Source organism: Mangrovicoccus ximenensis (assembly GCF_003056725.1).
Taxonomy (GTDB): domain Bacteria; phylum Pseudomonadota; class Alphaproteobacteria; order Rhodobacterales; family Rhodobacteraceae; genus Mangrovicoccus; species Mangrovicoccus ximenensis.
In genome coordinates this window covers 338,367-393,141 of sequence record NZ_QBKZ01000015.1, presented here as the reverse complement: position 1 = coordinate 393,141, position 54,775 = coordinate 338,367, and the positions used below count along the sequence as shown (strand labels likewise).

General features: G+C 68.1%; 50 protein-coding genes and 15 pseudogenes (2 of these 65 only partly in view). 37 read left to right on the top strand and 28 right to left on the bottom strand.

Annotated features, from left to right (window positions below; genetic code table 11):
* The 9 genes and pseudogenes from C7T91_RS36100 to C7T91_RS36090 form a co-directional block, all read left to right on the top strand.
* Nucleotides 1-620: pseudogene (locus tag C7T91_RS36100) on the top strand (ATP-binding cassette domain-containing protein) (its annotated part extends 43 nt beyond the left edge of the window); the annotation flags it as partial.
* Nucleotides 621-890: 270 nt separating this feature from the next.
* Nucleotides 891-1,649 (top strand): annotated as a pseudogene (queA, locus tag C7T91_RS36095) (tRNA preQ1(34) S-adenosylmethionine ribosyltransferase-isomerase QueA); the annotation flags it as partial.
* A gap of 127 nt (nt 1,650-1,776) precedes the next feature.
* Entirely contained in the window at nt 1,777-3,045 is a 1,269-nt protein-coding gene (locus C7T91_RS17855) for an MFS transporter (protein WP_108260421.1), read from the top strand.
* A 106-nt stretch (nt 3,046-3,151) separates the two neighbouring features.
* Nucleotides 3,152-3,730: a DUF924 family protein gene (locus tag C7T91_RS17850; RefSeq protein WP_108260420.1), complete on the top strand. Its 579-nt coding sequence runs from the start codon at nt 3,152-3,154 to the stop codon at nt 3,728-3,730.
* A gap of 110 nt (nt 3,731-3,840) precedes the next feature.
* On the top strand, nt 3,841-5,232 hold the full coding sequence (cysS, locus tag C7T91_RS17845; RefSeq protein WP_108260419.1) for a cysteine--tRNA ligase: 1,392 nt from the start codon (nt 3,841-3,843) through the stop codon (nt 5,230-5,232).
* Complete coding sequence (gene cimA, locus C7T91_RS17840) at nt 5,229-6,884, top strand: citramalate synthase (protein ID WP_108260418.1); 1,656 nt, start codon at nt 5,229-5,231, stop codon at nt 6,882-6,884. The genes cysS and cimA overlap by 4 nt, the downstream gene beginning before the upstream one ends.
* A complete protein-coding gene (locus tag C7T91_RS17835) occupies nt 6,881-7,450 on the top strand; it encodes an alpha/beta hydrolase family protein (protein ID WP_236638312.1) in 570 nt (189 codons plus the stop codon). The genes cimA and C7T91_RS17835 overlap by 4 nt, the downstream gene beginning before the upstream one ends.
* A gap of 87 nt (nt 7,451-7,537) precedes the next feature.
* Complete coding sequence (locus C7T91_RS17830; RefSeq protein WP_108260417.1) at nt 7,538-7,933, top strand: hypothetical protein; 396 nt, start codon at nt 7,538-7,540, stop codon at nt 7,931-7,933.
* A 306-nt stretch (nt 7,934-8,239) separates the two neighbouring features.
* A complete protein-coding gene (locus C7T91_RS36090) occupies nt 8,240-8,836 on the top strand; it encodes a response regulator transcription factor (RefSeq protein ID WP_236638311.1) in 597 nt (198 codons plus the stop codon).
* A 178-nt stretch (nt 8,837-9,014) separates the two neighbouring features.
* Here the strand turns inward: C7T91_RS36090 and C7T91_RS17820 are convergent, their stop codons facing one another.
* The gene (locus C7T91_RS17820; protein ID WP_108260416.1) at nt 9,015-10,181 is read right to left on the bottom strand and encodes a terminase large subunit domain-containing protein; all 1,167 of its coding nucleotides are present in this window, start codon (nt 10,179-10,181) and stop codon (nt 9,015-9,017) included.
* Between the two features lie 274 nt (nt 10,182-10,455).
* Nucleotides 10,456-10,803 (bottom strand): hypothetical protein, encoded by a 348-nt coding sequence (locus tag C7T91_RS31700; protein ID WP_145962928.1) that lies wholly within the window; start codon nt 10,801-10,803, stop codon nt 10,456-10,458.
* Nucleotides 10,804-11,092: 289 nt separating this feature from the next.
* Here C7T91_RS31700 and C7T91_RS17815 point away from each other — a divergent pair, with 289 nt between their 5' ends.
* Nucleotides 11,093-11,986 (top strand): Rossmann-fold NAD(P)-binding domain-containing protein, encoded by an 894-nt coding sequence (locus C7T91_RS17815; RefSeq protein ID WP_108260415.1) that lies wholly within the window; start codon nt 11,093-11,095, stop codon nt 11,984-11,986.
* Between the two features lie 88 nt (nt 11,987-12,074).
* On the opposite strand, the gene grxB is transcribed toward C7T91_RS17815, so the two are convergent.
* Nucleotides 12,075-12,719, bottom strand: a complete 645-nt coding sequence (gene grxB / locus C7T91_RS17810) for a glutaredoxin 2 (protein ID WP_108260414.1) — start codon at nt 12,717-12,719, stop codon at nt 12,075-12,077.
* A gap of 227 nt (nt 12,720-12,946) precedes the next feature.
* Here grxB and C7T91_RS17805 point away from each other — a divergent pair, with 227 nt between their 5' ends.
* Complete coding sequence (locus C7T91_RS17805) at nt 12,947-13,174, top strand: hypothetical protein (protein WP_108260413.1); 228 nt, start codon at nt 12,947-12,949, stop codon at nt 13,172-13,174.
* 215 nt (nt 13,175-13,389) lie between these two features.
* Here C7T91_RS17805 and C7T91_RS17800 read toward each other — a convergent pair.
* From C7T91_RS17800 to C7T91_RS36085, 3 genes and pseudogenes are all read right to left on the bottom strand, one after another.
* A pseudogene (locus C7T91_RS17800) lies at nt 13,390-13,836 on the bottom strand (4Fe-4S dicluster domain-containing protein); the annotation flags it as partial.
* A 114-nt stretch (nt 13,837-13,950) separates the two neighbouring features.
* On the bottom strand, nt 13,951-14,589 hold the full coding sequence (locus C7T91_RS17795) for a lipocalin family protein (RefSeq protein ID WP_236638309.1): 639 nt from the start codon (nt 14,587-14,589) through the stop codon (nt 13,951-13,953).
* Nucleotides 14,544-15,530, bottom strand: coding sequence for a hypothetical protein (locus C7T91_RS36085; RefSeq protein WP_236638308.1), 987 nt, complete (start codon nt 15,528-15,530; stop codon nt 14,544-14,546). Before C7T91_RS36085 ends, C7T91_RS17795 begins: the two co-directional genes overlap by 46 nt.
* Nucleotides 15,531-15,863: 333 nt before the next feature.
* On the opposite strand from C7T91_RS36085, the gene C7T91_RS17790 reads away from it, so the two are divergent.
* From C7T91_RS17790 to C7T91_RS36075, 6 genes and pseudogenes are all read left to right on the top strand, one after another.
* On the top strand, nt 15,864-16,823 hold the full coding sequence (locus tag C7T91_RS17790; protein WP_108260412.1) for a metal ABC transporter solute-binding protein, Zn/Mn family: 960 nt from the start codon (nt 15,864-15,866) through the stop codon (nt 16,821-16,823).
* The gene (locus C7T91_RS17785; RefSeq protein WP_108260411.1) at nt 16,823-17,629 is read left to right on the top strand and encodes a metal ABC transporter ATP-binding protein; all 807 of its coding nucleotides are present in this window, start codon (nt 16,823-16,825) and stop codon (nt 17,627-17,629) included. The genes C7T91_RS17790 and C7T91_RS17785 overlap by 1 nt, the downstream gene beginning before the upstream one ends.
* Before the next feature lies 1 nt (nt 17,630).
* Nucleotides 17,631-18,397, top strand: a pseudogene (locus tag C7T91_RS17780) (metal ABC transporter permease); the annotation flags it as partial.
* Nucleotides 18,398-18,433: 36 nt separating this feature from the next.
* Nucleotides 18,434-19,825 (top strand): annotated as a pseudogene (locus C7T91_RS39645) (helix-turn-helix domain-containing protein); the annotation flags it as partial.
* A 185-nt stretch (nt 19,826-20,010) separates the two neighbouring features.
* The gene (locus C7T91_RS36080; protein WP_236638307.1) at nt 20,011-20,598 is read left to right on the top strand and encodes a heme oxygenase-like domain-containing protein; all 588 of its coding nucleotides are present in this window, start codon (nt 20,011-20,013) and stop codon (nt 20,596-20,598) included.
* Nucleotides 20,595-20,909 (top strand): annotated as a pseudogene (locus C7T91_RS36075) (HWE histidine kinase domain-containing protein); the annotation flags it as partial. The gene C7T91_RS36080 and the pseudogene C7T91_RS36075, both read left to right, overlap by 4 nt.
* A gap of 111 nt (nt 20,910-21,020) precedes the next feature.
* Here the strand turns inward: C7T91_RS36075 and C7T91_RS17760 are convergent.
* Nucleotides 21,021-21,788 carry an NAD kinase gene (locus tag C7T91_RS17760; RefSeq protein ID WP_108260410.1) on the bottom strand — a complete coding sequence of 256 codons (768 nt, stop codon included), beginning with the start codon at nt 21,786-21,788 and terminating at the stop codon, nt 21,021-21,023.
* A gap of 181 nt (nt 21,789-21,969) precedes the next feature.
* Between C7T91_RS17760 and glyA the strand changes: the two genes are divergently transcribed.
* From glyA to C7T91_RS17740, 5 genes and pseudogenes are all read left to right on the top strand, one after another.
* Entirely contained in the window at nt 21,970-23,265 is a 1,296-nt protein-coding gene (gene glyA / locus C7T91_RS17755; RefSeq protein WP_108260409.1) for a serine hydroxymethyltransferase, read from the top strand.
* A gap of 268 nt (nt 23,266-23,533) precedes the next feature.
* Entirely contained in the window at nt 23,534-24,406 is an 873-nt protein-coding gene (locus C7T91_RS17750; RefSeq protein ID WP_108260408.1) for a calcium-binding protein, read from the top strand.
* A gap of 36 nt (nt 24,407-24,442) precedes the next feature.
* A pseudogene (locus tag C7T91_RS37955) lies at nt 24,443-24,679 on the top strand (universal stress protein); the annotation flags it as partial.
* Entirely contained in the window at nt 24,659-25,234 is a 576-nt protein-coding gene (locus tag C7T91_RS38550) for a universal stress protein (protein WP_407943315.1), read from the top strand. The pseudogene C7T91_RS37955 and the gene C7T91_RS38550, both read left to right, overlap by 21 nt.
* On the top strand, nt 25,234-26,442 hold the full coding sequence (locus tag C7T91_RS17740; RefSeq protein WP_108260799.1) for a proton-conducting transporter transmembrane domain-containing protein: 1,209 nt from the start codon (nt 25,234-25,236) through the stop codon (nt 26,440-26,442). Before C7T91_RS38550 ends, C7T91_RS17740 begins: the two co-directional genes overlap by 1 nt.
* Before the next feature lie 660 nt (nt 26,443-27,102).
* Here the strand turns inward: C7T91_RS17740 and C7T91_RS17735 are convergent.
* From C7T91_RS17735 to C7T91_RS17725, 3 genes are all read right to left on the bottom strand, one after another.
* On the bottom strand, nt 27,103-28,155 hold the full coding sequence (locus C7T91_RS17735) for a PIN domain-containing protein (protein ID WP_161555974.1): 1,053 nt from the start codon (nt 28,153-28,155) through the stop codon (nt 27,103-27,105).
* A 355-nt stretch (nt 28,156-28,510) separates the two neighbouring features.
* A complete protein-coding gene (locus C7T91_RS17730) occupies nt 28,511-29,092 on the bottom strand; it encodes a recombinase family protein (protein ID WP_108260405.1) in 582 nt (193 codons plus the stop codon).
* A gap of 372 nt (nt 29,093-29,464) precedes the next feature.
* Nucleotides 29,465-30,178, bottom strand: coding sequence for a winged helix-turn-helix transcriptional regulator (locus C7T91_RS17725; protein ID WP_108260404.1), 714 nt, complete (start codon nt 30,176-30,178; stop codon nt 29,465-29,467).
* A gap of 76 nt (nt 30,179-30,254) precedes the next feature.
* Between C7T91_RS17725 and C7T91_RS17720 the strand changes: the two genes are divergently transcribed.
* The 8 genes and pseudogenes from C7T91_RS17720 (at nt 30,255) to C7T91_RS17685 (ending at nt 35,326) form a co-directional block, all read left to right on the top strand.
* On the top strand, nt 30,255-30,680 hold the full coding sequence (locus C7T91_RS17720; protein ID WP_236638306.1) for a VOC family protein: 426 nt from the start codon (nt 30,255-30,257) through the stop codon (nt 30,678-30,680).
* Nucleotides 30,670-31,374 carry a glutathione S-transferase family protein gene (locus C7T91_RS17715; protein ID WP_108260402.1) on the top strand — a complete coding sequence of 235 codons (705 nt, stop codon included), beginning with the start codon at nt 30,670-30,672 and terminating at the stop codon, nt 31,372-31,374. Before C7T91_RS17720 ends, C7T91_RS17715 begins: the two co-directional genes overlap by 11 nt.
* Before the next feature lie 11 nt (nt 31,375-31,385).
* Nucleotides 31,386-31,739 carry a DUF1428 domain-containing protein gene (locus C7T91_RS17710; RefSeq protein WP_095881172.1) on the top strand — a complete coding sequence of 118 codons (354 nt, stop codon included), beginning with the start codon at nt 31,386-31,388 and terminating at the stop codon, nt 31,737-31,739.
* A 4-nt stretch (nt 31,740-31,743) separates the two neighbouring features.
* Entirely contained in the window at nt 31,744-32,397 is a 654-nt protein-coding gene (locus C7T91_RS17705; RefSeq protein ID WP_108260401.1) for a glutathione S-transferase family protein, read from the top strand.
* A gap of 53 nt (nt 32,398-32,450) precedes the next feature.
* On the top strand, nt 32,451-33,371 hold the full coding sequence (locus C7T91_RS17700; RefSeq protein ID WP_161555973.1) for an alpha/beta fold hydrolase: 921 nt from the start codon (nt 32,451-32,453) through the stop codon (nt 33,369-33,371).
* Nucleotides 33,368-33,640 (top strand): VOC family protein, encoded by a 273-nt coding sequence (locus C7T91_RS17695; RefSeq protein ID WP_236638305.1) that lies wholly within the window; start codon nt 33,368-33,370, stop codon nt 33,638-33,640. Before C7T91_RS17700 ends, C7T91_RS17695 begins: the two co-directional genes overlap by 4 nt.
* A 13-nt stretch (nt 33,641-33,653) precedes the next feature.
* Nucleotides 33,654-34,835, top strand: a complete 1,182-nt coding sequence (locus tag C7T91_RS17690) for a tetratricopeptide repeat protein (RefSeq protein ID WP_161555971.1) — start codon at nt 33,654-33,656, stop codon at nt 34,833-34,835.
* A pseudogene (locus C7T91_RS17685) lies at nt 34,810-35,326 on the top strand (GHMP family kinase ATP-binding protein). Before C7T91_RS17690 ends, C7T91_RS17685 begins: the two are co-directional and overlap by 26 nt.
* Before the next feature lie 75 nt (nt 35,327-35,401).
* Here C7T91_RS17685 and C7T91_RS17680 read toward each other — a convergent pair.
* Entirely contained in the window at nt 35,402-36,403 is a 1,002-nt protein-coding gene (locus C7T91_RS17680) for a polyprenyl synthetase family protein (protein ID WP_108260398.1), read from the bottom strand.
* A 55-nt stretch (nt 36,404-36,458) separates the two neighbouring features.
* On the opposite strand from C7T91_RS17680, the gene C7T91_RS17675 reads away from it, so the two are divergent.
* From C7T91_RS17675 to C7T91_RS17665, 3 genes are all read left to right on the top strand, one after another.
* Nucleotides 36,459-36,674, top strand: coding sequence for a putative signal transducing protein (locus tag C7T91_RS17675; protein WP_108260397.1), 216 nt, complete (start codon nt 36,459-36,461; stop codon nt 36,672-36,674).
* Between the two features lie 5 nt (nt 36,675-36,679).
* Complete coding sequence (locus tag C7T91_RS17670) at nt 36,680-37,441, top strand: tRNA1(Val) (adenine(37)-N6)-methyltransferase (RefSeq protein ID WP_108260396.1); 762 nt, start codon at nt 36,680-36,682, stop codon at nt 37,439-37,441.
* Between the two features lie 118 nt (nt 37,442-37,559).
* Nucleotides 37,560-37,727 carry a YdcH family protein gene (locus tag C7T91_RS17665; RefSeq protein WP_108260395.1) on the top strand — a complete coding sequence of 56 codons (168 nt, stop codon included), beginning with the start codon at nt 37,560-37,562 and terminating at the stop codon, nt 37,725-37,727.
* Between the two features lie 418 nt (nt 37,728-38,145).
* Here C7T91_RS17665 and moaB read toward each other — a convergent pair whose 3' ends face one another.
* The 8 genes and pseudogenes from moaB to C7T91_RS17630 all read right to left on the bottom strand — a co-directional run bounded on the left by moaB (nt 38,146) and on the right by C7T91_RS17630 (nt 44,059).
* Nucleotides 38,146-38,676 (bottom strand): molybdenum cofactor biosynthesis protein B, encoded by a 531-nt coding sequence (gene moaB, locus C7T91_RS17660; RefSeq protein WP_108260394.1) that lies wholly within the window; start codon nt 38,674-38,676, stop codon nt 38,146-38,148.
* A gap of 1 nt (nt 38,677) precedes the next feature.
* Nucleotides 38,678-39,268, bottom strand: a complete 591-nt coding sequence (locus tag C7T91_RS17655) for a metallophosphoesterase family protein (RefSeq protein ID WP_108260393.1) — start codon at nt 39,266-39,268, stop codon at nt 38,678-38,680.
* A pseudogene (locus tag C7T91_RS17650) lies at nt 39,265-39,714 on the bottom strand (uracil-DNA glycosylase); the annotation flags it as partial. The pseudogene C7T91_RS17650 and the gene C7T91_RS17655, both read right to left, overlap by 4 nt.
* A 971-nt stretch (nt 39,715-40,685) precedes the next feature.
* Nucleotides 40,686-41,420 (bottom strand): annotated as a pseudogene (locus C7T91_RS17645) (ferritin-like domain-containing protein); the annotation flags it as partial.
* A 77-nt stretch (nt 41,421-41,497) separates the two neighbouring features.
* Nucleotides 41,498-41,998 (bottom strand): annotated as a pseudogene (locus tag C7T91_RS36070) (SLC13 family permease); the annotation flags it as partial.
* A 142-nt stretch (nt 41,999-42,140) separates the two neighbouring features.
* A complete protein-coding gene (locus C7T91_RS32700; protein WP_161555969.1) occupies nt 42,141-42,290 on the bottom strand; it encodes a hypothetical protein in 150 nt (49 codons plus the stop codon).
* Nucleotides 42,290-42,415, bottom strand: a complete 126-nt coding sequence (locus tag C7T91_RS17635; RefSeq protein ID WP_330848868.1) for a hypothetical protein — start codon at nt 42,413-42,415, stop codon at nt 42,290-42,292. The genes C7T91_RS32700 and C7T91_RS17635 overlap by 1 nt, the downstream gene beginning before the upstream one ends.
* Nucleotides 42,416-42,583: 168 nt before the next feature.
* Nucleotides 42,584-44,059, bottom strand: coding sequence for an aldehyde dehydrogenase (locus C7T91_RS17630; protein ID WP_108260390.1), 1,476 nt, complete (start codon nt 44,057-44,059; stop codon nt 42,584-42,586).
* A gap of 195 nt (nt 44,060-44,254) precedes the next feature.
* Here C7T91_RS17630 and C7T91_RS17625 point away from each other — a divergent pair.
* Nucleotides 44,255-45,910 (top strand): annotated as a pseudogene (locus C7T91_RS17625) (ATP-dependent metallopeptidase FtsH/Yme1/Tma family protein); the annotation flags it as partial.
* A gap of 201 nt (nt 45,911-46,111) precedes the next feature.
* Here C7T91_RS17625 and C7T91_RS17620 read toward each other — a convergent pair.
* The 5 genes from C7T91_RS17620 to C7T91_RS17600 all read right to left on the bottom strand — a co-directional run bounded on the left by C7T91_RS17620 (nt 46,112) and on the right by C7T91_RS17600 (nt 49,536).
* Complete coding sequence (locus C7T91_RS17620; protein WP_108260389.1) at nt 46,112-46,312, bottom strand: hypothetical protein; 201 nt, start codon at nt 46,310-46,312, stop codon at nt 46,112-46,114.
* A gap of 99 nt (nt 46,313-46,411) precedes the next feature.
* Nucleotides 46,412-47,692, bottom strand: coding sequence for a TRAP transporter large permease (locus C7T91_RS17615; protein ID WP_108260388.1), 1,281 nt, complete (start codon nt 47,690-47,692; stop codon nt 46,412-46,414).
* Complete coding sequence (locus tag C7T91_RS17610; protein WP_108260387.1) at nt 47,689-48,168, bottom strand: TRAP transporter small permease; 480 nt, start codon at nt 48,166-48,168, stop codon at nt 47,689-47,691. The genes C7T91_RS17615 and C7T91_RS17610 overlap by 4 nt, the downstream gene beginning before the upstream one ends.
* A 4-nt stretch (nt 48,169-48,172) precedes the next feature.
* Complete coding sequence (locus tag C7T91_RS17605) at nt 48,173-49,165, bottom strand: TRAP transporter substrate-binding protein (RefSeq protein ID WP_108260386.1); 993 nt, start codon at nt 49,163-49,165, stop codon at nt 48,173-48,175.
* Nucleotides 49,162-49,536, bottom strand: coding sequence for a 2-oxo-4-hydroxy-4-carboxy-5-ureidoimidazoline decarboxylase (locus C7T91_RS17600; RefSeq protein WP_108260385.1), 375 nt, complete (start codon nt 49,534-49,536; stop codon nt 49,162-49,164). Before C7T91_RS17600 ends, C7T91_RS17605 begins: the two co-directional genes overlap by 4 nt.
* Nucleotides 49,537-49,556: 20 nt before the next feature.
* On the opposite strand from C7T91_RS17600, the pseudogene C7T91_RS17595 reads away from it, so the two are divergent.
* Nucleotides 49,557-50,492, top strand: a pseudogene (locus C7T91_RS17595) (inorganic phosphate transporter); the annotation flags it as partial.
* A 4-nt stretch (nt 50,493-50,496) separates the two neighbouring features.
* On the opposite strand, the pseudogene C7T91_RS39640 reads toward C7T91_RS17595, so the two are convergent.
* The 3 genes and pseudogenes from C7T91_RS39640 to C7T91_RS17580 form a co-directional block, all read right to left on the bottom strand.
* Nucleotides 50,497-50,940 (bottom strand): annotated as a pseudogene (locus C7T91_RS39640) (TOBE domain-containing protein); the annotation flags it as partial.
* Nucleotides 50,916-51,176 (bottom strand): annotated as a pseudogene (locus tag C7T91_RS39635) (ACP S-malonyltransferase); the annotation flags it as partial. The pseudogenes C7T91_RS39640 and C7T91_RS39635, both read right to left, overlap by 25 nt.
* 53 nt (nt 51,177-51,229) lie before the next feature.
* Nucleotides 51,230-51,511, bottom strand: coding sequence for a GntR family transcriptional regulator (locus tag C7T91_RS17580; RefSeq protein ID WP_108260383.1), 282 nt, complete (start codon nt 51,509-51,511; stop codon nt 51,230-51,232).
* Nucleotides 51,512-52,897: 1,386 nt separating this feature from the next.
* Here C7T91_RS17580 and C7T91_RS36060 point away from each other — a divergent pair.
* Nucleotides 52,898-53,098, top strand: coding sequence for a hypothetical protein (locus tag C7T91_RS36060; RefSeq protein ID WP_236638372.1), 201 nt, complete (start codon nt 52,898-52,900; stop codon nt 53,096-53,098).
* A 530-nt stretch (nt 53,099-53,628) separates the two neighbouring features.
* Entirely contained in the window at nt 53,629-54,525 is an 897-nt protein-coding gene (locus C7T91_RS36055) for a YceI family protein (RefSeq protein WP_236638362.1), read from the top strand.
* Between the two features lie 45 nt (nt 54,526-54,570).
* Here the strand turns inward: C7T91_RS36055 and C7T91_RS17565 are convergent, their stop codons facing one another.
* Nucleotides 54,571-54,775: the 3' portion of a MarR family transcriptional regulator gene (locus C7T91_RS17565; protein ID WP_108260380.1), read on the bottom strand. The gene runs 233 nt beyond the window's last position; 205 of the gene's 438 nt are visible here — the last part of the coding sequence; its start codon lies off the right edge, out of view; it ends in the stop codon at nt 54,571-54,573.

The following is a 54,775-nucleotide window of genomic DNA, read 5'->3' as shown; positions in this document are numbered from 1 at the left end:
TATTGCGTCGGCAGCCGGTTGGCCACCCGCTTGGGGGATGCAGGACCATGTCCGGCATAGCCCCCCGCGACATCCTGAGGGTCGAGGACCTCCGCATCGCCTTCCCGCTGATCGGCGGAACGTTCAACGCGGTGGACGGGGCGAGCCTGCGGGTGCAGCCCGGCAAAATCACGGCGCTGGTCGGGGAGTCGGGATCGGGCAAGACGGTCACCAGCCAGGCGGTGCTGGGGCTGCAGCCCGCCATCGCCCGGGTCTCGGGACGCATCCTGTTCAGCGGCACCGACGGCGCGGCGCCGGTCGACCTGCTCCGCCTGCCCAAGGACGGGCGCGCGATCCGCGAGATCCGCGGCGGCCAGATCGGCACGATCTTCCAGGAGCCGATGACCTCCTTTTCGCCGCTGCACACGATCGGCAACCAGATCTCCGAGGCGCTGCGCATCCACCGGCTGCTGCCGCCGAAGCAGGTGCGCGACGACTGCATCGAGATGCTGGGACGCGTCGGCTTCGCCGACCCCGCCAAGGTCTACGGCATGTACCCGTTCGAGCTGTCCGGCGGAATGCGCCAGCGGGCGATGATCGCGATGGCGCTGATCTGCCGGCCGGCGCTGCTGATCGCGGACGAGCCGACCACCGCGCTCGACGTCACGATCCAGGCGCAAATCCTCGCGCTGCTGAAGGAACTGCAGGAGGATCTCGGCATGGCGATCCTGCTGATCACCCACGACTTGGGGATCGTGGCCGGGATCGCCGATGAAGTCTACGTGATGTACCGTGGCGAGATCGTCGAGGCAGGCTCGGTCGGCACGCTCTTCCACGAGCCGCGCCATCCCTACATGAAGGGGCTGCTCGGTGCGGTCCCGAGTTTCGAGCTGCCGCCGGGCGAGCGCCTGCGGCCCTTGCGCGAGATCCCGGTCGGCAATGCCGATGGCCTGCGCAGCCTGATCGCGGGCGGCCGCCCCGCCGCCGCGCCGCTGGCACGGGTGCGGCTCGCGCATTCGGCCGCGACCGTCGAAGAGGCGCTGGCCGCGGTCGGCGCCATGCCGCTGCCGCCCTATATCGCCGCCAAGCGTCCGGCGGACGAGCAGGACCGGACCGACTACCAGACCGTCTTCGCCCGCCATTCCGGCGCCGTCGCCGCGCCGACCGCGTCGCTGCATTTCGACGAGGCGCTGCTGGAAACCATCCGCGCGAAGGGCGTGGAGTTCACCGAGGTGACGCTGCATGTGGGGGCGGGGACGTTCCTGCCGGTGAAGGTCGACGACCCGACCCAGCACCGGATGCATGCCGAATGGGGCGAGGTCAGCGAAACGGCCGCCGCCGAGATCCGTGCGACCAAGGCGGCCGGCGGGCGGGTGATCGCCGTCGGCACCACCGCCCTGAGGCTGATCGAAAGCGCCGCGCGGCAGACCGGCGAGGTGCAGGCCTTCGCCGAGAAGACCGACATCTTCATCTATCCGGGCTTCGAGTTCCGCGCCGCCGACGGGCTGATGACCAATTTCCACCTGCCGAAATCGACGCTGATGATGCTGGTCTCGGCGCTGATGGGGCGCGGGCGGATGATGTCCGCCTATGCGCATGCGGTGGCGGCCGGCTACCGCTTCTTCAGCTATGGCGATGCCTCGCTGCTGCTGCCGTCAACCGGGAAGTAACCATGGCAGGGTAGGCGGGGAGCCGCCGCCCTGCAAAAAATGCGTTGGCCCTGTCGATTTGGCATGGCCTACCGTCACGCCGCACCGGTAGGCCTGTGGCGTGACCCAAACCGGAGAGAGTCGTTCCATGTCCCGCGCCTTCCTTATGTCCTGGCCGCTCTTTCTCGGCATCTTCCTGCTGATGGTCGGCAACGGCTCGCAAGGCACGCTGCTGGGCATCCGCGGCAACCTCGAAGGCTTTTCGACCTTCCACCTGTCGCTGGTCATGTCGGCCTATTTCGCGGGCTTCCTCGGCGGCTCGCAGCTGGCGCCCGAGATGATCCGCCGGGTCGGGCATATCCGGGTCTTCGCGGCGCTGGCCTCCTTCATCTCGGCGATCCTGATCCTCTATCCGACGGTCACCGATCCCTGGGTCTGGATCGCGCTGCGCGTCGCTTTCGGCTTCTGCATGTGCGGCGTCTACGTGACGGCCGAAAGCTGGCTGAATTCCTCCGCGCCGAACAACCTGCGCGGCCAGACCCTCTCGCTCTACATGATCGTGCAGACCTCGGGCGTGGTCGCGGCGCAGGCGCTGCCGATGCTGGGCGATCCGTCGCAATACGTGCTCTTCGTCGTGGTCTCGGTGCTGGTTTCGGTCAGCTTCGCGCCGATCCTGCTGTCGGTGACGCCGACGCCGACCTTCGCCTCGACCAAGCGGATGGGCATCGCCCAGCTCTTCAAGGTCTCGCCGCTCGGCTGCGTCGGCATCATGCTGATGGGCGGGGTCTATTCCTCGACCTTCGGCATGGCCTCGGTCTTCGGCGCGCGGGCCGGGCTGAGCGTGTCGGAGATCTCGCTCTTCATCGCGGCGATCTATGTCGGCGGCCTGGTCTGCCAGTTCCCGATCGGCTGGCTTTCGGACCGGACCGACCGGCGCCTGCTGATCCTTGCCACCGCCGCCGTGGGCGCGGTCGGCGCGGTGGTGCCGTTCTTCTCGCTGAGCTTCCCGGTCCTGCTGGTGGTCGGCGCGGTGATCGGCGGCGTGGCCAATCCGCTCTATGGCCTGCTCGTCGCGCACACGGCCGATTTCCTCGAGGCGGATGACATGGCCTCGGCCTCGGGACAGCTTCTGTTTCTGAATGGTTTCGCCGCCGTGATCGGTCCGGTGATCACCGGCTTTGCCATGGGCTCGATCGGGCCGAACGGATTTTTCCTTTTCCTTCTGGGGCTTTTCGCGGTGCTCGCGCTTTATACCGGCTATCGGATGACCCGCCGTCCGGCGGCCAGCGAAGGCGAGACGGGCGAATATGCGCCGATCCTGCCGACTGCGTCGATGGTCACGATGGAGGCCGTCACCGAGTCCTATATTGACTCGGAAGAAGAGCAGGAGCCCGAAGACGAGGAGCACGCGGCATGACCGCCCGGGATTAACCACCCGCCCCATCGTTGCTTCGGTTTTTCGCTCAATTGACACACACTTTGTAAAGGTGTTGAGGGAACGCCGTCGCAGCGGGGAGAGACACATGACGGGTTACGAGGACGTGCTGGAGTTCTGGATCGGCGAGGTCGGTCCGAAGGGATGGTACATGGGCGGCGCCGAGCTGGACGCGGAGATCCGCGCGCGCTTCGGCGCCACCTGGGAGGCGGCGCAGGCCGAGGGGCATCTGGGCTGGTGCGCCACGCCGCGCGGCATGCTGGCGCTGCTGATCCTGCTCGACCAGTTCCCGCGCAACATGTTCCGCGGCGATGGCCGCGCCTTCGCCACCGACACGCTGGCGCGCAGCCTTGCCAAGAAGGCGATCGAGGCGGGCTGGGACATGCGCCTCCCCGAGCCCGAGCGGCAGTTCTTCTACCTGCCGCTGATGCATTCGGAATGCCTGATGGACCAGGAGCGCTGCATCCGCCTGATGAAGGAGCGGATGCCGGAAAGCGGCGCCGACAACCTGCTGCATGCCCGCGCGCATCGCGAGGTGATCCGCCGCTTCGGCCGCTTCCCCTACCGCAATGACGATCTCGGCCGCCCGACCACCGGCGAGGAGGCGCGCTTCCTCGAGGAGGGCGGCTACCGCAGCGTCGTGCAGGGCATGCGCATCGCCGCCTGAGCCGCGCCGCATGGCGGTTCCGGGGCCGCCATCGGCGGCCCTTTCGCTTTTCATCGCGGCTGATCCGGTATAGGGGAGCGGACCCACGCCAGATCGCAACGGAGGCCGCGATGGCAGAGATCCGCCTGACCAACACCCGCACCCGCAAGCTCGAGATTTTCGAGCCGATCGACCCGTCGAACGTGCGCCTCTATCTCTGTGGCCCGACCGTCTATGACCGCGCCCATCTGGGCAATGCGCGCCCCGTCGTGGTCTTCGACGTGCTGGTGCGCCTGCTGCGCCATGTGTACGGGCCCGGCCATGTCACCTATGTCCGGAACTTCACCGACGTCGACGACAAGATCAACGCCACCGCGCTTCAGCGCAAGGAAGCCGGTGCGCCTGGGACGCTCGAGGACCTGATCCGCGAGCGCACCGAGGAAACCATCGGCTGGTACCATGCCGACATGGACGCGCTCGGCGCCGCCCGCCCGGATCACGAGCCGCGCGCGACCCAGTACATCGCCCAGATGATCGCCATGTGCGAGGACCTGATCGCCCGCGGCCATGCCTATGCCGCCGAGGGGCATGTGCTTTTCGCGGTTGAAAGCTACCAGGAGTACGGCCAGCTCTCGGGCCGCTCGGTCGAGGACATGATCGCCGGCGCCCGCGTCGAGGTCGCGCCCTACAAGCGCAACCCGATGGATTTCGTGCTGTGGAAGCCCTCGACCGACGACCTGCCGGGCTGGGACAGCCCCTGGGGCCGCGGCCGTCCGGGCTGGCATATCGAATGCTCGGCCATGTCGCACGACCTGCTGGGCCCGAGCTTCGACATCCATGGCGGCGGCAACGACCTGATGTTCCCGCATCACGAGAACGAGATCGCCCAGAGCTGCTGCGCGCATCCCGGCTCCGGCTTCGCCAAGGTCTGGCTGCATAACGAGATGCTGCAGGTCGAGGGCAAGAAGATGTCCAAATCCCTGGGCAACTTCTTCACCGTGCGCGATCTTCTCGACCAGGGCATCCCGGGCGAGGTGATCCGCATGGTCTTCCTCGGCACGCATTACCGCAAGCCGATGGACTGGACCGAAGCCAAGCGCGAGGAGGCCGAGAAGACGCTGCGCAAATGGCGCGCGCTGACCGATGGCGTCGCGCCCGGCGAGGCGTCGCCTGCGGTGATCGCGGCGCTTTCGGACGACATCAACACCGCCGGGGCGATTGCCGAATTGCACAAGCTGGCGGCCGCCGGAGATGCCGCAACGCTCAAGGCTTCCGCGGCGATGCTGGGGCTCCTGACCGCGGAACTCGGCGACTGGGCGAAGGCCGCCGATATCGACCTGAGCAGCTATGCCGATGCGCTGGCGACTGCACGGGCGCAGGCGATGGAGACCAAGGATTTCGGCAAGGTCGATGCGCTGAAATCCATGCTGCTGGCGGCGGGCGTCGAGGTCCGCATGTCCAAGGCCGGGGTGGAACTTGCCCCGAAACCCGAATTCGACGCGGCGAAGCTGGAGGCGCTGTGATGAAGGAACGTCTGTATCTCTTCGACACCACGCTGCGCGACGGGCAGCAGACCCATGGCGTGCAGTTTTCCACCGAGGAAAAGATCCGCATCGCCGAAACGCTGGATTCCCTCGGGATCGACTATATCGAGGGCGGCTGGCCGGGCGCCAACCCGACAGACAGCGCGTTCTTCGAGGCGCGCCCCGAGACGCGGGCGACCTTCACCGCCTTCGGCATGACCAAGCGGGCGGGCCGTTCGGCCGAGAATGACGACGTGCTGGCCGCCGTGCTGAATGCGCGCACCCCTGCCGTCTGCCTCGTCGGCAAGAGCCACGATTTCCACGTCACCGAGGCGCTCGGCATCACGCTCGAGGAGAACCTCGAGAACATCGGTGCCTCCTTTGCCCATATCGTGGCGCAGGGGCGCGAGGCGCTTTACGACGCCGAGCATTTCTTCGACGGCTACAAGGCCAATCCGGGCTATGCGCTGGCCTGCCTGCGCGCCGCCTGCGAGGCGGGCGCGCGCTGGATCGTGCTCTGCGACACCAATGGCGGCACGCTCCCGGACGAGATCGGCCGGATCGTGCGCGAGGTGATCGCCGACGGCATCCCGGGCGACCGGCTGGGCATCCATTGCCATGACGACACCGGCAATGCGGTGGCGGGCTCGCTGGCGGCGATCGATGCCGGCGTCCGGCAGGTGCAGGGCACGCTGAACGGGCTGGGCGAACGCTGCGGCAACGCCAACCTCACCACGCTGATCCCGACGCTGGCGCTGAAGGAACCCTATGCCAGCCGTTTCGAGACCGGCGTGACGGCCGAGGCGGTGGCCGGGCTGACCCGCGCCTCGCGGATGCTCGACGACATCCTCAACCGGGTGCCGCTGCGCTCGGCGCCTTACGTCGGCGCCTCGGCCTTCACCCACAAGGCCGGGCTGCATGCCAGCGCGATCCTGAAGAACCCCTCGACCTACGAACACATCCGCCCCTCGCAGGTCGGCAATTCCCGCCTGATCCCGATGTCGAACCAGGCCGGCCAGTCGAACCTGCGCCGCCGCCTGAGCGAGGCCGGGATCGAGGTCGCGCCGGGCGATCCGGCGCTCGGCCGCATCCTCGACCGGGTCAAGGAGAACGAGGCGCAGGGCTATACCTATGACGCCGCGCAGGCGAGCTTCGAGCTGGTCGCCCGCAAGGAGCTTGGCAGCCTCCCCGAATTCTTCGAGGTCAAGCGCTACCGCGTCACGGTCGAGCGCCGCAAGAACAAGCGCGACCGCATGGTCAGCCTGTCCGAGGCCGTCGTCGTGGTGAAGATCGGCGACGAGAAGCACCTGTCGGTCTCGGAAAGCATCGACGCGCAAGGCAGCGACCGCGGCCCGGTCAACGCGCTGTCGAAGGCGCTGATGAAGGATCTGGGCGCCTACCAGCAATATATCGAGGACATGAAGCTCGTCGATTTCAAGGTGCGCATCACCAATGGCGGCACCGAGGCGGTCACGCGCGTCATCATCGACACCGAGGACTCGGCGGGCAACCGCTGGTCGACGGTCGGCGTTTCGCCGAACATCGTCGATGCCTCCTTCGAGGCGCTTCTCGATGCGATCACCTGGAAGCTGATCCGCGACGGAGCCCCCGGCATGGGCACCGTCAGGCGGCCGGTGGCCGATCTGGCATGAGCCTCGACGCCTGCGCCGACCTCGTGCGGCGGGGCGATCCCGACCGCTGGCTGTCGCTCAAGGGCCAGCCCGCCGCCGTGCGGGCACGGCTCATGCCGGTCTATGCGGCGAATATCGAGATCGCGCGCGCGCCCTGGGTCAGCAGCGAGCCCGCCATCGGCCACTTGGCGGCGCCAGGCCCGCTGGTCATCGGCGGCAAGTCGATGGGCGGGCGGGTGGCCAGCCTCGTGGCGGAGGAGTTCTGCCGCGCCGGGCGCGCGGCGGGGCTGCTGTGCCTCGGCTATCCGTTCCATCCGTCCGGCAAGCCCGAACGGCTGCGCACCGCGCATCTCGCGGCGCTCTCTGTTCCGGCGTTGATCTGCCAGGGCACGCGCGACCCGTTCGGCACCCGGGAGGAGGTCGCAGGCTATGCGCTGTCGCCGCAGGTTTCGCTGCACTGGCTCGAGGACGGCGATCACGACCTGAAGCCGCGCAAGCGGATCACCGGCAGGAGCCAGGCGGACCACCTGCAGGATGCTGCGGCGGCGGTGGCCGCCTGGGCGGCAAAGACCGTGCCCGGGGGCTGAGCGGGGAAGACCGCGGCGCCCGGAGCCTGCTATAGCTCTGGAAAGGGCCGCGATTCCCCAGGCAGGCGGCCCGGAGGAGGACCCGGGATGATGCTGCGCCGACTGATTTCCTCGCCGTTGCTGCATTTCTTCGCGATCGGCGGGCTCGTCTTCGCGCTCCATTCCGCGCTGAACCCTGCTGCGGACGGGGCGCAGCGCGCCGATGCAATCACGCTGTCGCCGGAGGCGGCCGGGCAGCTTGCCGCGCAGTTCGCCTCGGTCTGGGGCCGCCCGCCGGATGCGGCGGAGCTGGACGGGCTGATGCGGGACTGGGCCGAGGAGGAGGCGTTGGTGCGCGAGGCCAGCCGCCCGGCCGCCATGCCGGTCCATCCGGCATCCTCCGGCGGCGCGGCAGGCCATCCGGCAATCGCCTCCGGGCAGGCCGCTCCCCGGGCAGACGCCATGCAAGCTGCGCTGCCATCCGCCAGGCAGGCAGCCGTCTGATCCCGCGGGATGTCGGGCGCTGCAAGCATGCCCGTCCGGCCGCCTTGCGGGATGCCCGGCGAAATCCCGGACGAAGGCGCATCCCGCACCACGGCATGTGACCGCCGGGACCGGACGGTCACTCCGGGCACGGCATCTCCCGGTCCGGTTTTCGCAGGGCAAGCCCGCTCCTGCGATGGCGCAGCCGCCGGAGCCCCTCTCCCAGCCCCTCCGCCGGCAGGCGGCGGCCGGGCTTCCATGACGGCAAGCGCCCGCGCCGCCACGGATATCCTTGCCGTTTCCCCGCGGCTGCGGCAAGGACGCCGCATGCGCATCCTGCTTGTCGAAGACCACGCGGAGCTGGCCGCCACCATCACGCAACGCCTGCGCGCCGAAGGTCACGCCGTGGATCTCGAGGCCGACGGCGCGGCGGCCGAGCGGCTGCTGCGGCATTCGCAGTTCGACCTCGTGATCCTGGACGTCAACCTTCCCGGCCGCAGCGGCTTCGACGTGCTCTCCGAGCTGCGCCTGCGCGGCGACGAGACCCCGGTGCTGATCCTGACCGCGCGCAGCCGGATCGAGGACCGCGTGACCGGGCTCGATGCCGGGGCGGACGACTTCATGGTCAAGCCGTTCGACCTGCGCGAGCTGGCGGCGCGCTGCCGGATGCTCGGGCGGAGAGAGAGCGGACGGGGGCACGGCAACGATGCCATAATGGCCGGGGCCGGTCCGTTTCCGGTGCAGGCCATCGCCGCGGTGACCCGCTCGATGGCAGGACCGCAGACACCTGCCGCCGCCGCCCGGTTTCCCGGCCAGCTTGCGGACATGGTCGGGCCGGTGCGGGATCGCATCCCGGCGGCGGGCTCCACCGCCCCGCTGCAGCGGCCACGCAGATCGCCGCCTTGCGGTCATCCAGCCCGATGAAGATGCCATGCTGCATCCGGTCTCTCCCCCATTCCCGAAGCTCGGCACGGGACCACGCGGCGCAACCTTCGAACCGAGAATGCCGCGGCAGAGACGCCGACCCAGTCGCTTGCTCTGCGATCATGGCGGCCAAGCTCGAAACCGGACCACCCGATCGGGGCAGGCCGCTCTGGCTTCGTCATGCAAGGCCATCGATCCGAGCGACCCACGCCGTGAATCCCGGCAGCTGGCGAGTTTTGAAACAATGCTCCTCGGCCACTGCTTCCGCCACCGCAGAGGGGCCGATCCCCGCGCCGGGGATCAGCGTCAGGACGCCCTGCCGCGCCCAGAGGCCGTAGGGCACCCGGTCGGCCTCGGCCTTCTCGGCGATGCCCTGCTCGGGCAGGAAGAAGCGTGGCAGCACGTCGAGCCGCCCGTCCTCGCGCGGGAAGACCAACACGAAGGCGGTCAGGTCGCGCGACTGCGACAGGTCGAGCCCGCCCCAGGCCTTGCGCCCGGCGAGGGCGGCGAAGTCCACCGGCGCCGCGTTGCGGTCCCATTCGGCCTTGGCGAGGAAGCGCACATGCGCATCCACCCGCTGGTTCAGGATCAGGTTGCGGAAGCCCTGCTCGGCCGCGGGCATCCGCTGCGCCTGGGCCGCCTGCCGCGCCACGTCCTCCAGGCTGCGGAAGTCGCCGAGCGCCGGGTTCGCCTTGCGCCAGGTTTCCTCCGCCCAGGGGTCGTCATCCGCCCCGGCGCCGCAGAAGGTCAGGTGGAAGCTCGGACCCGAAACCTCGCCCGCGGCCACCTTCTGGCCGCAGTCGATCAGCTCGGACATGTCCGCGTGATCGCTGGCCGCCTGGGTCGAGATCACGACCAGCAGCGGGTTGTCCCGCGCGCCCATGGCCGTGTCCAGCGCCTCGCAGAGATCGCGCTTGGGCGCCGTCCCCAGCTCGTAATAGACGGTGAAGGACGGCGAGAGCCCCTGCTTGGTCCAGGCATCCGCCGAGAGCGCCGCGAAGACAGAGCCGCGGCCCTGGCCGCTCATCACCTCGATCCGCTTGGAGAAGCGCACCACGTTCGCACGCGCCTCCAGCTCCGGATGCTCTTCCAGGATCGCCACCATCTCGGCGAAGGTCTTGCCCGACTGTGCCTTGTCGTTGGCCGCGGCATGGACCTCGCCGCGCGGCTCGGCCTCCGGCCCCATCAGGTGGCAGAGGGCGAGACCGGCGACGAGCTGCGTCTTGCCGTTCTTCCGCGCCATCGAGAGCACCGCCGTGCGCACCGGACGGCGGCCGTCGGCATTCCCGGCATGGACCGCCTCCAGGACGTCCCGCTGCCAGCGAGCCCTGGGTGATCGGCAGATCCTCCGGGAAGGCGATCACCCGCTCGACCCGAGACAGGCCCGGCGCCTCCCAGGGCAGAGAGGCGCAGCGGCGGACGATCATCCCGCGGATTGCGGCGCAGTTGCTGGGCGGCAACGTCCAGGGCATGTCCCAAGCTTCGGCATCGCCGCTGCCATGGATCGGCGCGAAGGCATGGACAGGCTGCAGGCCGCGCTTTTCGGTCTTGGTACTGTACGGGAAGGGCCGGGTTCGACATCTTTTTCGATCAGTGCCGGACCCTTTTCGGCCTATGCCTCAGGGGACGAAAGTTCGGTCGCGGACCCTTTTCCGTCCGCCTGCCTGCGGGCGGATTGGGAGTTGCGGGACGGCACGACCTTGCCCGGCACGCGCAACGTGCAGCGGGTCAGGTTGCCCCGCCTGCGTTCCGCGGAGCGCCCCGGCCAGTTGCTGTCCGCCAGCGCCTCGAGCGCGTTTCACGGCCGAGAGCGGCGCGCCGGCGAACTCGGCAATGATGCTGACAGCCGGGCAGAGCTTGCCGGTCTTGGTGTCGGCAAACTGCATGACCAGCGCCGTGGCGACGACCTTGGAGAGCGTCGGCAGTTCGGAGCATGTCGCTCGCCTTGAGCAGTCGAACCGGGTCACGGAAGCCGCTTTCATCGCGCGCCCCTGCCGCCGCTGGCACCGAAAGGCAGCAATGCCAAGCTGTCTGCCCCGGCCGCGCCCGCCAGCGCGCCGGGGGGGCTGTCTTGCTGTCGCCGTCTCCTGGCCTTTGGCCGCGTTTCCAACATCGCGGCGAACCAAGTCATTCAAGCTAATGCTTTGTTTCAGGGTTTCCTTGCGCAGTCCTCCGCGCTTGGCGGGAAAGGCCGGTTCTGCCCGGAGGGGGAAGCTGATAGACCTGCCGGGGATCTGTGCAGCCAGGAGGGCGGGGATGAAGATCGCGGTACTGGACGATTACGCGGGCGTGGCCGGGGGCATGGCCGATTGGGCACAGCTCGGTGCGGAGGTGACCTTCTTCCGCGAACCGCTTGCCGATCCGGCAGATGCGCTGCGCCGGTTCGAGGTGGTCTGCCTGATGCGCGAACGCACGCCCTTTCCCGCCGCGCTGATCGACGCGCTGCCGGAGCTGCGGCTGATCGTGACCACCGGGCCGCGCAACCTGTCGATCGACGTCGCCGCCGCGCGGGCCCGCGGCATCGAGGTCTGCGGCACGCGCTCGCGCAAGACCACCACCTCGGAGCTGATCGCTCTCGCCCGAGAGCAGCGCCTCGGCGCCGGCGTAATCGCCCGACACCGCCAGCGCCAGCGCCTTGTGATAGAGCACGACGCCGCGCAGCATCGGCGCCTGGGCGGCGGCGTCGAACACCGCCATCGACGCCTCGGCATCGCCCGCGCCCAGCTCGGCCCAGCCCAGGACCAGCTGGTCGAGGAAGCCGTCGAGCAGATCGCCCAGCGTGAAATCGGCCTTCAGCGCATCGCGCAGCGCCGCGTAGTCGCCTTCCTCCATCCAGTCGGTCAACTGGACGATGTCCATCAGGCTGGCCTGGAGGCCGGCGCCCTGCATCCGGCGCATGATCGAGGTGGCGCTGTCGAAATTGCCCAGGTTGACCTGCGCGGTCAGCGCCAGCTCCATCAGCGCCGGATTCTGCGCGTCCAGCGCCAGCGCGCGGGTGAAGTATTCGGCCGCGCGGGCATGGTCGGCTTCCATGCCGGCCACCCGCCCCGCCAGATAGGTTCCGGCATTTCCGCCCATCGAGGCGGCAGGCGCCAGCCCGAGACAGAGGGCGGCGGCGAGGAGGCGGGATTTGTTTCGGAACACCAGTGAATGTCTCCGTCTGGACGTGTTGGTCCGACCCTAGAGCCCGCCGCCCCGCGTGTCCATCCGCGCAGCCGGGCCCCGGGCCGGAGCAGGATCAGATCGCGCGATCGTCATAGGAATGGGTGCCGCAAAGCGCCGTCACATGGTCGACATAGCTCCGCACCCAGTCCGGAAATGCCAGATCCTTGACCATGGTGAGATTGCGCAGCACCGGGTAGACCAGCACGTCGCCCATGCGCAGCCGGTCGCCGGGAAGCCCCATCTCGGGCATCGCCGCCAGCGCGGCCTCGACCTCGGCCTTGTGCGCCGCGGTTTCCTCCAGCGCTTCGCCGAAGCTGATGCCGATCGCGCCGGACTTGCGTTCGGTATAGTAGTCGACCGCCGATGGCGTGGCGAATTCGGGCAGGCCGATCTTCACGCTGCGCGGGAACAGCAGGCAGTTCATCGCGCGGTTCACCGAAGACAGCGCCTCGACCTGCGGCGCCACCTCGTCCCAAGGATCGAGCTGCGGCGCACCGGTGTCGACGCCATCGAGTTCCGCCACGATATCAAGGCTTTCGCCCATCGCCTTGCCATCTTCGAATTGCAGGATCGGGACCATCTTGGCGCCGATCAAGTCGTAATGCGCCCGCTCGTCGTCATTGAGCAGATAGACCTTTTCATGCGGCACGTTGCGCCAGCTCGCCACCATGTCGGCGCGGACGCAGAACGGGCAATGGTCATATTGGTAGAGTTTCATCGTTACGCTCCCCGGCTTGCGCCGGCTGTTACCGGATTCCGGCCGCGAAGCTGGCCTGTCCAGCGCCAGAACGCAACCCGCCCCGTCGCGGTTCCGCAAGCCGCGACCGTGCCGGGCGCAAGTACTGACAAGTTGCCTAAAATTATCAGCAACTTGGCGACACGACGATTTAAATTTGCGCTACTTTGCCGGCGAGGCGCGACTCGGGCAACGGGGGAGACAGACCGGTGAAAATCAATTCCGACACCAGTTCCTTCGCCCTTGCGAAGGCCTTGATGACGGCACAGCAGTTCCGCGCCGAGAAGGCGGCGAACAACGAGGCGGCGACGCAGATGCGGCGCGAATCGGAGCGCGTGGCCATCCTGTCGATCCAGCGCGCCTCGGCCGAGGAATTCTTCCTCAAGACGCAGGCCTACATGAAGGCCGCCAAGGCCGCGGCCGAATTCGGCAAGTGATCCGGGCGCCCGCCGCGCCTTGGGACGCCGGGGCCCGCTCCGCCGGGATCGCCGGGCATCCCGCCTTCCGGCGGCGACCGGTCCCATGCAGCGCCCCGCGCCCGCTCCGCCCCCGGAGGCAAGGGCTTCCCAGCCTCCCGGAAACGGAAAAGGTGCCTCCCGGCCGGGAGGCACCTTCGAAACTCCGCCAAGGGCCGCGCAAAGGCGGCCGCCGGTCACATGTTCGGGTAGTTCGGGCCGTCGCCGCCCTGGGGCGTGGTCCAGGTGATGTTCTGGCTCGGGTCCTTGATGTCGCAGGTCTTGCAGTGGACGCAGTTCTGGAAGTTCACCTGGAACTTCGTCTCCGCGCCCTCGCCGACGAATTCGTAGACCCCGGCCGGGCAGTAGCGTGCCGACGGGCCGGCATATTGCGGCAGGTTCACACGCACCGGCAGGTCCGGATCGGCCAGGCGCAGATGCGCGGGCTGGCTTTCCTCGTGGTTGGTGAAGGAGAAGGCCACGTTGGTCAGCCGGTCGAAGCTCAGCACGCCGTCGGGCTTCGGATAGTCGATCGGCTTGTGGTCCGCCGCCTTGCCGGTCGCCGCCGCGTCGGTCTTGCCGTGGCGCAGCGTGCCGAGGAGCGAGAAGCCCCAGGTGTTGGTCCACATGTCCATGCCGCCCAGTCCGCCCCGCCCCCGAGCCCGGCGGTCGCCAGGACCGGCAGCCGCGCGGGAGCATCGCGGTCGCGCAGCCCCGCCTCCAGCAGGTCCCAGGCCTGAGCGCAGAGACCGGAAAGCTCAGTCATAGCCGGTCATCTCCAGGTATCCGATGCCGCTGCGGCTGCCCGAGACCCGCACCGGGCCTTCCCAATAGGCGATGCCGGTGCCCATCCAGGCCTGCGGATTGACCGGCTCGGTGACGATCTCCAGCCCGCGCGACGGGATGCGGATCCGCCAGGACGTCGGCAGGCGCCGCGCGCCGATCCGGGTCCAGCCGAGCGGCTCCAGCGCAATCCGGCCGTCGGGGATGCTCTCGCTGCGCCCGTCCGCGCCGATCCAGGTGCCGGGCACATAGCCCGAGCCGCTGTCGCGCAGCCGGTAGACCATCAGCTTGTCGCCGCCGTCGAGATGCAGCGAAAACCAGTCCCAGCCGGTCTGGTCTTCATCGAGCGGCTGCGACGACCATTCGCGGTCGAGCCAGGCCTGCCCCGTCACCTCTTCGGCGCCCTCCGGCCAGCCGAGCCGCCCGGCGACGCGGTAGCCGGGCTGCGAGTAGTAGTAGCTCGCCTGCCCGCGCTCGTGCTTGACCGAATAGCCGCCATCGCCATGGAAGACGAGCGGGCCGTCCGCGGCAAGCTCCAGATCGTAGGACCAGCCCTCGCCCGCCGCCGTCAGGCCCAGCCGACCGAGCGCATCGGCACCGGGACGGCCGGCCATCTGCCAGTCGTCGATCCAGGCCTCGAAGGGCTCCGCCGTCGCGCCCGCCTCCCGCCCGCCAGCGTCGCCCCGAGCCCCGAAGCCGCCCGCGCATCGCCGTGGTTCAGCACCACGAAGACCTGCGCCACGAGGTTCTGCGCGCGGCTGAGGCCCGCGAGCAGGAAGAAGGTCGAGCAGGCCGGAAAGATCAGCGCATCGGCGGCCTTGAGATAGCCGAAAGCGGCCAGCACCGGCGCCGCAAGCGACACCAGCCGCGCCAGCCCCGCCAGAAGCGCGATCACCCGGCGGCCGTAATGGCTTTCCTCAGGGGCCGCCTCGTCCTCGGCCGGTGCCGGGGGCAGGATGTTGCGCCCGCGGTAGAACCCGGCGATCCGGTGCAGCGCGGCGGAGGCCAGGACGATGAAGATGAAGCCCAGATAGGCTTGCGACGTCTCGGAATAGCCGAGATCTTCGGTGGCCTGGCTCATCCCGGCAAAGAGCGACATCACCAGCACCAGGCCGGTCGAGGTCCGCCGCGCCGGGCCGGTGAGCCGCTCGGGGAGAATGCCGCCGGCAGCGGCCTGCTCCGAGCGCGCGCGCGGATAGATGCGCAGCACCAGCCAGGTGCCGAGGATCAGCGTCATCGCGAAGGTCGAGATGCCCGAGAGCAGCGACGAGCCGGTGGTGCCGAGGATCCCCGACATGCCGATGCCGGTCAGCGCCGCCACCAGGCCCAGCACCGGCAGCAGGAGCTGCAGCGCGACCCCCGCGGTCTCGGCCGCCAGCTTGGCCAGGCGGTTGCCGAGGAACTGGCTGAATTCCAGCAGCGCCTCGGTCCAGCGGCCCGACCGCCAGAGCAGCAGGAAGCCCGCCGCCGCGATCACGAGGCCAGAGGGCAGCGAGGACAGCCGGGCACCGCGGATTTCGGCGGAGCTGTAGAGTTCGGCGATCTCCTGGGGCACCGCGGCCGCCGTCCCGGCCCGCTGGTGGCGCAACGGGCAGGAGCGGGCGCCGCAGCCGCATTGGCTGGACACGCTGGCCGATCCGCCCCGCGGCGGTCCGGTCCGCGCCGAGATCCGCGCCATGGCGACGATGCTCTGGCAGGACCGCGCGCGCCTGCGCGCCTGAATTTTCCGGCGCCGGATCCGCCGGATTTCGCCAAAACCGCACAAATTGAAGGCATCCGTGGCGCGTTCGGATCTTTAATTGAGAATAAGTCGCAATTGCGTTGACGGAATTGAGAACCGTTCTCATATTCCCGATGCAACCCGAATACGCTCTGGGAGGAGCACCGCATGTCCCTGTCCCGTCGGCGCCTGCTAGCCGGAACCGCCGCCTTCGCCGCCTGTGCCGGACCGCTGCGCGCGGCCGCGCCGCTCCAGGCCGTGGCAAGCACCGGCATGATTGCAGATATCGCGCAGCGCCTCGGCGGCGGCACGATGGAGGTCCGGGCGCTGATGGGGGCGGGGGTCGATCCGCACAGCTACCGCCAGACCCGCAGCGACATCGTCGCCATGACCCGTGCCGGCATTGTCCTGGCCAACGGTCTCTACCTCGAGGCCCAGATGGAGGAATTCCTCGACGACCTGTCGCGCCGCGTGCCGGTGGCGCGGGTCGCCGAAGTGCTGCCGCGCGACCTTCTGATGCCCTATGGCGACCATGCCGACCGGTTCGATCCGCATGTCTGGATGGATCCGGAGCTCTGGGCAATGGTGGCCGAGGGCATGGCGGCAACCTTGGCCGCGGCACATCCGGACGCCGCCGAGGCGATCGGCGCCAATGCGGGCGCGGTGGCCGGGGACCTCGCGCGGCTGTCGGACTATGCCGCGGGCGTGCTGGGCTCGGTCCCCGGAGAATCGCGGGTGCTGGTCACCGCCCATGACGCCTTCGGCTATCTCGGCCGCGCCTTCGGCATGGAGGTCGTCGGCATCCAGGGGATCTCCACCGAGTCCGAGGCCGGGCTGAACCGCATCTCCGAACTGGTGGACCTGCTGGCCGAGCGCCGCATCCGCGCGGTCTTCGTCGAATCCTCGGTCTCCGACCGCAACATCCGCGCCCTGGTCGAGGGCGCCGCCGCGCGCGGCCACGAGGTCGCGGTGGGCGGCGAGCTGTTCTCCGACGCGATGGGGACGCCCGGCAGCTACGAGGGCACCTATCTGGGCATGATCGACCACAATGTCACCACCATCGCCCGCGCGCTCGGCGGCACCGCGCCGGAACGCGGCATGGACGGCAGGCTCGGGGGAGCAAGCTGATGATCGCCAAGCTCCGCCTCGCCGCCCGCAAGGGGCTGCGCACAGGTCCGGCACCGGTGACCGATTTTCCGATGGCCGTGCGCGGCCTGACCGTCAGCTATGGCGGCAAGCCGGCCGTCTTCTCGGTCGATGCGGCCTTCCATGCCGGGTCGATGACCGCGATCATCGGACCGAACGGGGCGGGCAAGTCGACCTTCCTCAAGGCCGCGCTCGGCATCGTGCCCGCGGTCTCGGGCAGCGTCACCGCCTATGGCCGCCCGCTGGCCGCGGCCCGCGCCCGCATTGCCTATGTGCCGCAGCGGGCCTCGGTCGACTGGGACTTCCCGGCGCGGGTACTCGACGTGGTGTTGATGGGGCTCTACCGCAAGCTGGGCCTGCTGCGCCCGGTGAGCCGCGCCGACCGCGCCTTCGCGATGGACTGCCTCGCCCGCGTCGGCATGGAGGGCTTCGCGGACCGCCAGATCGGCCAGCTCTCGGGCGGCCAGCAGCAGCGGGTCTTCCTCGCCCGGGCGCTGGCGCAGAAAGCCGATCTCTACCTGCTCGACGAACCCTTCGCGGGCGTCGATGCCGCGACCGAGCGGGCGATCATCGAGGTGCTGAAAGGGCTGAAGGCCGAGGGCCGCACCGTCGTCGCCGTGCATCACGACCTGGCCACGGTGGCGGATTACTTCGACCGGGTGCTTCTCTTGAATGTGCGCCGCATCGCCGAGGGCACGCTGGACGAGGCCTTCACCGCCGAGACGCTGCAGGCGGCCTATGGCGGGCGGCTGGCCATGGCGCATCTCGACCGGCTTGCCGCGGTCTGAAATGCTTGGGCTCGGCTACAACACCGCCCTGGTCACCTCCGGCGCGACGCTCCTGGGCATTTCCGCCGGCGTCACCGGCACGTTCCTCTACCTGCGCAAGCGCGCACTCGTGTCCGACGCGATCAGCCATGCGACCCTGCCGGGGATCGGGGTGGCCTTCATCGCAATGGTCTGGCTCGGCGGCGACGGCCGGAACCTGGCCGGCCTGCTGGCGGGATCTGCCGTCTCGGCCTGGATCGGGCTGCTTGCCGTGCAGTGGCTGACCCGGCGCACGCGGCTGGCCGAGGATGCCGCGATCGGCGCTGTGCTGTCGGTGTTCTTCGGCTTCGGCGTGGTGCTCCTGACCGTGATCCAGACGATGGAAGCCGGGCGGCAGGCCGGGCTCGACAGCCTCCTGCTCGGCTCCACCGCGGGGATGCTCAGGGGCGACGCGCTGCTGATCGCGGCAGGAGGCGCGCTGACCTTGGCGCTGGTCGCGGTGCTGCGCCGTCCGATGGAAATGGTCGCCTTCGACGAGGGCCATGCCGCGGCGATGGGGCTGAATGTCGGCCGGTCGATCTGGCGACCATGGCGCTGGTTCTGGCGGTAACCGTCGTCGGGCTGAAGATCGTCGGGCTGATCCTGATCGTGGCACTGCTGATCATCCCGCCGGTCGCGGCGCGGTTCTGGTCGGACCGCACCGGCCATGTGGCGCTGATCGCCGGGGCGTTCGGCGGGCTCGCGGGGCTTTCGGGCGCGCTGGTCTCGGCCTCGCCGGAAAGATCGCCGCCGATCTCCGCACCGGAGAGCGGTCCCGGCACCGCCATGATCCGCGCGTCGCCGCCGCGGAACCATCCGGCCCGGGCGGCGAGCTGCACCCAGGCCGGTGAGGTGGTAAAGCACGGCAGCCAAGCCGTGACTGGCTGCCCCGGATGGCCAGGGCCGAATTCCGCGGTGGCCGAGCGCAGGCAGAAGGCCGAGCGCGACGCCGAAGGCGAGCCCGGTCAGGAGCCCCGGCAGGGCCGCGGCGCGGCTGTCGCCGATCAGGTCAAGGAGACCCGATCTGTCCATTGCCTCGCTTGCCCCGAGCCACGACATTCACATGGGCGCATGCCAAGCCGCCGCCATCGGCGCACCGCGCGGGACTGTCTTCAGGCGGGGGTGGCAGGGCAAGGCTTGCTGCGGGATGTGCGCCTGTCCCGGGGCTCTGCCGGACACTGGGGCGGCGAGGGGAGTTGGCAGGATGTTACAGGACTTCGGCTGTCCTCCGGGCGCTGCGAGGCAGGGTGCCTCTGGGATGCCGTGGACAAGGGCCATGCCGGATCGCGGCGGCGTCCCGGGTCCGGTGCCGGTCCAGCCTGTCGCCGGCGAATGAGGGGCACAGGCTGTGTCTCACTAAATGGACAGATGATTCACCATTTGACACGGAGGCATTGCGTCGGCATGGTCCGGCCAAAGGGAGGCCGCATGGAACCGGAGCTGGGCGAAAAGACGGGCGCGGGCGCCGCCAAGGGAACGCAGACGCTGCTGCGCGGGCTCGAGATCCTGCGGCTGGTCTCCGAAGGCACCTGCGATGCCGGGGGCATCGGCCGGGCGCTCGGCGTGCCGCGCAGCACGGCGCACCGGCTGCTGGCCGGGCTGGTCTCCGCAGGCTATCTGCACCACCTGCCGAGCGTCCGGCCCAAGGAGGACGGCAGGCCGCCGGCGGACGTCGATCCCGGCGATCCCGTCGATCCCGTCGATCCTCCGGCACAGGATGCCGCCCCGCAAGACCCGTCCCCGCAGCCCGATCCGGAACCCCGGCCGATGTCCCGCGCCGCCAGCCGCAGCCGAAATGCCGAAGTGAACTTCAAGGGCGAGAAGCGCTCGAACGCGACGCATGCCTCGACCACCGACCCGGACGCGCGGCTCTACCGGAAATCGCCCGGCACCGGCGCGATGCTGTGCTTCATCGGCCATGCCGTCATGGAGAACCGCAGCGGGCTCGCAGTTCAGGGCGACCTGACCCGGGCCTGTGGCCGTGCCGAACGCCGGACGGCGCTTGACATGATGCATCGCCATTCGCCGGGATCGACCAGACGGCTGACACTAGGGGCCGACAAGGCCTATGACGCTGCCGGGTTCGTGGCTGATTGCAGGCAGGCCTGCATCACCCCGCATGTCGCGCAGAAAGCGCGGGTCTCGGCCATCGACGGACGCACCACGCGCGCGGCCGGGCCCGATCCCTGGGCCGCCGAGATCGACGCCGCGCCGCCCCCGGCCTGCCCCGATCCGGTGGGCGCGCAGAGAAACCGGCAGTAACACCGGAAAAACTTTCCGCCGGGCGGGAACTTTTTCCGCCCTCCGGCATTTTCGGCCTGATAACCTGAGAGAAGACCCTTGCGCAGGGACCTGGAAAGACAGTGACACAGCACGCAGCACCGATCGATGCCGCGGCAGACCCGGCCCAGGGTTTCCGCCACCAGCTGAGGGTCTCGACGCAGGTCCAGCACCAGCGCACCGAAACCGCCTTTGCCGCCTTCACCGAGGCGATGCCGGGCCGCCTGACCTGGTTCCTTGCCGCGCAGCGCGCCGGCTTGGCCGCGCTGCTTGAAAGCTGCGACGCGCCGGATCTGGCCAGCCGCCACATGATCGCCGATCTTCTGCGGCGGCTCGATGCCGATCTGGCCGGGCGCGGCGCACGGCACGAGGGCGTCGCCCCGGCCGGTCCGCTCGATCCGCTGGCGGTCGACTACATCGTGCTCGGCTCGCGGCTCGGCACCGAGGTGATGCGCCGCGCGCTGGCGCAGCGCCTCTCCCCGCAGGAGATGCCGACCTATTTCGCCGCGCCCGATGCCCGCCCGCTATGGAAGGCGCATTGCGCCGAGCTGGAGGAAATCTGGCCCGACAGCGACCGCGCGGGCCAGATCATCGCCGATGCGGAGCTCGGATTCGAGCTGTTCCAGCTGGCCGCCGGGGTCCAGGACACGGTGGCGGAGCGCGCGGCGTGAGCGGGGAACGGGGGGAGTTTCCGGACAGCCAGGCGGTGGACCTGACCAATTGCGACCGCGAGCCGATCCATCTGCTGGGCCGGGTGCAGTCCTATGGCGCGCTGGTGGCGCTGTCCTCGGACTGGATCGTGCAGCACGCCTCGGCCAATCTGGTGGATGTCCTCGGCATCGATGCCGGGGCGGCGCTGGGACGGCCGCTGTCCGAGCTGCTCTCGGCCGAAGGCTTCGCGCGTCTGCGCGGAAACCTGCGCGGCACCGGGCTGCAGGATGCGGCGGTGCGGCTCTTCGGGATCGAGCTGCGCGGCGGCGGCCGCAGCTACGATGTCAGCCTGCACCAGTCGGGCAGCCACCTGATCGCCGAATTCGAGCCGAAGCGCAGCGCGCGCGGCGATCGGGAGCGTCCGGCGCGGCCGGACCCGGCGTCAGACGAACTGCTCGCGCAGCAGCCGCTCCTCCAGCCCGTGGCCGGGATCGAACAGCAGCCGGTGGCGGATGTCGCCGCGGCTGCGGATGTCGACCGAGACCACGTTGCGCACCTGGCGGCTGTCGGCATCGGCCATCACCGGGCGCTTGGCGATCTCCAGCACCTCGAAGCGGACATGCGCCGTCTTCGGCAGGAGCGCCCCGCGCCAGCGCCGCGGCCGGAAGGCCGCCATCGCGGTCAGCGCCAGAACATCCGCCCCTATCGGCAGGATCGGACCGTGGGCTGAATAGTTGTAGGCGGTCGACCCGGCGGGCGTCGCCACCAGCGCGCCGTCGCAGACCAGCTCGTCGAGCCGCTCGCGCCCGTCGATCAGTATCCGCAGCTTGGCCGCCTGCGGACCGGCCCGCAAGAGCGACACCTCGTTGATGGCGAGCCGCCGGTGCTCTTCCCCGGCCTCGTCGATGGCGCGCATCTCCAGCGGGTTGATGACCTCTTCCTCGGCGCGCGACACCCGCTCGATCAGGTTGATCACCGAGAATTCGTTCATCAGGAAACCGACCGTGCCGCGGTTCATGCCGTAGACCGGCAGGCCCATGCCCTCGGTCTCGTGCAGCGTCGTCAGCATGAAGCCGTCTCCGCCGAGCGCGACCACCACATCGGCGCGGTCGATCGGCGTGTTTCCGTAGAAGCGGGACAATTCCTGCAGCGCTGCCTGGGCAACCGGCGAGGTGCTGGCGCGGAACGCGATTTTAAGGTCCTTCGTCACTCGGCACCCCCGGTATCTGCCCTTCCGTCATCGCGCGCGCGACGGCGAAACTCAAGTCCCGGCACCTGCGACAGACCGCATCCGGACGTTTTGCCCGCAGGGGGCTTTGCTCCGGACCGGATCGGAGATAAAGACGCGCATCCCAACCAGCCCGTGCCCGACCGCAGAGGGAGAGACGACCATGAACGCACCGCAACGCGACGAGGGGTTCTTCACCGAGACCCTGGCAGACCGTGACCCCGACCTGTTCGGCGCCATCACCAAGGAGCTGGGCCGCCAGCGCGACGAGATCGAACTGATCGCGTCGGAGAACATCGTCTCCAAGGCGGTGATGGAAGCCCAGGGCTCCATCATGACCAACAAATATGCCGAAGGCTACCCGGGCCGCCGCTACTATGGCGGCTGCCAGTATGTCGACATCGCCGAGAACCTGGCGATCGACCGCGCCAAGGAACTCTTCGGCTGCGACTTCGCCAACGTGCAGCCGAACTCCGGCAGCCAGGCCAACCAGGGCGTGTTCCAGGCGCTGATCCAGCCCGGCGACACCATCCTCGGCATGAGCCTCGACGCGGGCGGCCACCTGACCCACGGCGCCAAGCCGAACCAGTCGGGCAAGTGGTTCAACGCGGTCCAGTACGGCGTCAACCGCCAGACCCAGATGATCGACTATGACGAGGTCGCGGCCCTGGCCAAAGAACACCAGCCGAAGCTGGTGATCGCGGGCGGCTCGGCCATCCCGCGCCAGATCGACTTCGCCAAGATGCGCGAGATCGCCGACAGCGTCGGTGCCTGGCTGATGGTCGACATGGCGCATTTCGCCGGCCTCGTCGCAGGCGGCCAGCACCCGTCGCCCTTCCCCTATGCCGACGTGGCCACCACCACGACGCACAAGACCCTGCGCGGCCCGCGCGGCGGCATGATCCTCACCAACAACGAGGAGATCGCCAAGAAGGTCAACTCGGCGATCTTCCCGGGCATCCAGGGCGGTCCGCTGATGCACGTGATCGCGGCCAAGGCCGTGGCCTTCGGCGAGGCGCTGAAGCCCGGCTTCAAGGACTACGCCGCCCAGGTCGTGGCCAACGCCCAGGCGCTGGCCGACCAGCTGATGAAGGGCGGTCTCGACACCGTCACCAACGGCACCGACACCCATGTCGTTCTCGTCGACCTGCGTCCGAAGGGCGTGAAGGGCAACGCGACCGAGAAGGCGCTCGGCCGCGCGCACATCACCTGCAACAAGAACGGCGTCCCCTTCGATCCGGAGAAGCCGATGGTCACTTCGGGCGTGCGCCTCGGCTCCCCGGCCGGCACCACCCGCGGATTCGGCGAAGCCGAGTTCCGCCTGATCGCCGACCTGATCGTCGAGGTGGTCGACGGGCTTGCCGCGAACGGCGAAGAGGGCAATGGCGAGGTCGAGGCCGCGGTCAAGGCGAAGGTCGCCGATCTCTGCGCGCGCTTCCCGATCTACCAGGAACTCTGATCCGGGCCGCATTGCGGCAGAAAGCGTTCGGACGGGCCCCTACGGGGCCCGTTTTTCTTTGGCGCCACAGCTCCGGCGCAGCGCCGCCCGGTTTCCGCCCCAATTCGAACACCCTTCTAACACATTGGTTTTACTTGTGATTTTTTCCGGCCGGGCGTGAAAATTCAGGTCTTGTTCAGACCCTCGGGTGCATAAGCCTGCTTGTGACGGACACAGAAGGTCGTGGGGGCCGGGTCCGCTCAGCGCAGCATTCAACCGGGTGGTACACATGAACAATCTCTTCGCTTCCATCGAATGGCAGTCGGTCCCCGCAACCTCCGAGGCCGCACCGGCCGTCCTGGTATCCACCGCCGGGATCGACTTCGGCAGTACCGCGGGCCTGGCCCTCGCCGTCGAAGCTCCGGCCGCTCCGGCGATCCTCGGCACCGACCGCAACGACCGCCTCCAGGGCCGCGCCGCGTCCGAGACCATCGAGGCAGGCGACGGCAATGACCGCGTCCATGGCGGCGACGGCGACGACACGATCCTCGGCTCCTGGGGCAACGACACGCTGCTGGGCGGCGACGGCAGCGACTCGCTGCACGGCTCCTGGGGCGAGGACATGATCCGCGGCGGCAACGGCGACGACATCCTGTCGGGCAGCCACGGCGCAGACTGGCTCTCGGGCGACCGCGGCAACGACACCGTCCATGGCGGCTGGGACGACGACCGCCTCTACGGCCGCCTCGGCAACGACCTGCTCGACGGCGGCGGCGAGAACGACCTGATCCAGGGCAACCAGGGCCACGACACCCTGCTGGGCGACACCGGCATGGACACGCTGCGCGGCGGCGGCGGCAATGACGTGCTCGAGGGCGGCGCCGATGCCGACGAGCTCTGGGGCGACCGCGGCCACGACACCATGACCGGCGGCTTCGGCGCCGACACCTTCGTCTTCGCCCGCGCCCCGCAGGGCCATGACGTGATCACCGATTTCAATGCAGACGAGGACGTGCTGCGCATGCATGCCTCGAACCAGGGCTTCGCGCTGGAGATCGTCGGCTTCGACACGGTGCTGAGCTACGGCCCCGACATGCAGAGCAGCCTCACCCTGGAATGGGTGCATCTGAGCGAAGCCGACCTGACCATCGAGTGGTTCTGATCCGCCCCCGGCGGGGCGCCCCCGGGGCGCCCGCCGACGGAGGCCGCCGCCGCGGACCGGGCTGGCGCCCGGCTGGAGAAGATGGCCGCGCCGCTGCGCGCGCGCGCGATCGAGGTCCGCACGGCCGTGCTGAGCGGCCCGCCGGTGGAGGAGATCTCCCGCCATGTCATGGGACAGGACTACGACCTGGTGCTCAAGGGCGCGCAGCGGCCGCGCTCGGGCGCCTTCCTCGGCGATCCCGACATCCAGCTCCTGCGCAGCTGTCCGGCGCCGGTCTGGATCCTGAACGTCGCCGCCGGGGCGCGGGCCCGCCGCATCCTCGCCGCCGTCGATCCCGATCCCGACAATCCCGAGCGCGACGCGCTCAACCGCGAGATCATGGAACAGGCCACGTCTCTGGCGGTCCGCGACGGCGCCTGGCTCGACGTGATGAATGTCTGGCAGCTGCCCGAAGAGCACACGCTGCGCCGCGCCCGCGCCTGCGTCCCGGAAGACGAGATCGAGGCGCTGCTGCGGAGCACCGAGCAGCGCAGCAACTGGCGGCTCCAGCAGCTCGCCGCGGAATTCAGCGGCCGCTGCAGCATGATGCGGGTGATCCACCTGAAGGGAAAACCCTGCGAGACGATCCTCGAACATGTGGAGACCGACGGCATCGACACGATCGTGATGGGCACCTGCGCGCGCACCGGCGTTGCCGGCTTCCTTCTGGGCAACACCGCCGAGACCGTGGTCAAGCAGGTGCCCTGCTCGGTGCTGACCGTGAAATCCGGGAACTTCGTCCCGCCTGCCGCCGTTCACGGCGACATGGAGTGCCAGTCCGACAGATGATGAACGAGTCCAATGACGCGCGCCGGTCCGGCAACGGCGCGGCCGGCATCCTGCCGGTGCTGTTCGCCGCCGCGCTCTTCGCGTGGTTCTGTTCCTTCCTCCCCGCCGTCTCGGGCGGCGCCGTGCTGCGCGCCGAATTCGGCTGGGTGCCGAGCCAGGGCATCGCGATGGCCTTCCTGCTCGACGGGCTGTCGCTGACCTTCGCGCTGCTGATCAGCGGGATCGGCACGCTGGTGCTGCTCTATTCGGACAGCTACCTCGCCGGGCATCCGCAATACGGCCGCTTCGCGCTCTACCTCACCGCCTTCATGCTGGCGATGCTGGGGCTGGTGCTGGCCGACGACCTGATCGGGCTCTTCGTCTTCTGGGAGCTGACGACCTTCACCTCCTACCTGCTGATCGGCTTCTCGCATGAAAGCGCGAAGAGCCGCCGCAACGCGCTTCAGGCACTGTTCGTCACCGGCGCGGGCGGGCTCGCCTTCCTCGCCGGGCTGATCCTGATGGGCATGGCCGCCGGCACGACCAGCATCTCGGGGATCCTCGCCGCGGACGCGCTGCGCGGCCATGCGCTCTACCTGCCGGTCCTTGTGCTGGTCTTCGCCGGCGCGCTGACCAAATCGGCGCAGGTGCCGTTCCACTTCTGGCTGCCGAACGCCATGGCGGCACCGACCCCGGTCTCGGCCTTCCTGCATTCGGCGACCATGGTGAAGGCGGGGATCTACATCCTCGCGCGGCTGCATCCGGCGCTGTCGGGCACCGGGCCGTGGTTCTGGACGCTGACCATCCTCGGCGCCGCGACGGCGGTCTTCGCCAGCCTGCAGGCGCTGCGCCAGAGCGACCTGAAACAGGTCCTGGCCTGGACCACGCTGATGGCGCTCGGCACGCTGACGCTGTTTCTGGCGCAGGACAGCCGCTATGCGCTGACCGGCTTCGCGACCTTCCTCGTGGTGCATTCCCTCTACAAGGCGTCGCTGTTCCTCGCCGTCGGCAATGTCGACAAGGCCACCGGCACGCGCGAGAGCGCCCGGCTCGGCTCTCTGGCGCGGGCGATGCCGGCGACCGCCGCCGCCGCCGCGCTGCAATTGCTTATCGATTTTGACGTCGAACTTGGGCTGATAGCGTTCAGGACAGCCGTGAATGGTCGCACGCTCTCGACGTCCACCTGCTTCAGGTCGTTGCGAGGTATGCGCAGGCAGAGCCCCATATGAAACGTAATCGCAAGATCCAGGTTCGGGAACTGCTCCTGCGAGTAGAGGTTCGTCGGGTTCGTAATTACCCACCACCGGCCATCGCTCGCGTGTATGTCCCAGACCGAATGTGTATGCCCGATAACAGACTCGGCGTAGACTTTTTGTGCAAACCTGACTTCTGTGCCTTCCGGTGACTGCCCGAGAAAGTAGTCGATTACTTCTTGCTTTTCTTCGTCTGTATATTTCAGCATTCGGTTTCTCCGCTATGGGCATATGATACCGCTCTGGATTTCGAGGAGGTAGAGGGACAGGTCAAAGACGGAATGACTTGCGAGTTCCTTTTGTAGTATGGCTCGGGGCGATCCTGCCGCGCCGCGGCATACTGCACGCCCAAGTGAGCAGGGGTTGCCCGGCAAAGACAGCCCTGTGCAGCCGTTCAAGCCTGACGCGAGAGACGACAGGTTCCTGGCAACAGCCTCCCTTCACTCCACCTTTCAGCAAGTAGACACAGCCGTATTTTCGCTATCCGGCCATCTCTGCCGAACGCGCAACCTTAGAGAATGACTTTTCGAGAAACGGCTCTTGACCGGTTTGTGCGGTGCACTTTCGTCCCTTCCGTATCATGGCCGAAACCCGAAGCCGATGAGAAGGAATAAAAACCTCATGCGCAAGAAGCTTCTATTGGTAGATGTCATCCTCGATCTCGTTAAGCACCTTCAGGGTGGCGCCACCTAACTCTCCACTCGTGGGGTCGTAGGTAGCCATGATCTCAAATTCTACTACCGCCTCAGTTTCTACGCTTACAACATGATCATTCCAATCGCTCCCCGACATGGTTTCAGAGTGCTCTGAGAAGTACTCCCACTTATCCATGTATCCGTCAAAAAGGCATTCAGAATCACCCCGTATGCGGACCATGTATTGATCTCCGATGAGGGCATAATGCACGTCCAGATTTTCTGGATTTCCATACATCGTAATAGTAACATCATTGCTGAATGGCAGCCCCTCCAGCCCATACATCGTTTTATATGGCAGCTCTTTTCCGATCACTCTTTCGGCAAAATTTTCGACGTCAATATCGAGCTTTGAATCAGTCCAAGGCTTCCATCCATCGAGATGTGGCAGAACATGTCTCTCAAGAAGAGACTGTCGACCTGTAAAGCCCAGAATAGATACCTCATCAGGTAGATCCGACTTCAGTTCTGGATGGAGAACAAACGTTTCTTTCGTCTTCTCATGGGCAAAGTCCGACGTGTTGCTCGTAACGAAAACATGCGGTCCATCGGCTGGATCTACTCCTTCCACTATAGATTTCCATATCAGAAAATCCTTATGACCTTCACCGTTTTCCTTATAGGGTTTTTTGTTGGAGTAACCGCCAATAACTAAGTCCTTTGTCGTTGCGTCAGGATAAGGCAGGACGTCCACCCCTACATCTTCCAGCAACTCCTCAAGAAATGCATTGAAACTATCTGCCTCTTCATCAAACGAAATTTCGGAACTCTCAAGCGTTACAAACCGAGCAACCTGTCGCTCTGCCTTGGTTAGCGAGACCAATGCCGCAGAAAGTCCCTGCTGATAGTTTCCTCGCACTTCATCAAGGACCACTTCAGGCACGGCGATATCAAAACCTGCGAATTTACATGTTCTTAGGAATGCTTGAGCGCCAGCCGGCCTGAAGTATTGAGCATCTATGAAAACATTTGTGTCGAGAAAAATCGTGGGCACGCCTTGCTCCAGTCTAAGCAGAATTACGAATCATGCACGAGGGTTGCACGAGGTGGAAGAAGTCTATCGGTGATGAAACATCCCGGTAACGAACTTATTTTTTTGATTGATACGTTCTTGGCCGCTTTCTGAAAACCTCACATTGCCCCCCAGTTAGCATCGATCCGGATGGGTTCGGAGGCGGAAATCGCTGTGCTTGCGGTAGCTTTTGCGAAATGAGCTCTACAGTGCAGCGTCCACTTTATTGCGCATCCCTGCCGTTCGTCCAGGTCGCAGCGAACGGCAGTTTTCCGCCCATCTTGCCCACGGCAGACTCCGTGCCGTCGCTGGAAGAGTTGGAAGGGACCGTCGACCATTAACGTTTCGGCCCCTGCCGCGCCAGCGTGCGATAGACGGTTGGCCGCGACACAGAGAAGAGCTCGGCCAAGTCCGACACCGAATACTCCCCAGTTGCGTGCATCCGTGTTAACTCCGCCGCCTGCCGGTCGGAGAGCTTTGGCTTCTTGCCCCTCAGCTTCCCTTTGACGCGGGCCACCGCCATGCCCTCGCGGGTGCGAAGCCGGTTTAGGTCGGCTTCGAACTCGGCGAAGGTCGCCAGCACGTTGAAGAACATCCGTCCCACCGGATCGGCCGGGTCGTAGACCGTGCTTCCTAGCGCGAGGCGCACCCCGCGCTCAGCTAGCCCGTCGGCGATGTCGCGCGCGTCCGGCACTGAGCGCGCCAGCCGGTCGAGCTTGGGAACAACCAGCGTGTCGCCCGCGCGCACGGCAGCCAACGCCTGAGCTAGTCCAGGCCGGTCGCGGTTGCGCCCGGTGAGTCCGTGGTCGGTGTAAATGCGATCAGGGGCAACGCCGAGGGATTCCAGGTCCGCACGCTGCGCGGCGAGATCCTGAGCGGCAATAGAACAGCGGGCATAGCCGATGCGAAGGTCTGTCATAGGAAAAATGTAACGTAAGAGGCCCGCTCAGCGATAAACAAATCGTACCAATCTATCGAGACAGTGTTTCCCCAGCAGCAGCGGAGGCCAGATGCGAGTTCAAAACCGTCCGGTAAAGGATCCCCTTACGGACGCGAGTACGCCGATTACCGGGACAGCACGATCATGCCGCGACTGCGGGACGTCTAGCGGAAAGGGCGGGTAGCGGCCGTTCGCTGCGTCCTGGACGAACGGCAGCGATGCGCAGGTCGCGGTCGGCGTGCGAGCTCGCCCTGGATGACCGGTGCATGCCGAAGTCAGCCAATGACACCGGTGCTTTGGGGAGCGGAGGCAGATTTGACAGAGGCCAGGTCAACCAGGCGACAGGCTTTGTCAGTCTTCTTCCAGTCGAGGGCGGGCCACGTTCGCCTGGGCCTTCGGGAGGTTGAAGAGCGCGACGAAGTCTCGGCACAGCGCGGCATCACCGTAAACCTGTACGCCAACGGTCTCTGGCGCCACGTCTCCGTAGAAGACAGCCGCGAGCGGCGGCGCGGCTTGCGCTTTGAAGCGGAGGTCGGGCCGTTCCGCCGCGCCGCGTTCCACCGGCATGGCGCCGTCATCCAATCGTGCGGTGAACTGCGTCGTCCCGATTTCAAAGACTATGACCAGGGTCGTGCCGCGTGCGGCTGCCGTATCCAGCATGGTGCGCAATGACAGCATGAAGGAGACAGGGGAAAGCGGCAGCGTCGGGTCGTGCAATGGCGATGCGGCGGCCCAGCGACCGATCGCCTGCAGGATCGGCTCGGCCGCGTATCCCCACTCGGTCAGGCCATAGAGCTGCGCCGGAGCTGGCTCGGGTGCGGTGGAACGAACGACGACACCATTGGCCTCGAGGCCGGCAAGGCGTTCTGTCAGCACCTTGGCGCTGATCCCAGGCAGATCTGCGCGGATGCCACTGAAACGGCGTGGCCCGAACATGAGTTCCCGCACGATCAGCATCGCCCAGCGTTCGCCGAGAAGTTCAAGCCCGAAGGCAGTGCCGCAGGCATCTGCATACCACCGTCCGTGGGGGGATTTCGCCGACATGGTTACTTTTTGTTTCTTCATAGTTGCTTTTTGTAATCTCGTGCCGCTACGCTGTCCATAATTACGATACGGCAAGGGAGGAATGGCAATGCCGCAAATGATCTTCGTGAACCTGCCGGTCGCGGACCTGAGGCGATCTGTCGAATTTTACGAGGCCATCGGCTTTTCCCTGGACCCGCGGTTCAGCAACGACCAGGCGGCCAGCATGGTCCTGTCGGACACCATTTGCGTGATGCTGCTGACCCATGAGTTCTGGGCAACTTTTACGGATCGTCGCCGCGTCGATCCGACGCAGGAGGCGCAGGTGCTGCTTTGCATCAGCCGTGAAGACAGGGCAGCCGTTGATGCCATTACTGAAGCGGCGGTTTCTGCCGGAGGCATGGCCAACCCATGCCCGGCGCAGGACCACGGCTTCATGTATGGACGCAGTTTTGCGGATCCCGATGGCCATATCTGGGAGCCCATGTGGATGAGCGCCGAGGCCGTCGAGAATGGTCCGGCGGAGGTGTCCAATGCCGGTTGATCCCGAAGCCGCCATCACCATCACCGCCTACGACTGGGTGCCGGACTTTGCCCAAGGACAGGTCCGTGACCTGCGGGTTCGATGGGCACTTGAGGAAACGGGCCAGAACTACGCCGTTCGCTATCTCTCACAAGGGCAACAGAAGGAAGCCGCGCACCGCGCGCTGCAACCGTTCGGCCAGGTTCCGACCTACGAGGAAGGTGATCTCACGCTGTTCGAAAGCGGGGCGATCGTCTGGCATATCGCAGAGCGGTTCCCGGGTCTGCGGCCGACGGAGCCAGCGGGTCAGAGCTTGTCGCTGGAATGGCTGTTTGCCGCGCTGAACACTCTGGAGCCGCCGATCATGGATCGGGCACAGATGACGATTTTTGAAGTGGCCGAGCCCTGGGCCAAGCCGCGACTTCCCGGCGTCGATGAGCGGATCAACGAACGCCTGCAGGAAGCGTCCGATCGCCTCGGCACAGCTGAATGGTTCGGCGGCGGTTTCTCCGCCGGCGACTTGATGATGGTCAGCGTTCTGCGGATCATCGAAGACGAGGGGCTCGTCGAAGCCTTCCCCAACCTCGCCGACTATGTCGCGCGTGCCACCGAACGGCCGGCCTTCCAACAGGCCCTGACCGATCAGCTTGCTGGCTTCACGGGCAATCCGCCGCCCGGCTTCGATGAATGGATGGCGGAGCTTAAAAGGAAATAAGGAGAAATCGCATGACCTATGTAGCCGGATTTCTGACCCCCGTGCCGAACGGGAACAAGCAGGCCTACATCGAAAGTGCCCGCAAGGCTTGGCCGCTCTTCAAGGAATATGGGGCCCTGCAAATCATGGAGACCTGGGGCGACCAGGTCCCCGCGGGCGAGCACACCGATTTCAGGCGGGCCGTCGCGTTGGAAGACGGCGAGACGGTCTGTTTCTCGTGGATGATCTGGCCCGACAAGGAAAGCCACGACAGGTGCGGCGCCAGCATGGCAACCGATCCGCGCTGGCAGGAAATGGACATGCCCTTCGATGGCAAGCGCATGATGTGGGGCAGCTTCACGCCGATCTTCGAAGACACGGCCTGACGCCATGAACCAGACGGCACCAGAGCAGCTGACGATCTGGACCTTCGACTGGGTGCCGGAGGGGCCGCGGGGCTATGTGCGTGACCTGCGGCTTCGCTGGGCCTGCGAAGAGGCCGGGCTGAGCTATCGCGTGGGCTCCGTGCCCTTCGAGGATCGCGGGGCAGAGCATCTTGCCATGCAGCCTTTCGGGCAGGTGCCTTACTTGACGGACGGGGATGTCAGCCTGTTCGAAAGTGGTGCCTGTCTGCTGCACCTCTCGGAGAAGAGCGAAGCGCTCATGCCGCAGGAGAGGATGCTGCGGGCGAAAACCTTGTCCTGGATCCTGTCGGCCCTGAACTCTGTCGAGATGGTCAGCGTGCCCTGGTGGTTCGTCGGACTGTCGTCCCCGCCGGAGAACCCCTTGGAGGGCTGGCTGCGGGCCCGTCTTGCTGTGCTGGAAGACGTCCTGACGGCGCGCGACTGGCTGGTGAATGATCGCTTCACCGCGGCGGATTTGATTCTGGCCGACGTCCTGCGTCCGCCCTGGGTTCGTGGGATCGGCCACTATCCCGCAACCGATGCCTACATCGAGCGGATTTGTGCGCGGCCGGCGTTTGCCAGGGCACATGCGGACCAGATCGCGCATTTCTCCAGGGCCGACGAGACCCGCGAGGCATGAACGGCAGCTTGCCGTTCCCAGGGGAAGACCACAACGCATGGGAGGAGGAAATGATGAACCTGACTTCGACTTCACGCTCCTGCAAGGGGGCCATGCAGGCCTCGGTCCTTGTCGGAGCGATGGCCACGCCCGCGCTGGCGCAGGATACCGAGGGCCGAGCCATGTCCGGGGACCTCGGGATCTATTATCAGGTACACGGCGATCTCGGCTCCGGTACGGTGCCAATTCTCGTGCTCCATGGCGGCATGGGCACCATCGAAGCGGACTTCGGTGCCCTCTTGCCGTCCCTCGCCGCAAGGCGCCCGGTGATCGGGGTGGAACAACAGGGCCATGGGCGGACCGGCGGACGTGACACGCCGGTCACCTTGGCGGCAATGCGCGCAGACACCCTGGCCGTGCTGGACGCGCTCGACGTCGAGCGGGTTCACGTCGTGGGCTTTTCTATGGGCGGCATGCTGGCGCTGGATCTGGGAGTTTTCGCGCCAGAGCGCCTTGCCACGCTGACCGCGATCTCGGCCAGCCAGAACCTCGACGGGATGCATCGGGCCATCGCGGAGATGAACCGGAACCCACAGGCCTCGCCTTCACCGGAGGCGCTGAAGCTGCTGCCGAGCGAAGAGGACTTCGCCCGCATGCGTGCGGGTTTCGCCGACAACCCGGATGGCCCGGAGCAGTTCCAGCGCACCTTTGCGCAGCTGCAGGCCTTCATTGTCACCGACTGGGGCTGGAGTGACGAGGAGCTTGCCACGCTCGCGGTTCCGACCCTGCTCGCCCTCGGCGACACCGACTTCATCCCGGTCGACCATGCTGCGCATATGGCGGCGCTCATAGGGGCACAGCTGGCGGTTCTGCCGGACACCACACATCTCTCGATCACGAGCCGCTCGGACTGGCTGTTGCCCCTTATCGACCACCGGATCACCACGGCCGGAACCGGCGATGCTGCCTTTGACCGTAAATGGGACAGGCCATGACGGAGCGCAAGGCCGCCGTATTCCTCTGGTTCGACACCGAGGCCGAAGCCGCTGCCGAGTTCTATGCGGTAACCTTTCCGGACAGCCATGTGGACCGGATTGTGCGATTGCGGGGCGAGACGCCGAGCGGGCCTGCGGGCAGCGTTCAGGTGGTTGAGATGACGCTGCTGGGCTTGCCCTATGCATTGCTCAATGCCGGTCCGCAAGTGCGGCCCAACGATGCCTACTCGCTCCAGGTCTACACCGACGATCAGGCCGAGACGGACTGAACTGATGCGGTGGATGCCCCATCCAACGGTGCTCTCGGGCGAGAGCGAGGGACCGCTGCCGCTGTCGGGGCGCGGGCTGCGTCTGCGCGCCGAGGTGCAGAGCCAGCTTGGCCACACCGAACAGGCGCTGGCGCTGCTCGCAGAGGCCTATGACGGCGCGGTCGCGCCGCAGATGGCCGATCTGGTCGCCAAGCTCGAGGCCGGGGAGGCGGTGCCGCCGAGCATCTCCAGCGCCCGCGAAGGCATCGCCGAGGCGTTCTACACCATGGCGCAGGTGCTCTATGGCCAGGCGGGCAACAGCCTGTCGCTGGTCTATGCCCAGGCCGCCCGCGACCTGAATCCGGAGAATGTCGACGCGCTGCTGATGGTGGCGAGCATCTTCGACGAGCAGGGCAATTACGATCTTGCCAGCGATCTCTACGACAAGGTGCCGCGCGAGCATCCCGCCTTCCTGCAGGCCGAGTTCGGCCGCGCCAATGCGCTGCGCTATGCCGACCGCAAGGATGCGGCGATCGAGGTGCTGAACCAGCTGTCGAAATCCTATCCGGATCTCGTCGAGGTTCAGGTCTCGCTGGGCGATGCGCTGACCTCGGACGAGCGCTGGGAGGCCGCCCGCGTGGCCTATGACAAGGCGGTGGAGCTGATCGAGGAGCCGGGACAGGGCGATTGGCAGATCTTCTATGCGCGCGGCATCACGCTGGAGCGGCTCAAGGAATGGCCGGAGGCCGAGGCCGATTTCCGCCGCGCGCTGGAGCTGTCCCCGGACGAGCCGCGGGTGCTGAACTATCTGGGCTATTCGCTCGTCGAGCGCCGCGAGAACCTCGACGAGGCGCTCGACATGATCCGCCTGGCCGCGGAGCAGCGCCCCGATGACGGCTACATTTCCGACAGCCTGGGCTGGGTCTACTACCGGCTCGGCCGCTACGAGGAGGCCGTCGCGCCGATGGAGCACGCGGCCGAGATCATGGCGATCGATCCGGTGATCAACGACCATCTGGGCGATGTCTACTGGGCGGTGGGGCGCAAGCTCGAGGCGCAGTTCATGTGGCGCCGGGCGCTGAGTTTCACCGAGTACGGCAGTTCCAACGAAGAAGTCGATCCCGACCGGATCCGGCGCAAGCTGGAAGTCGGCCTGGACAAGGTGCTGGCCGAGGAAGGGGCGGAGCCGCTTGGAACCAACAGCGAAGGCAACTGAGGCCGCTCCGGCCAAGATCAACCTGGCGCTCCATGTCACGGGGCGCCGCGAGGACGGCTACCACCTGCTCGACAGCCTGGTGGCCTTTGCCGCCATCGAAGACAGCGTCACGGTCGAGCCTGCGGCGGAGATGTCGCTGCGGGTGACCGGTCCGCGCGCCGCCGGCGTGCCGGAAGATGACCGCAACCTGGTCTGGAAGGCCGCCGAATTCGCCGGGGCGCCGCCTGTGGCCATCACCCTCGAAAAGCGCCTGCCGGCCGCGGCGGGGATCGGCGGCGGCTCGTCGGATGCGGCGGCCAGCCCTCGCGCCGGTGATCGGCGACGTGCTGGCGGCGCTGGCGCGCCAGCCGGGCTGCATGCTGTCGCGGATGTCGGGATCGGGGGCGACCTGCTTCGGCCTGTTCCTGTCGGCGGAGGCGGCGCAATGCGCCGCTGCCCTCTTGTCGCGGGCCCAGCCGCGCTGGTGGGTCGAGAGCGGCAAGCTCCTATAGCTGCACGGTTTTCCGTCCGCTGAAACGCGAAACGCGCCCCCGAGGGCGCGCTTCGGCATTCGCAACGGGCGCCGGTCAGATCACCCGTTCGACCACGTAATCGGCCAGATCGTGCAGCACGTCGCGCAGCTCCGACGGCGGCAGCTCCAGGATCGCGGCCTTGGCCTTCCCGGCCCAGTCGATCGCGGTCGCGCGGGTCGAATCCAGCGTTCCGTGCTTTGCCAGCAGCGCCAGCGCCTGTTCGAGGTCGCCCTCTTCCTGGCGGCCGCGCTCGATGGTGCGCTTCCAGAAATCCCGCTCGGTCTCGTCCGCGGCGGCGATCGCCCGAATCACCGGCAGGGTCAGCTTGCGCTCGCGGAAGTCGTCGCCGATGTTCTTGCCGATTCCGTCGCCCGCGCCGCCGTAATCCAGAAAATCGTCGACAATCTGGAAGCAGATTCCCAGCGCATCGCCATAGCCGTAGAGCGCCTTCACCTGCGCTTCGGGGGCGCCCGCGATGACGCCGCCGACCTCGCAGGCCGCCGAGAACAGCGCCGCGGTCTTGCCGCGGATCACGTTCAGGTAGATCTCCTCGCTGGTGGCCAGGTTCGAGGCGGCGGTCAGCTGCAGCACCTCGCCCTCGGCGATCACCGCGGAGGCGTCGGACAGGATCTCCAGCACCCGCAGGTTGCCGGGCTCGACCATCAGCCGGAAGGAGCGGGCGAAGAGATAGTCGCCGACCAGCACCGAGGACTTGTTGTCCCAGAGCAGGTTGGCGGTGGGCCGTCCGCGCCGCTGGCTGCTTTCGTCGACCACGTCGTCATGCAGCAGCGTCGCGGTGTGGATGAACTCCACCGTCGCGGCCAGCTTGACATGGTCCGTGCCCTCGTATCCGCAGAGCCGCGCGGCGGCCAGCGTCAGCATCGGCCGCAGCCGCTTGCCGCCCGCCTCGACCAGATGCGCGGTCACTTCGGGGATGCGCGGGGCATGTTCCGAGGCCATGCGTTCGCGGATCAGGACGCCGACGGCCTCCATGTCGCCGGCCAGAATGCTGGCCAGCTGCTCGTGTGGTTTCACTGCCGCGTCGTCCAATCCCATCACGCTTCCGTCAATACTCTCGACATCTTTGCCGGGTAATTTTTAACTGCCTGACATGAGAGAGCTTTTGCGCACGACCGATCCTACGATCATTGCCTTCGCCACCGCCCTTCTCGATGGGGAGGGTATAGACTGCTTCCCGATGGACGTCCACATGAGCGTTCTCGAAGGGTCGATCGGCGTCTTGCCAAGACGTCTCATGGTGCGGGACGTCGATTACGCGCATGCCGCCATCGTCCTGCGAGACAACGAGATAGTTCCGAGCGAATGAGAGACATGGACGAGATCGAGCTGACACATGACGCGTTTCTCGGAGGTCAGGTCTATGCCTGGCAGCCGAAGGCGGGGTTCCGCACCGGCGTGGATGCCGTGCTTCTGGCGGCGGCGGTGCCGGCGCAGCCCGGCCAGTTCGTGCTGGAGCTCGGCTGCGGCGCGGCGGTCGCCTCGCTCTGCCTGCACCGCCGGGTGAAGGAGCTCTGGCTCTGCGGCGTCGAGGTCCAGCCGGACTATGCCGCCCTGGCGCGGCGCAATTCCGCCGAGAGCGCGACCGAGCTGGTGGTGGTGGAGGCCGACCTGATGCGGCTGCCCGAAGAGGTGCGCAATCTCGACTTCGACCATGTCATGATGAACCCGCCCTATTTCAGCCGCGAGGAGGGCAGCCGCTCGGACAATGCCGGGCGCGACATCGCCCGGGCGGGCGAGACGCGGCTGGCCGACTGGGTCGAGGTGGCGACGCGCAGGCTGCGCCCCGGTGGGGTGATGACCATGATCCAGCGGATCGAGCGGCTGCCCGAAGTGCTCTGCGCGCTGGACCACCGGCTGGGGGCTGTGCAGGTCCTGCCGATCGCGCCGCGCGGCGGCGCCCCCGCAGGATTGTTTCTCCTGAGGGCGGTAAAAGGACGGAAAACGCCATTCCAGCTGCGCCCGGCTTTGGTAATGCACAAAGGCATGCGGCATGGTGACGCATGGGACGGCTATTCGGCACCGATCGAGGCGGTGCTCCGCGATGGTCAGGCGCTTGTCGGCTTTGCAGATTAAAGGTTTTGTAACGCCTGGGCGCCAGCGTGCCGATCCGGGGCCATCACCAAAGCGGGACGTGACATGAATCGCCGCCTGTGCTGGTCTCGGGAAGTGTAGTCAAGAGAGGAGACGACATATGAGCCTGACGATCCATATCCAGGAACTTCAGAAGAAGCACCGAACTCTCTCGGCAATGGTGGAAGAGGCGCAGCGCAGCCCAGGCGTCAGCGACCACGACATCGCCCGCATGAAGAAGCAGAAGCTGCATCTCAAGGAGGAGATCGAGCGTCTGAGCCGCGGCTGATCCGCAGCGCCTGGTTCCGGTTCGTCCGGACATGACAGAACGTCCGGGATCCGTGCCGCGCCGCTCAGGTTCGGCATGGGTTCCCCAAGGTCCGCAAGGCGGCCCGCATTTTCACCGAGAACCGATTGGACTGCATTGTGCGGCCGGGCATGTCCCCGGTCGGTGTCTGCCTCCGGATGTCCGAAGGTTGACCCGCTGCGGATCCGAGACAGCGGCCGGACACGGAAAAGGGGTCCGCCTTTCGGACGGACCCCACCCACCTGGCCTGGAATGGACCACACTCGCTACCTGCCAACCATCCTTGGCCAGCAGAGATTAGCGCTGCAGTCTTGCATGAGGGTTAAGTGACCCGGCCGAAGCGCTGAGAGATGTAGAAGGTTTGGAAACGCTTCGATAACGGTTCCGCAACCCGGGCGGCTCACTTGCGGCGCAGATGCTCGTCGAGCCGCGGCAGGATCTCCACGAAATTGCACGGCATGTGGCGGTAGTCGAGCTGGCGCCCGAGGATCTCGTCCCAGGCGTCGCGGCAGGCGCCGCTGCTGCCGGGCAGGGCGAAGAGATAGGTGCCGTTCGCCACGCCGCCGGTTGCGCGGCTCTGTACCGCGGAGGTGCCGATCTTCTGCATCGACACCATGGTGAAGACCGTCCCGAAGGCATCGATTTCCTTCTCGTAGACATCCCGGTGCGCTTCGACGGTTACGTCGCGGCCCGTCAGCCCGGTGCCGCCGGTGGAGATCACCACGTCGATCTCCGGATCGGCGCACCAGACGCGCAGCTGCGCCGCGATCTCGGCGCGCTCGTCGCGCAGGATGGTGCGCGCGGCCAGCTGGTGGCCGGCTTCGCGGATGCGCCCCTCCAGAAGGTCGCCGGACTTGTCCTCGGCGAGGGAACGCGTGTCGCTGACGGTCAGGAGCGCGATGCGCACCTGGATGAAGCTGCGCTCTGCCATCTCACACCTCGAACCAGTTGATGCCGGGGCCCAAATTGTGGACCCGGGACGTGCCGATCATGCCGCTCTCGCCCCAGCAGCCATGGATATGGCCGCAGAAGACCAGCCGCGGCTGGATCCGCTCGATCGCGGCCCGCAGCGCGGTGGAGCCGATGCGGCGCCCGTCATCCAGTCGGTCGGCGATGCCGTGGGGCGGCGAGTGGCAGACCAGCACGTCGGCGGCCCCGATCGGGGCCAGCATCGCCGCAGCCTCGTCCTCGGTCAGGTCATAGGAGTGCCAGGGCAGCGGCGGCAGCGGCGGGACGGCTGCGCCGATCCCGGCAAAGGTCACGCCGCCGATTTCCATCGCCTCGCCATGCAGCACCGGCGCGCGGGTCGCGGCGCGCAGCGCTTCGAGCGTCTCGTTGTTGCCGGGCACGTAGAGCGCCTTGTCCTCGAAGGCGCGGATTGCCTCCATCGTGCGGTCGAGCCCGCGATGCACCGAGGCGAAATCGCCCGCGCCCACCACCAGATCGGCCTCGGCCGAGGCCTCGACCAGCCGTTCCGCGGCAATCCGGTCGCAATGCAGGTCGGAAAAGGCGAGGATCTTCATCGCGGCGTCTCCAGATGCGCGGCAAGCTCCAGCAGGTCGGCCCAGGCCTCGCGCTTGGCCTGGGGGTTCCGCAGCAGATAGGCCGGGTGGAACATCGGCAGCACCGGCAGGCCGAACCCCTGCGTCCAGCTCCCGCGCAGCCTGGTGATGCCGCGGGCCTGCAGCACGCATTGGCAGGCGGCATTGCCCATCAGCACCAGCGCCTCGGGCTTGGCGAGCGCGACATGGCGTTCGAGGAAGGGCAGCAGCATTGACATCTCGTCCGGCTTCGGGTCGCGGTTCTGCGGCGGCCGCCAGGGCAGGACATTGGTGATGTAGACGGCCTGAGCGCTGTCGGGGGCCCCGCGCGACAGGCCGATCGCGCCCAGCATCCGGTCGAGCAGCTGTCCGGCGCGGCCGACGAAGGGCCGGCCCATCCGGTCCTCGTCGCGGCCCGGCGCCTCGCCCGGACCGCCCGAAGTTCCATCTGCGTGCGGAACTGCACCCCGGACGGTTCCCGTTCCGCGTCAAGTCCAAGGCGGATCTCGCGCCGCGAGCGGGCCGCCATGCCGGTCCGGGCGCATCCTCCCCCGCGCCGTTTCCCGGCGCCATGTGCGCGCGGTTGACATCCGCCGCGGTCTTCCAGCTGGAGGCCGGGGCCGTTCGCCGTCCGGTAGGGGACGGGCAGATGCGCCGCTGCAGGACATGGCGATGTCCTTGGTTGCCGGACTTGCGCGGCACCGCCGGCGCCACGGTCCCGTCCCGCTCCGCGACTGGGACAGGGAGCTGAAGTCCGGCAGGGCAGATCTGCTCCTCGGGAATTCCGGAAAGCTTGCCGCCAAGCTGGTGGCCTTGCGTATCGGCAGCCCCGGCAGCCCCTTTGGAACAGGCAGGCCGGGATCGCATTCGCCTGGCAGTGCGGCGCCCGCCCGGCCTGCCGATTTTCCCCCGGGGATTAGCCGCGGCCTGCCCGGACCTCTCCCGGAAGATGTCCTGATCCTCCTTGTTCACCTTGCGCAAGCCTGCGGCCGCGTGTCCCGCTGCATAGAAGTATCGAGGAAAAAGGTCGGGGACCTTCGCTGCCTCCGGGCCTGATTGCGGCTTTGCCCGTTGGCGGTTCCGCGCGCCGTCTTTCCGGTCTGCCCATGCCGCGGACTTGGCATGTCGGGGGCACGGCATGGTGCCTCCCGCCCGGATTGGCGCAGCACCGCCCTGCAACGGGACGGGACCGGGCCGTGACGCCGCCCGGTGTCGGGGCGGGATCGGCTGCAGGACAGGCTCTTGCGGGCGCCGCTGTGCCGGGGCCGGGTGGGCAGAAACCCTTTCCGGTGCGTTCCGGTGCACGGGGGACAGCGAACGGTCCCTGAGCGCGGCCCCGGCCCGAGATGGGAAGCGCCGAGGGAGGCCGGGCAAGGTTGGCCCGGGGCGCGGCGCCGCCTCAGACGTCCGGGCCGCGCTTGCCCTGCGGGGTCTCCTCGGCGAGCGGCCAGTAGAAATCCGGCGGCAGCCCGGCATCGGCGCGCTTTTCCTCGTTGAAGGGCGGTTTCAGCGCGCCATGGAAGTATTTCCGCACAAGCTCGTGGAAGGTCTCCTTCGGGTCCAGCTCGTGGCGCCCGCAGAGGAAGTTGAACCATTTCGAGCCATAGGCGACATGGCCGACCTCCTCGGCATAGATCGTCTCCAGCGCCGCGACGGCGCTCTCCATGCCTGCCTTGCGGAACACCCCGATCATGCCCGGCGTCACGTCGAGCCCGCGCGCCTCCAGCACCATCGGCACCACCGAGAGGCGGCCGAGGAAATCGCCGGCCGTGTCCTCGGCGGCGCGCCACATCCCGGCATGGGCGGGCAGATCGCCGTAATGGCTCCCCAGCTCCTCGAGGCAGCCGCAGACCAGCCGGAAATGCTTCGACTCCTCGTCGGCCGATTTCACCCAGTCGTCGTAGAAGCCGATCGGCATCTTCACATGGGCGAAGCGCGGGATGATGTCCCAGTGCAGGTCGACCGCGTTCAGCTCGATATGCGCGACCGCATGCAGGAGCGCCTTGCGCCCGGCCTCGCTGCCCGGACGGCGCCGCGGCACGTCCTTCGGCGGCAAGAGTTCGGGCCGCTCAGGGCGCGACGGCCGGATCCGGCAGCCTCGATCCGGCGGCGTTCGCGGAGGCCGAGCCAAGCCGCCAGCGCCAGCAGAAGCACCACGCCGGACACCTGGACCGGGATCAGCGGCCGCCACAGCTCCGTCACCTCGATGCCGGTCACCGCCGCGGCGCGGCCGAGCGGACCCGCCCAAGGCAGCATGTTGGTGACGCCCGCGCCGGTGGCGAGCAGCATCAGCATCAGGTAGCGGCTCATCCCGAGCCGGGTGTAGAGCGGCAGCAGTGCCGGGATCGTCAGCAGGAAGGTGGTCGCGCCCGCCCCGTCGAGATGCGCGGCGATGCCGATTGCCGCCGTGCCCATGGCAACGAAGACGACGTTGCCGCGGGTCAGGCGGATCAGCCCGTCGATCACCGGGCGGAACAGGCCGGTATCCTGCATCACCCCGAAGAACACGATGGCGAAGACGAACATCGTTGCCACCTGCATCACCCGGCCGAGGCCTGCCGAGAAGAACTCGGTCAGCTCGTCCGGTCCGTAGCCGGTCAGCAGCGCGCCGACGAGCGGCACCAATGTCAGCGCGACGATCGGCGAGGCCCGACCGCTGAGCAAGAGCGCGACCACTGCGATGACGATGATGAGTCCCGAAAGCGCGAGCATTTTTTCCTCCCTGGCAGCCCGTTCGGTCCCGGTTGCCGTGTCCCGGAACGGTCTGTCCAGCGGCCGGGGCGGTTTTCCGCCCCGGGTCAGGAAGGGGTCAGGGCATGGTCAGCCCCGGGTCAGGAAACTCGCCCGCAGCGGGTCAGGAGGCCCGGATCGACTCCGCCCAGGCCGCCAGATGGCGCTGCCGCTTGCGGCGGTCCTGCCAGAGCAGCATCTGCGGACCCGGATGCAGCGGCATCAGCGTGCCGCGCTGCGCTTCGGTCAGGACCGGCGGCCCGGACAGCGGCATCAGGCCCGCCGCGGCCAGCGCGTCCTGAGCAGCACGCGCGCGGCCGGGTCCTCCGAAAGCCGGGCGGCCAGCACGCAGCCTGCCGATCCGGCGCCGACCACGATATAGTCGAACTCGTCGTCCATGATGTTCTCTCTCCCTGTCTGCGAGGCTAGGCGGAAGGCCGGCGCCGCGGTATCCCCCTGTCGGGGGACAGCGGCCGCAGGCGGTCCGGAAACTGCAACGGCCCGCAGCGCGGGGCATGCGGGCCGGTCATGGCCGCCGGAGCTGTCCGGCCGCCAGTCTGTCCCGCTTCAGCGCGGGATGAAGCTCGGCGCGGCGGTCGCGGTGGAGATCATCACCGATTTGGTCTCGATGAAGTCGCGGATGCCCTCGATCCCCCATTCCTTGCCGATCCCCGACCGCTTGCGCCCGCCGAACGGCACCATGAAGCTGTAGGTGCGGTAGGTGTTGGCCCAGACCGTGCCGGCCTCCACCGCCTTGCACATGCGGATCAGCCGCGCCATGTCCTTGGTCCAGACCCCGGCGGCGAGGCCGAAATCGATGTCGTTGGCAATCCGGATGGCATCCGCCTCGTCTTCGAAGCCGATCACCGACAGGATCGGGCCGAAGACTTCCTCCTGGGCGATCCGCATGCCGTTTTCCACGCCGGTGAAGATGGTCGGCTCGACGAACTGCCCGCCGGTCAGCCCCGGACCCTCGGCGGCCCTTCCGCCGAAGGCCAGCTCCGCGCCGTCCTCGCGGGCGATGCCGATATAGTCCATTACCTTGTCGAATTGCGGCTTGTTGGAGACCGGGCCCATCTGGGTTCCGGGGTCCATCGGATCGCCGATCTTGATGGTCCGGGCCATCTCCAGCAGGCGCCGCGTGACCTGCTCCTTCACCGAGTTCTGCACCAGGAGGCGCGACCCGGCAGTGCACATCTGGCCGGTGGCGCCGAAGATGCCCGAGATCGCCCCGGCCGCCGCGGCCTCCAGGTCGGCATCCTCGAAGATGATGTTCGGCGATTTGCCGCCCAGCTCCATCGCCACCCGCTTCATGCCGCGCGCGGCCTGCTGGTAGATGCGCGCGCCGGTCGCGTCCGAGCCGGTGAAGGTCACCAGCGCGACGTCGGGGGACTCCACCAGCGCCGGGCCGACATCCTGGCCGAAGCCGGTGACCACGTTCAGCACGCCGTCGGGCAGTCCGGCTTCGCGGGTGATGGCGGCGAATTCCAGCGAACTGACCGAGGAATGCTCCGAGGGCTTCACCACCACGGCGCAGCCCGCGGCCAGCGCCGGGGCGCATTTCACGGCGAGGAACTGCAGCGGCGAGTTCCAGGCGGTGATCGCCGCCACGACGCCGACCGGGCCGGGGAAGGTCAGCGCCAGCGTGTCGGGCTTGTCGATCGGGATGACGGCGCCCTCGATCTTGTCGGCATAGCCCGCGTAATAGGTCCAGATGTCGGATTTGAACTGCAGCGCGCCCCTGACGTCGCCGATCAGCTTGCCGTTGTCGCGGACCTCGATCTCGGCGAGGCGGGCGGAATGCTCGAGGACCAGGTCGCCGATGCGGCGCAGGATCTTGCCGCGCCCGGTCTGGGACATGGTCGCCCAAGGCCCTGTCGTCATGGCACGCTTCGCGGCGGCGACGGCGCGCCCGGCATCCTCGGGCCGGCCGCGCGGGATGCGCGCCCAGGCCGTCCCACGAAAGGGGTCCATCGCCTCGATCCAGCCGGTGCCCTCGGGAACCTGCTCGGCGCCGTCGATCCAATGCCCGTAATCTCTCATGTACATCCTCCTCCCGGACGGCCGGGCTCCGTGCCGGCCGGGACGTGCCTGCGGCGCCTTCCCGGCAACGCGGCGGCCGTCCATCCCTGCCTTACGGGATAGCCGCTGCGCCCACGCCCCGAAACGCCTCCGCGGCCTGTGGTAGCCACAGGAGCTTCCGATGCCGGGCCTGGACAGGAGGCGCCGGCCCGGTTGATGCAGGTCAACGCGGCCCCGCGCCATCCGGGCGAGACTCCGGACGGAAAGCGGGGTGCGCACATGTCCGGAAACCGGCCGCGCAAATCAGACGGAGACGATCCGGCGCCGCGGCTCTGGCTGCAGGTGGCGGGATGGCTGCTCTTGGCGGCGATCTTGGCGTCGACCTTTTCCGGGGCGCCGCAGACGCCGGTGGAAACCGTGTCCTACACCGCAGCCAAGGAGATGGTCCAGGACGGCCTGGCCGGATCGGCGGTGCTGTCCGAGCATGCGCTGACCCTCGCCCCGCCCGAAGGAGCGGCATCGCAGACCCGCTACCGGGCGGTCACCCCGGCCCAGCCCGATCCCGGCCTGCTGCCGCTTCTCGAGGCGCAGGGCGTCGACGTGACGGCGGAGCCGCCGCCGCAGGGGTCCTTCCTGCCCTTCCTGCTGCCTTGGCTCCTGATCCTCGGCCTCTATGTCTGGGCGACGCGCCGGATGACCGGGCAGTTCGGCAACATGGCCGGCGGCTTCGGCGGGCTGTTCTCCGGGCGGTTCTCGACGCCGGCCGAGACGCCGGTGCGGGTGACCTTCGAGGATGTCGCGGGGCAGGAGCAGGCCAAGAAGGAGGTCGCCGAACTGGTCGAGTTCCTGCGCGAACCCGAGCGCTTCCGGAAGGTCGGCGCGACCGTGCCGCACGGCGTGCTGCTGATGGGGCCGCCGGGCACCGGCAAGACGCTCCTGGCCAAGGCGCTGGCCGGGGAGGCGGACGTGCCGTTCTTCTCGACCTCCGGCTCGGAATTCATCGAGGTCTTCGTCGGCGTCGGCGCCGGGCGGGTGCGCAAGATGTTCGAAGCCGCGCGCAAGGTCGCCCCGGCGGTGATCTTCATCGACGAACTCGACAGCATCGGCCGGACCCGCGGCACGGGGCTCGGCGGCGGCCATGACGAGCGCGAGCAGACGCTGAACCAGATCCTGGCCGAACTCGACGGTTTCGGCGGGCGCGAGGCGGTGGTGGTGCTGGCTGCGACCAACCGGCCGGACGTGCTCGACCCGGCGCTGCTCAGGCCCGGACGCTTCGACCGGCATGTCGAGCTGGCGCTGCCGGACCGGGCGGGGCGGCGCGCGATCCTCGGCATCCATGCGAAGGACCTGCCGCTGGCCGACCCGGAGGAACTCTCGGCGATCGCCGACGGCACGCCGGGATTTTCCGGCGCGGATCTGAAGAACCTGCTCAACGAGGCGGCGATCAATGCCGCGCGGCGCGAGGCGGCGGCGATCGCGGCAGCGGACCTGCAGGAGGCGCGCGACAAGGTGATGATGGGCACGGTGCGGACGCTGGCGATCCAGCCCGAGGAGCGCCATCGTCTGGCGGTGCACGAGGCCGGGCACACCGCGGCGGCCTTCTACCTGCCGGGGGCAGATCCGCTCTACAAGGTGACGATCATCCCGCGCGGGCGGAGCCTCGGCGGCACGCACATGCTGGAAGGCGAAGAGCATCATACGCTGCCAGAAGACTACCTGCGGGTGCGGCTGGCGATCCTGCTCGCCGGGCGCGCGGCCGAGCTGGAGATGATCGGCACCGCCAGTTCCGGCGCGGATGACGACATCCGCCGCGCCACGCAGCTGGCCCGCTCGATGGTGGCGCGCTGGGGCATGGCCGAAGGGCTCGGCCCGGTCGACCTGCGCCAGAGCGAGGACAGCCCGTTCCTCGGCCAGAGCATCGCCCATGATGTCTGCTCCTCTCCGGCCGGCCGCGCGGACGGCGGTCGGATCCCCATGGCGCCGAAACTAGCCGCCGGGCGGCATTTCGCAAGCGGCAAGGCCATGGCCGGACAGGGAAAGGACCGCCTGCGGTGCAGGGCGGTCCTCGCGGGATCATCCGGCGGCGCGCACCGGGAACGGATGGTCCGGACCGGGATCGTCCTGCGTCCCGGCGGGACGGTCCGGCGGCGACCGCGCGGCTTTCGGCGCGGCAGGGAACGGCTCCGAATCGGAGAGCTTCATCACCCCGTCCTGCGGCGGGCGGCGGTGCTCGACAGCGATCTGGGCCTGGAGGAACTGGAGGACGTTCTGCATGTCCGTCTCCCTTTCTGCGGGATGGAACCGGTCCCTCCCGCACCCATCCATGTAAGCATGGAAAGGCGCGGTTTCAATGGCTTGGGTGCCGGATCCGGGTCAGTATCCCAGCTGCTCCGGCAGCCAGGTGACGACGCCCGGCACCAGCATGCACAGCAGGAGCACCGCATACATCGCGGCGATGAAGGGCCAGCTTTCGCGCACCAGGTCGCCCATCTTCACGCCCGTGATGCCGGTCACCACGAAAAGCACCACGCCGACCGGCGGCGTCAGCATGCCGATCACCAGGTTCAGCACGAAAAGGAAGCCGAAATGCAGCGGGTCGATGCCGTATTGCAGCGCGATCGGATGGAAGAGCGGCACCAGCATGATGTAGGCGGCGTTCGATTCCAGGAACATGCCGACGATGAGCAGCATCGCCGCAACGAGGCAGAGGAAGGCGAAGGGGCTGTCGGTCACCCCCTGCATCAGCGCCGCGAGCTTCATCGGCAGCATGTCGATGGTGAAGAGGAAGGTCACCGTCGAGGCGAAGGCGATCATCGCGCCGACCACGGCCGAGGTCTTGGCGGCGGTCAGGAGCACATGCGGCAGGTCCGCGACGGTCAGCTTGCGGGTCACGAAGAAGCCCAGCACCAGCGCGTAGCAGACGCCGATCGCCGCGCCTTCGGTGGGGGTGAAGGCGCCGATCACGATGCCGCCGATCACGATGACCGGCATCAGGAAGACGAGGAAACTGCGGCGCAGCTCGTGCAGGATGCGCGCGAGGCTGACGGGCTCGCCGGCCAGCGGATAGTTGCGGCGCTTCGAGATGATCCGGCAGAGCAGCATGAAGAGGGCGAAGAGGATCAGCCCCGGCACCACGCCCGACATGAACATGCCGCCGACCGAGACGCTGGACCCGGCCATGAAGGCATAGACGATCATCGCCCCCGAAGGCGGGATGATCGGGCCGAGATTGGCGGCTGCCGCGACGATGCCGGTGGAGAAGCCGAGGCCGTACTGCTTCCTCAGCGAGGGGACGAGCGTCGAGGAGAGCGCCGAGGCGTCCGCCACGGCGGCGCCCGAGACCGAGGCGAGGCCCGCGCCCGAGATCACCGCGACCTGCGCCAGCCCGCCATGGACGCGGCCGATGAAGGCATTGGCGAAATCCACCAGCCGCTCCATGATTCCGCCCTTCAGCATCAGCTCGCCTGCGATCATGAAGAGCGGGATCGACATCAAAGGGAAGGAATTGACCGAATTCATCAGCCGCGGCGGCAGCACCAGCAGGTCGAAGCCCGACAGCCACAGTCCCGCCAGCGCCGAGACGCCCAGCGAAAAGGCCAGCGGCATCCCCAGAAAGGCGAGGACAAGGAAACACACGATCACGAAAAGGCTCATGGCGCAGGGTCCGCGGGGTTGAGGGCGAGGTCGATCAGGTGCAGCGCGGCGTGCAGCGCGCCGAGGATCACCGGCAGGAAGAACACGGCGGAGGTCAGGTCGACCGAGCCCAGCCGCTCGGACCAGGTCATCTGCGCGACCCGGACGGAGGTGACGCAGACCACCAGCAGCATGGCGGCGGCGAGGCCGCTCATGACCCGCGCCAGCGCCCGCTGGACGCGCGGGGAAAAGCGGCGGACCAGAAGCTCGATGCCGACATGGCTGCCGTCGCGGATGCCCAGCGGAATGGCCAGGAAGATCGTCCAGACGAAGGCGATGCGGCTGGCCTCGTCGGCCCAGTCGAAGGAGCCGTTGAAGACATAGCGCATCACCACCTGCGCGGAGACCACGGCGACCATCGCCGCGGCGCCCGCCATCACGAGAAAGCGCGCGCCCCGGTCGGCGCGCGCGAGGATCATGGAGAGGGCCGGGGCCATCGGCTCACATGCCGATCTTGGCGGCTTCGGCGTCGAGCAGCTCCACCAGCGCCGGGTCGAGCCGGGCCTTGGTTTCGGCGGCCACGCCCGCGGTGGCGTCGCGCAGGCCCTGGGCGAACTCTGCGGAAACCGGGCTGTAGGTCATGCCGGCCTCTTCGAGCTTGGCGAGGCCCGCGGCGTCCTGCTCGGCGGCCAGCTCGCGCTGATAGTCGATCGCGGTCGCCATCGCCTCGCGGACCATCGCCTGTTTTTCCGCATCGAGCTTGTCGAACCACTTCTTGTTGGAGATCACCGAGATGAAGTCGAAGAAGTGCCCGGTATCCGAGACGTATTTCTGCACCTCGGCATAGCCCGCCACGTTGATGATCGCGAAGGGGTTCTCCTGGCCGTCGATCACGCCCTGCTCCAGCGCGGAGTAGAGCTCCTTGACGTCCATCGCGACAGGATTGGCGCCGAGCGCGCGGAAGGTGGCCAGATGGGTCTCGTTCGGCTGCAGGCGGATCTTCAGCCCGGCGATGTCGTCAACGGAGGTGACCGGGTGCTTCGAGTTGGTCAGCTGCCGGAAACCGAGCTCCATGTAGCCTATCGAGGCCATGCCCTCGTCGGCGAGCTTGGCGTCGAGCGCGGTGCCGACCGGGCCGTCGACGAGGGCAAAGGCGGTCTCGCGGTCGGGGAACTGGAAGGGCAGGCCGATGATTTCCAGCTCCGGGACGGTGCGGGTCAGGTAGGCGGTGCCGACCCACATCATCTCGATCGCGCCGATCTTGACGGCCTGGACGTTTTCGGCGGCGCCGCCGAGCTGCTGGGCGGGGAAGATGTTGACGTCGATCTCGCCGCCCGAGAGCCGCTCCAGCTCTTCCTCGAACTTGGCCATCGCCAGCGAGGAGGAATGTTCGGTGGCGAAATTGCCGGCGACGCGGATCACGTCCTTGGCCTCTGCAGATGCGGCGGCGAGGGCGAGGACGGAAGTGGCGAGAAGGGTCTTTGCGAAGGTCATTGGGCTTGCTCCCTGCGGATGTCGGACGGGACGGTCTGGTCGGTTTCGGGGGCGCCGAAGGCGGCGGCGGTGCGGGACCGGATCACCGAGGCGATCTCGGCCAGGGTGGAGGCATGTTCCTCCAGCGGCGTGGCTCCGAGGCGGCGTTCGAACGTGTCGAACAGCGCCCCGAGGTCGGGAATGCGGTGCAGCGCGAGAATGAAGGGATGGCCGAAGCGCGCTTCGTAGGCGGCATTGAGCCGGGCGAGCCGCGCCGCGTCGGTGCGGCTCAGCGACAGGAGGCCGAGCCGCCCCTGTTCGCCGGTGGACTCGGCAGTCATGCTGCCTTCGGCCGCTTCGCGTCCCGCCAGCGCGGGATGGGCGCGGAACATGGCGATGCGGGTGCGGCGCGGGGCAGCGAGGATCGCCTCGGGTGCATTGGGACCGGCTGGCCGCCATCGCCGCCACCTGGGTGGTCTCGCCGATCGCGGGCGCGGTGCTCGCCGCCGCCATCCTGGCGCTGCTCGAGCGCCTGGTGGTCCGCCGCGACGACAAGATCGCCGCCGCCTGCACTTGGGTGCCGGTGCTGATCGGCACGATGACCGGGGTCTTTTCCTTCTACCTGGTGCTCAAGGGCTTTCCCGGCCATGCACCCTATCTGTCGGGACTGGAATTCCTCGTCGGCGCCGCGCTCGGCCTCGGTTCCTGGGCGGGCTCGCGCCAGCTGCTGCGCCGCCAGTCCGCCGGGCTGGAAAACCGCAAGCGCTCGCTGAAGCTGCTGTTCCGCCTGCCGCTGATCCTGTCGGCGGCGATCCTGTCCTTCGCCCACGGCGCCAACGACGTGGCCAATGCGGTGGGTCCGCTCGCCGCCATTGTCGAGGCGCTCTCCGGCGGGCACCCGTCGGCCTTCGTCGCCTTCCCGGTCTGGGTCGTGGTGATCGGCGCGCTCGGCATTTCCGCGGGCCTCAGCCTGTTCGGCCCCAAGCTGGTGCGGCTCGTCGGCGACGAGATCACCCGGCTGAACCCGCTGCGGGCCTCCTGCGTGGCGCTCGCCGCCGGGATCATCGTGATCGTCGCCTCGATGGCGGGCATGCCGGTCAGTTCGACCCACATCACCATCGGCGGCGTCTTCGGCGTCGGCTTCTTCCGCGAATGGGACCACGAGCGGCGCCTCGACAAGGCGCGCGGCGGTCCCGCCAAGCGGCTGCCCGCCGAGGAACGCGCCCGCCGCCATCTGGTGCGCCGCTCGCATTTCCTGACCATCGTCGCTGCCTGGGTCGTCACCGTCCCCGCCGCCGCGGTCCTGGCCGCGGTGATCTGCCTGGTGCTCCAGGCCCTCGCGCGCTGAGCCCTCAGCGCGCCAGCGGCGCCGCCACCGGAAAGACATGGCAGCGGTCGCGCCGCATCATCAGCCAGAGCGGCTTGCCCTCCTCCGGCAGGAACACGCCCGGGATCACCGCCTGGAGCCGCGATCCGTCGAATTCCATGTCGAATTCCACCAGGCTCTCGCGGCCGAGATAGCGCGCCCGCCGGACCCGGCCGAGCGCCGGAACGCCATGCTCGGGCGTCGGGGCCGGGCCCTTGCCGCCGCGGTCGAAATCGATCTTAAGGTGCTGCGGGCGGATCACGATCTCCACCTCGGTGCCGTCGGGCACGCCCGGCGCGAAGAAGGACCCGAAGGGCGTCTCGGTCGTCGCGCCGCGCACCGTGCCCTTGAGCACGTTGATATCCGAGAAGAACGCCGCCGCCGCCTTGTCGACGGGAGCGTTGTAGACATGGTAGGGCGCGCCCGACTGGCGGCCTCGAGTGCGCGCACCGCCGCCAGCGAACAGGCCATCAGCGCGGGCTGCGCGTTCTGCGTCAGCGTCAGTTCGGCGATGTCGCCCTCCCAGACAAGCGCCGAGAGCTTTTCGCCGAGCGCCTCGTCCACCTCGTCGAACACGGCCCGGGCGCCGGGATAGGCATCGGCCAGCGCCTTGCCCATGCCGATGGTCTGGGCGCCCTGCCCGGGAAACACATATGCGCGCGTCATGGCGAGCTCCTCCAGCTGTGTGGTTCTGCAATTCCGTCGGTTTGCCGAGCGGCTTAGCCAAAGCCGCCGCCCGTTCCAATCGCGCCCCGCCCCGCCGCAGCGCCGAAAAGCAAGACGGCGGCCGCCTCCTCGGCGGTGGGGCGGTTGACGAACCAGCCGCGGCGCGGGCTGACGGAGACGATGTGGCGGGTTTCGAGCCGGGTCAGCGCCTCGCGCACCAGCGTGCGCGAGACCTCGAAGGCCTCGGCCAGGCGGTTTTCGCTCAGCCGGCTGCCCGGCGCGATCCGTCCCTCGACGATCGCGGAAAGCAGCGTGGTCTCGATCGCCCTGGGCATGTCCCGCCGTCCCGGTCTTGCATATCAGCCTTGGATACAAGACTTGCACGCAAACCCGGCGGACCGGCGACGGGTTCCCGGCCTTCAAGGCGGGATGTTTGCCCGATGCGGCAAAACCGGGCGGCCGGAGGGCGCGGATGCGCAACCTCCGGGCATCCGCCGGCCATCCGGCGCCGTGCCCGACTCGGCGGAGGCCCGCGTATCGTCCCGAGGCCGCAGGGCCCCGCCCCGCGCCGCCCCGCAGGCCGGCCAGTTCCTCCCGCGCCGCATCCAGCTCGGGGCGGAAGGTTTCGTCCCCGCCGCCATCCCGGATGAGCCGTTCCAGCCCGGCGATGCGCGACACGAGCCGGCGTTCCGCGGCACCCTCCGGGCTCTCCAGCCGGTTCGACGCACGCGCGCCCATGGCGAGATGCAGGATCTGGATCGCCCGGAACACGTCTCCGGCCAGCTCGTCCCTTGCGGAGGTTGCCCAGATCAGGTCCAGCGCCTGTCCGGCCTGGCGCCGGATCTCGCGGGGCCGCAGCTCGCGCGTATACGTGGCCAGCCGCGCCTCGCGCGCGACCTGCGCGCGGATCCGGCCGAGATTGCCCTCTGCCAGTCGGCGCGCCTCCGGCAACCGCCCCTGCGCTGCAAGGATATCGGCCAGCACCCGGTCGGCCATGCCCAGCCGCTGCACCGAGCGGCTTGGCTCCGGCCCGATGGCGCTGGTGATCCGCGGCCGGCTTGACGCGCTCGGCATCGCCTGCGCCCGCCCGGCGCTCGCGGACCGCGACCAGGGCTGCTGCACCGTGCTGCTCGAACCCGACGGCGAGCGCAGCTTCGTGGGATATCCCGGCGCCGAGGGCGAGATCACGCCCGCCATGCTGGAAGCGATCGACCTGTCGGAGATCGGCTGGGTGATGGTCTCCGGCTATTCGCTGCATTATTCCGGGGCGCGTGACGCGCTGGCCGGATGGCTGGCCGCGCTCCCGGACAGCCTCCGGCTGGTCTTCGATCCCTCGCCGGTCGTGGCCGAGATTCCGCAGAGCCTTCTCGATCCGGTTATGGCCCGTGCCGACTGGATCAGCGCCAATGCCGCCGAGGCCGCCGTACTGGCCGGCGAGGCCGGTCCGCAGGCCGCCGCCCGCGCGCTGGCCGGGGCGGTCCGGACCGGCCCAGAAGCCGCCCGGCTAGGCGTCGGATCATGCGGGTGTCGCCTCCTGTTGCTCGCGCCCCAGACTAGCGCAGCGGGCCGGCCGGCGGAACCGGCAGGCGGCAGCCCGATTGCCGCGGCGGGACACCGCCCGTTCCGGTCCCCGGACGCATTCGGGGTTGCAACGCGGGTCCGGCTCGGCAACAGCCATTGGCGGCAGAATGCCCATCAAGAACAAGACAGGAGGCAGCAGCATGGCCCGATTTCTTCCCGCCGCCCTTTGCGGCGCGGCACTCTTCCTCGGCGGATGCGCGTCGATGACCGACATGGAACGCACGGCGGCCGGCGGCGGCGCGGGTTTCCTGCTGGCCGTTCCGGTCGGGGTGTCGCCGCTCCTGGGCGCGTCGGTGGGCGCGCTGGCGGGGCTCGTCTCCGACGACGTCATGGGCTACTGAGCCCGGCGCTGGTTCCTCGGGCTCGGGGCGGCTGTGGTCTCGGCGCTGTTCGGCATGGCGGCCTGGGCGGCGGTTGCGGCGATGATGCAGGCCAGCCCGGTGCTGGCGGGACTGCTGACGCTGCTCTTCGCCGCCTTCGCGATCGTCGCGGCGATCCTGATCGCCCGCGAGCTCTGGGCGCTGCTGCGGCTGTCGCGGCTCGACAAGATCCATCAGGCGGCCGCCGAGGTGCTGGTCAATGCCGACCTGGCGGCGGCGCGCAAGCTGGCGGTCAATCTCGGCGGATTCTATGCCGGGCGGCGCGATCTCGAATGGACCGCCGAAGGGCTGGAGCGCGCGGTGGAGGAGCATTTCGACGCCGATGCCGTGCTGGGCGTCACCGAGCGGGCTCTGATCGCGCCGCTCGATGCCCGCGCGGTGCGCGAGGTCGAGGCGGCGGCGCGGCAGGTTGCGACGGTGGGTCCGCCCGCGCCCGGCAGGAAGGCCAGCCGCGCCGCGTCCCAGACCGGGCGGCCGCGCTCTACGGCGCGATGCTGCTGGCGCCGCTGTCGGGCTGGATCGGCCACGCCGCGACCGAGGGCTTCGCGCCGATCTGGTGGCCCTTCGGCCAGTCGCTGCCCTTCGTGCCGAAGAACCCGGACCTGGCCGCGATGTCGGAAAGCCTGCATGCGGTCTTCGTCTGGGTGCTGCTCGGTGCCGTGGCGCTGCATGTCGCGGGCGCGCTGAAGCACCACCTGATCGACCGCGACGGCACGCTGCGCCGGATGCTGCCGGGACGCGGCAACGAAACCGTGCCGCCCGCCCGCCATTCGCCGGCACCCGCCGCAGCCGCTGCCGCCGTCTGGGTCATCGCCATCGCGATCGGCACCCTCCAGGGCCTGCCGCGCAACGGCGCGGATGCCGGACAGCTGCCCGTTCTGGAACAGCAGGCCAGCGAATGGACCGTGACCCGCGGCACTCTGTCGATCACAGTGCACCAGTTCGGCTCGGACGTGACCGGCAGCTTCGCCGACTGGACGGCGTCGATCGCCTTCGATCCCGAGGCCGCTCCGGGACTGGCCGGCCATGCGACGGTGCAGATCGCCATCTCCAGCCTGACGCTGGGCACGGTCACCGACCAGGCGATGGGCGCGGAATTCTTCGACGCGTCCGGGCATCCGACCGCCGCCTTCGACGCCGACCTGCTGAAGCAGGAGGACGGCAGCTATGTCGCCGAGGGAACGCTGGAGCTTAAGGGGGCTTCGGTGCCGGTCAGCCTGCCCTTCTCGCTGGAGATGCAGAACGGCACGGCCCATGCCGCCGGCGAGGCCGTGCTGGACCGCCGCGATTTCGGCATCGGCACGCAGAGCTACAACGACGAGGGCTCGCTGGGCTTCTCGGTCCGGGTCGGCATCGACCTGGAGGCAACGCGCAGCGCGGGCAGCTGAGCCCGCCACGCGAAAGGCCCCGGCCGCCGCGGCCGGGGTCGGACATCAGATATGCTCGAGTTCCTCGAGCAGCTCCATCAGCGTCGCCAGCCGCTTGCGGCCGAGCCGCGCCTCGATCCTGGCAGAGAGCTTCGCCAGGTCGTCGACATGTTCGAGCACGATCTCGCGCCCCTTCTCGGTAATCGACAGCGTCTGGCGGCGGCGGTCGCGCAGATCGCGGCTGCGGCTGACCAGCCCCTTTTCCATCAGC

Excerpts from the sequence above, each read along its gene's own strand:
- C7T91_RS17855 (WP_108260421.1), top strand. The coding sequence starts at position 1,777 with ATGTCCCGCGCCTTCCTTATGTCCTGGCCGCTCTTTCTCGGCATCTTC.
- C7T91_RS17850 (WP_108260420.1), top strand. The coding sequence starts at position 3,152 with ATGACGGGTTACGAGGACGTGCTGGAGTTCTGGATCGGCGAGGTCGGT.
- cysS (WP_108260419.1), top strand. The coding sequence starts at position 3,841 with ATGGCAGAGATCCGCCTGACCAACACCCGCACCCGCAAGCTCGAGATT.
- C7T91_RS17835 (WP_236638312.1), top strand. The coding sequence starts at position 6,881 with ATGAGCCTCGACGCCTGCGCCGACCTCGTGCGGCGGGGCGATCCCGAC.
- C7T91_RS17830 (WP_108260417.1), top strand. The coding sequence starts at position 7,538 with ATGATGCTGCGCCGACTGATTTCCTCGCCGTTGCTGCATTTCTTCGCG.
- C7T91_RS36090 (WP_236638311.1), top strand. The coding sequence starts at position 8,240 with ATGCGCATCCTGCTTGTCGAAGACCACGCGGAGCTGGCCGCCACCATC.
- C7T91_RS17815 (WP_108260415.1), top strand. The coding sequence starts at position 11,093 with ATGAAGATCGCGGTACTGGACGATTACGCGGGCGTGGCCGGGGGCATG.
- grxB (WP_108260414.1), bottom strand. The coding sequence starts at position 12,719 with ATGAAACTCTACCAATATGACCATTGCCCGTTCTGCGTCCGCGCCGAC.
- C7T91_RS17795 (WP_236638309.1), bottom strand. The coding sequence starts at position 14,589 with ATGGCCGGCCGTCCCGGTGCCGATGCGCTCGGTCGGCTGGGCCTGACG.
- C7T91_RS17790 (WP_108260412.1), top strand. The coding sequence starts at position 15,864 with ATGTCCCTGTCCCGTCGGCGCCTGCTAGCCGGAACCGCCGCCTTCGCC.
- C7T91_RS17785 (WP_108260411.1), top strand. The coding sequence starts at position 16,823 with ATGATCGCCAAGCTCCGCCTCGCCGCCCGCAAGGGGCTGCGCACAGGT.
- glyA (WP_108260409.1), top strand. The coding sequence starts at position 21,970 with ATGAACGCACCGCAACGCGACGAGGGGTTCTTCACCGAGACCCTGGCA.
- C7T91_RS17750 (WP_108260408.1), top strand. The coding sequence starts at position 23,534 with ATGAACAATCTCTTCGCTTCCATCGAATGGCAGTCGGTCCCCGCAACC.
- C7T91_RS17740 (WP_108260799.1), top strand. The coding sequence starts at position 25,234 with ATGAACGAGTCCAATGACGCGCGCCGGTCCGGCAACGGCGCGGCCGGC.
- C7T91_RS17730 (WP_108260405.1), bottom strand. The coding sequence starts at position 29,092 with ATGACAGACCTTCGCATCGGCTATGCCCGCTGTTCTATTGCCGCTCAG.
- C7T91_RS17725 (WP_108260404.1), bottom strand. The coding sequence starts at position 30,178 with ATGAAGAAACAAAAAGTAACCATGTCGGCGAAATCCCCCCACGGACGG.
- C7T91_RS17720 (WP_236638306.1), top strand. The coding sequence starts at position 30,255 with ATGATCTTCGTGAACCTGCCGGTCGCGGACCTGAGGCGATCTGTCGAA.
- C7T91_RS17715 (WP_108260402.1), top strand. The coding sequence starts at position 30,670 with ATGCCGGTTGATCCCGAAGCCGCCATCACCATCACCGCCTACGACTGG.
- C7T91_RS17710 (WP_095881172.1), top strand. The coding sequence starts at position 31,386 with ATGACCTATGTAGCCGGATTTCTGACCCCCGTGCCGAACGGGAACAAG.
- C7T91_RS17705 (WP_108260401.1), top strand. The coding sequence starts at position 31,744 with ATGAACCAGACGGCACCAGAGCAGCTGACGATCTGGACCTTCGACTGG.
- C7T91_RS17700 (WP_161555973.1), top strand. The coding sequence starts at position 32,451 with ATGAACCTGACTTCGACTTCACGCTCCTGCAAGGGGGCCATGCAGGCC.
- C7T91_RS17695 (WP_236638305.1), top strand. The coding sequence starts at position 33,368 with ATGACGGAGCGCAAGGCCGCCGTATTCCTCTGGTTCGACACCGAGGCC.
- C7T91_RS17690 (WP_161555971.1), top strand. The coding sequence starts at position 33,654 with ATGCCCCATCCAACGGTGCTCTCGGGCGAGAGCGAGGGACCGCTGCCG.
- C7T91_RS17680 (WP_108260398.1), bottom strand. The coding sequence starts at position 36,403 with ATGGGATTGGACGACGCGGCAGTGAAACCACACGAGCAGCTGGCCAGC.
- C7T91_RS17675 (WP_108260397.1), top strand. The coding sequence starts at position 36,459 with ATGAGAGAGCTTTTGCGCACGACCGATCCTACGATCATTGCCTTCGCC.
- C7T91_RS17670 (WP_108260396.1), top strand. The coding sequence starts at position 36,680 with ATGGACGAGATCGAGCTGACACATGACGCGTTTCTCGGAGGTCAGGTC.
- C7T91_RS17665 (WP_108260395.1), top strand. The coding sequence starts at position 37,560 with ATGAGCCTGACGATCCATATCCAGGAACTTCAGAAGAAGCACCGAACT.
- moaB (WP_108260394.1), bottom strand. The coding sequence starts at position 38,676 with ATGGCAGAGCGCAGCTTCATCCAGGTGCGCATCGCGCTCCTGACCGTC.
- C7T91_RS17655 (WP_108260393.1), bottom strand. The coding sequence starts at position 39,268 with ATGAAGATCCTCGCCTTTTCCGACCTGCATTGCGACCGGATTGCCGCG.
- C7T91_RS32700 (WP_161555969.1), bottom strand. The coding sequence starts at position 42,290 with ATGCCGCTGTCCGGGCCGCCGGTCCTGACCGAAGCGCAGCGCGGCACG.
- C7T91_RS17635 (WP_330848868.1), bottom strand. The coding sequence starts at position 42,415 with ATGGACGACGAGTTCGACTATATCGTGGTCGGCGCCGGATCGGCAGGC.
- C7T91_RS17630 (WP_108260390.1), bottom strand. The coding sequence starts at position 44,059 with ATGAGAGATTACGGGCATTGGATCGACGGCGCCGAGCAGGTTCCCGAG.
- C7T91_RS17620 (WP_108260389.1), bottom strand. The coding sequence starts at position 46,312 with ATGCAGAACGTCCTCCAGTTCCTCCAGGCCCAGATCGCTGTCGAGCAC.
- C7T91_RS17615 (WP_108260388.1), bottom strand. The coding sequence starts at position 47,692 with ATGAGCCTTTTCGTGATCGTGTGTTTCCTTGTCCTCGCCTTTCTGGGG.
- C7T91_RS17610 (WP_108260387.1), bottom strand. The coding sequence starts at position 48,168 with ATGGCCCCGGCCCTCTCCATGATCCTCGCGCGCGCCGACCGGGGCGCG.
- C7T91_RS17605 (WP_108260386.1), bottom strand. The coding sequence starts at position 49,165 with ATGACCTTCGCAAAGACCCTTCTCGCCACTTCCGTCCTCGCCCTCGCC.
- C7T91_RS17600 (WP_108260385.1), bottom strand. The coding sequence starts at position 49,536 with ATGTTCCGCGCCCATCCCGCGCTGGCGGGACGCGAAGCGGCCGAAGGC.
- C7T91_RS17580 (WP_108260383.1), bottom strand. The coding sequence starts at position 51,511 with ATGCCCAGGGCGATCGAGACCACGCTGCTTTCCGCGATCGTCGAGGGA.
- C7T91_RS36060 (WP_236638372.1), top strand. The coding sequence starts at position 52,898 with ATGGCCCGATTTCTTCCCGCCGCCCTTTGCGGCGCGGCACTCTTCCTC.
- C7T91_RS36055 (WP_236638362.1), top strand. The coding sequence starts at position 53,629 with ATGCTGCTGGCGCCGCTGTCGGGCTGGATCGGCCACGCCGCGACCGAG.